Raw genomic sequence first — 46,149 nt, 5'->3', positions numbered from 1 at the left:
GACCGGCTGCTCAAAAGCTATTCGAAAAGACCGCGAAGCGCAGCCGGTCGACCTCGAGCAAGAACACGCCCACGCCGCGGCCGAGGCAGAGCCTGCCGAGACCACGGCCGAGCTCGTCGACGTCGCAACGGCTGAGGATGAGCTGGCGCCCGCAGCCGAGGCGACTGAGGCCGCCACGGTGCCCGCAGCCCCCGGGCCCGTCACCACCGCGGCGGTCGAGATCCCCGAAGACGCCCCCGTGGCCGTCGTCGACGAGCGCCCCGACGAGGAGCCCGCCGACATCGACGTGCCGAGCGTGGAAGTCCCCGACTGGCCCGCCCCCTACATTCGCCTCCTCGGCCCCGTCGACGCGCTCAACGTCGACATGGACGCGATCCCCGGCCGCGGCGTCGAGTTCCTCGCCTTCCTCCTCCTGCAGAACACCCCCTCTGTCCCCGGAGCGCTCGTACAGAAGAAGCTCTGGCCGGACACGTTCTCCAAGGACAACAACAACGCCCGCCAGCTCGCGAAGCAGCTCCGCCGCATTCTCGGCCATGACCCGTTCGGTCAGCCGCTCCTCCCCGAGGGCCGCAGCAGCGCCGGCTTCACCATCCACAACCAGATCCGCACCGACTGGCACGACTTCTGCGACCTCATCGGTCCCGACCTCAGCACGACCCCGAACGAGAACCTGATCCGCGCGATCCGCCTCGTCCGTGGCCAGCCCTTCGACGGTCTCAAGCGCCGCGGCGCCTGGTGGGCGTGGCGAGGACCGATCGAGGAGACCATGCGCGCCGCGATCCTCGATGCAGCCGACGAGCTCACCCACCGTGCCCTCGCCACCGGCAAGTTCGACGATGCCCGCCTCGCCGCCCGCATCGCCCAGTCCGCCGACCGCCTCAACGAGGCCGGGTGGCGGCTGGAAATCGAGACGGCCATGGCCGCCGGCGACGTCGACGCGTTCAACACCATCGTCGACGCCATGTTCGAAGTCGTCGGCGTCGACGCAGAGATCGACGACGCCACACAGCAGCTGCTCGACGACGCCCATCACAAGATCCCCGGGCTCGCAGCACGATGACCGAGTCGTCCATGTACCTGCTGGAATCTGCCCACACCCCCCGGCGGCCCTTCGCAGGCCCGTGGACGCTCATTTCCCTCAGCACTGCCGTCCTCGGCCTCCTCGTCGTCGCCGCAGCACCTGTCCTGGGTGGCACCACCTACGGCTGGGTAGTCGTCGCAATCACGGCGGTCTTCTCCGCGCGTCTCGCCCTCGTCGACGAACGCACCCACACCCTCCCCAACCGACTCACCGGGGCACTGGCCGTCTTCGGGATCATCCAGGCGATCGGCATCTCCGCCTGGATGAATGACACCGCCCCTGCCGTCATCGCCGCGGTGACAGCAGGAATCCTCACGTCCATCTACGGCCTTCTCGCTCTCACCAAAAGCGGCGGATTCGGTGACATCAAGTTCGCCGGAGCACTCGCTCTCACCATCGCCCCCTACGCCGGGCTCCTCACGCTGTACCTGCTCCCCATCGCCTTCATCATCAGCGCGGTCAGGATCATGGCCCGTCGCGTTCGCGGCCGAGAAGCCAAGCACCCCCACGGGCCGTCCCTCGCGATCGCCGGCATCGTTCTCCTCGTTGGATCAATGCTCGCCGGCCCCGCACTGATCCCGGCCTAGCCGCGACACGCCGTAGACGGCAACGAAGCGATCAGTTCCTCGACTTGCTCACGGACGGCAACTGGCCCCCCGAGTGGTCACCGGTTGTACGCAATCGTGAATGGGGAGTCGCATCGAGTCGCATCGAGTCGCAACGGCGAATCGCAGCGGTGAGTCGCATTGTGTGGTGCGAAACCGCAAGTGAAACTTCGCCGGATCGCAGAGTGGCGAACGGCGAATGTGGTTCGATCTCCTCATGAGTTCCGAAACGACCACCGCCACTCCCGAGCAAACGAGGGAGGCCATGACGACACTGTCCCGAAGGAGGTACACCCAGATCCGCAGCATCCTCGTCCAGCTGCCCGAGCGTGGCGCCCCGAGAGCATCGACGGTATCGAAGATGCTGCACGGGCGGAAGCACCGAGCGCTGCTGCTCTATCTGCTCCTGCTCACCTGCTGGCCCTGGCTGGAGGAGCGCCGAAACCCCCTCGAGGGATCGATCTGGATCCGCGCACTCACCTCCAAGAGCGGCCCCACCTGGACACCGTCGACACTCTCCCGCACATGGGCCGAGCTCGCGGATCTCGGACTAGTGGAGCTGCCGAAGAAGGAAGGGCGGTTGCGTCGACCACGGCCTCGCCGCGAGGACGGCGCTGCAGACTACGACGTCCCCGGAGGGCGCCGAGACAGGTACAACGCCTACTTCTCCCTCCCCGACGAATTCTGGACCGAGGGCCTGTTCGCCAAGCTCTCCCTCCCTGCCCTCGTGATGCTGCTCGTCATCGCGAAAGAGACCAACTCGAAGAAGACCAAGGAGGTCTGGCTCCCCTATGAACACATGCCCGAGTGGTACGGGATCAGCGCCAAATCGGCGCAGAAGGGCATCACTGAACTTCTCGCGGAGCGCCTCCTCAAGCGCCGCCCGGATGTCAGGCCCGCCCCCCTCTCACCCACAGGAAGCACCACGCACATGTACTACTCGCTCACCGGCGTCTACGGGCACACCTCGCGCGCCGCCCGCCGCAAGAAGGCCGCGAGCGCCCGCGCCGAGCGTGAGGCGCAGCGAGCGCTGGACGCGACACCCGAATCCCAGGAGACATCATGAACCCACCACCATCGAAGCCCGTGCGGCTCATTTACGTCGACGACTCCGGTGCCGAGCGCAGCGGCTACGCGACCTTCAGCTGGCTGGAGCTGCGCATCGACGACTGGCAGGTGGCGCTGCGTGAAGTGCTGGACTGGCGGCATCGGCTCGCTCGTGAGCAGCAGATCCCGGTGATCTACGAGCTGCATGCCACCAAGTTCGTCAATGGCCGCGGCGATCCGTCGCTCGATCCTTCGTGGAACCGCCACAAGGCGAAACGGTCGCTCGTCGTCGACGACGCGTTCCGGATGCTCGCGGCAGCACCTTGGCTGTCGGTGGGGACCGTGTATTCGCAGACGTCGCTGCGCGGGCGCGCCTTCGCTGACGAGCGTTCACGTGTCTACGGTGAACTCGTCACCCGGCTGGATCAGCGCCTCACGGCTGCGGGTGAGCTCGGCATTCTCTACATGGATGGGGATGGCACCGACCGCAGCTATGTCGCGGCACACCGAGAGCTCAAGCTCGCAACCCGTTCCCTCATCGAGGATCCCGCGTTCCAGCACTCGCACAGCAGCCACCTGGTGCAGTTCGCCGATCTCGTCGCGTACGCCGGCTACCAGCACGTTCTGCAACTGCCGGAGAAGCGGTTCGCGTGGCCGTGGTACCCGTCTCTCAGCGGGGTCGACGTGAACGGTGGCCCGCTCGCTGTATGAGCCCGGAAAAAGAAGCTGGACCCGTTGGCCAGTGTTCACTGGGCGGGTCCGCTCCTACAGCTTACACCGCTCCTTTCGTCATCGCGGCCGTGACAGCAGTCGTCCTTGCACCTGTCTCTGCACTTCTCCCTCTCACCGGCGCCCACATCATCAGCGTGGTCAGGATCACAGGCTGCGACCTCCGGGGGCGAACGATGAGTCACTCCCACGGCTTATCGTTCGCGATCTCTGGACTCGCCGGTATGGTCGTTTCGCTTCTGGCCGGGCCTCCGCTCATCGCCAGGCAGGTCGACGGTCGACGGCCAGCCGCCCAGCGTGTCCACCAACCGAGATGCCGGAACACGGTCCCGAGATCGGTATCGAGGATCGACGTATCCAGTTAGCCTGCGAACATGAAGGCTTCGACCTCGTATCTGTTCGGCGCGATCGCGTTCTTGCTCATCAGCGCCTACATGATACTGACGACCGATTTCGCGTGGCATTCGACGGTGACGATCGCGTTGACGTTCATCGCAGGAGTGGTCTACACGGTCCTCGGCATCAGCGAAAAGCGCAAAGAGTCTGCGGCCGCCCGTTTGTCGAGCGGAGAGTGAGCCTCTGCTCAGCTGAGGGGCAACAGCCTCGATGCCCGGGTTGTTCCGTCGTCATGCGAGATGTCCCAGGTGCGTCGGTGTGCCCGAGCTGTGGACACACGGAGGAGCACGCAAGAATGCCGCAGGTTCCCGAGTTCACCGGTCACGCTCTCTTCGGCGGTTGATTCTCATACCTCGAGCGGCTGATGGCCGGCAGCTTTGTGGAACCATGCGGAGGCGCGAGCGAGTGTGAGTTTCAGGGATTCCCCCTCGAGGTAGTCCACGTAGGCCTGGCGGCGCACAGGGTGGTCGTGCCCCGAGGGCGCAGACGGTAACTGGTCCGCTCGACGCCAGATGAACCCTTTGCTGATGACGAGGACGGCGGAGGGGTGACCTGTGGCGAAGAACGGTGTCTCATCGTTCTCTGTCGAGAAGGGAAGCTGATGGGTATGCCGGTCGCGTGCCCAACTGAAACCTCGTATATAACGCCCGTCACTGCCCTTGGTCAGATCTCCCAACGCGCGCAGCTCACGCGCGCGCAGGAGAACCACGAATCGATCACCGCGCTCATCGCGATCATGCTCGTCGCGATGCTGGTGGCGATGATCACCTTGGCGGACATCGCGTTGCGGTTCTGCGTCGAAACCTGCCTGTGGGTGGCGTCCTCCGTGTGGCGGTTCGCAGCCATTCGCCGTCTCTCGGCGCGGATCACGGCAGCCGTTGAACGGAAGGTGCTGAGACGATCGCCCGAGTGGGGGATCGAGTTGGTCTACCCCGCCCCGCGGCCTAGTGCAGCTCTCGCGCCCTCGGCGTTAGCCCAGCAGATAGGCCGAGAGCGAGCCTAGGTCTTGCGCGAGGGTTGAGCGATCGACGGAGAAGGTGACGTGGCGGCCGCGGCGCTTGCCGCGCTCCACCGTCCCTGACACGTAGGTCTCCTCGAGATCTTCCAGAGCCGCCCTAACCGTCTCTTTGGCGAGCTCGCTACCCACCACGATCTCGTTGACGGTGGAGTCCGGATGGTTCAAGAGGTAGTGCAGCACCTCGATGCGAGTCGTGGCCGCTATTGCCCGTTGTGCGCGCGCGGCATTCAGCGGCATGTCTGACGACGCGGCGACGAGTCTGGGCATCTCACCATTGTGCCGTTCAACCCCTTCTGCACGTCGCACTTCCAGTCCCACAGCGGCCTTCCGGCGATCGAATACGTACCTAAAGTACCGCTTGTCGACGGCCTCACACCTGTCCGACGAGCACGGATCTGGCTCGGGGCGACGGCACCACGCCACGTCCAAGAGGCCACTTAGAGGCCTCTGAAGTCAGAGGCGATTCCCTCCGCGTGTCGCGGGATCCGCGCGGATTTGTCGGTTTCGAAGCCCTCACGGCACCCCTTATCGGTGAGGGGGTGTTGCAAAGCCCTCCATCAATAGTTATATTCGGGAAGACCAAGTTATATTCGGGAAGATCATTTGTAGGAGGGGTCATGCGGACCAACACTTGCCCGGCCGACCACAAGCACGGTGAGACGCCGACCTGCTACCGGAGCCACAAGTGCACGTGCTTCGACTGCAAGGACGCCAACCGGATCCGTTGCTACGAGTACAAGAAGCTCGTCGCCTACGGTCGCCCGACGGGAACGCTGATCGATGCCCGTCCCGTGCAGATCCACCTCGGAGACCTAGTCATGGCCGGCATGACGCCTGCCGCGATCGCGGCCGCCGCCGGCATCGACCTGAGCACCATCCGCAACATCATGAACCGACGGATCCCGCGCAAGCGCAGCACACCCTTCCGCATCTACCAGGCGACCGCCGAGAAGCTGCTCTCCGTCACACCCGACCTGACCACGGTTCCCGACGGACACCGGGTGGATTCACGCGGAGCACGCCGCCGCCTGCAGGCGCTCGGGCTGAAAGGCTGGGCGATCCAGTACCTCGCCGATCGCTGCGACCTCGACCGACACAAGCTCGACCGCGTCCTGAATTCCCCTCGTGTCTTCAGCTCCACCAACCGCGCAATCACCGCCCTCTTCGAAGAGCTCTGGGACAAAGAGCCCCCGACCGACACCCCGATCCAGCGCGCCGTCAAAACCATCACCATGCGGCGAGCGCAGGCGGAGGGGTGGTTGCCGGCGCTCGCGTGGGACGACATGGATCTCGATGACGCTCCGGCGGATGCGAGTTCTGAGCCGGTGCTTGTCGACGAGGTCGCGATCGAACTCGCGCTCCGTGGCGAGCCCGTGCGTCTCACCCTGTTCGAGCGGCAGATCGTCATCGACCGTGCGTCCGACGCGGGGATATACACCAGTGCGATCGCACCGGTTCTCGGCATCACCCCTCGTCACATTGAGCGGCTGCGTGCACATGCGGAGGCCGCGTGATGAGCAAGATCCTCGACTCCCTGGAGGCTGCCACGCACGGCACGGCCTCGGGCTACAAGAGCGGTTGCAAGAGCAGAGGTGCGTGCCCGAATCGGGGCAGCCGGGTGGATCTCACCTGCGAGCGCGCCTATCGGGCCTACGTGCATTACCGGGCACTGTTCCGGCTCGGGCCGGATGTGCGGATCACTCGAGCGATGCTCCGCGAGGCGAAGGGGTTGAAGCCATGGTCGTAACCACTGCGGATCTCAGTATGCGGATGAGCGCAGAGTGCGGGACAACCGTCGACGTCTCTTGGAGTTTCCGTCTCTTCCAGCTCGTCTGCTGGCGAGTGGATGGAAAGCCGCTCACGCCATCGATGGAGGCCGCTTTCGATCGCCTCCTGCAGCTCGTCGAGCAGCTCGCCCTTCACGTACACGATTCGAGGATCTGATGCCCTACGTACTCTTTGCCCTTGACGGGATCTTGCCGATTGGCCCATCGCCGCTCGCGAGCATGCTCCCCATCATGCAGGCGGCGATTCTTCTCGCCTGCACGGTTTGCGCTGTCAGGGGGGTGTTCCTCCTGTTCAGCCCGTACCAGGATGGCGGCTGGTGGTTCATCGGTTTCGCCGTCTTCGGCGCCGGGGGAGCGATCGTGCTGTCGATGCTGCTGGATGGGTTCGCCGGTGACGAGTCGGGGCCCCGACCCTCACCGTCCGCGACGCCGACGTCTTCGGGTGAGCCGTCAAGTGTGCCTGATGTTGTGCGGGAGCCGGCGGATCTTTCGTGGCTGTTCATCGTGCTCGGGATCCTCCTCGCGGCGCTTCTCGCCGCGGTGCTGGTGTGGGTGCTCGTTACGGTCGGACAGAAAGCTCGTCGCAACATTCGTGAGGGCCGCGAACGGGTCAAGGCGGAACAGGGGAGGGTGCAGCGGCTCACCGCGGCATGGCAGACCTTCCGCGATCGCCACGACAAGCTGCTGCGGAAGATCACGCATGCGGAGACCGACTGGGACTCGCTGTTCTTCACGCCCGCGCTCACAGACCCGAGCGTCGACCAGACCCACCGGATGCTGCTCGCCATGCGCACCGCGACACGCTGCGCGACACGGCTGGCGACCTCCCCTCAGGGCTGGCGGCCGACGCCGATCTGACCACGATCGCTTACCCGCGCGCGGTGGAGACTTTCGCTCGGGCGTGGGATATCGCCGAGCGCCACGCGCGCCGCGTCGGACAGAAGAACGTGCCGCTCGCGGAGCGCAAGACGATCAAGGAGATCCGCACGCTGCTGGACATCGCGGAGAACAGTGCAGCGTCGCAGACCGAGCGTAACCTCGCCTACCGACGGGCTCAGAAGCTGATCGAAGGCCTCTCCTCGATCCACGTCCCTCAGAGCCTGATGGCACAGCTCGAGGAGAGCCACCGCCTCATGCTCACCGCAGCGCCCGCCCCTGGGGGCATCCGATGATCCCCCCAGGCTGCAGTCGCCTGCGAGCAGCCCTCCGCAGCCCCGACCACGCGCCCACGCCGACGAAGGGCCCGTGATGACCACCACCGACGTAGAAAGCCAGCTGACGTTCTTGTACGACACACTCATCGACCTCGCCACCAGCGCCGACCGCCAGGCCGCACGCGCAGCCGAATTCGACGACACCATGGCCAGCTCTGCGCTCTTCACCCTCGCCGACCAGCTGCGCACCATGGCGCACGCCGTCAAGGAGACCCCGCCCACCCCTCCGGCCTTCGATCTCCTCGACACCGGCCGCCAGCAGATCGCCACCGCCATGCTGCGGTTCGACGACCAGGCGCGGAAGAGAGAAACCACCCCAGCGGCCACGAACGGAGAAGGCGATGAGCCCTGAACGGTACCAACGAGCCGTAGAGATCCTCGAGACCAAGGCAGGCCTCGAGTACTCCGACGATGTCGAACACACCCGAGAGTGGGCAGACGCGCTCGCCGCCGCAGATGACGAGGGCGTCGACGCCCCACCCCTGATCGTCAACATCGAGCTCCCCGGGTTCGCGCCCCAGGACATCCGTGAGCTCGTCGCAGGGCTCGCCGATGATGTTGCCTCCCGAGACGGCATCGACGCGGCGGAGGTGTTCCTCGTCCGCACCTGCGAGATCTGCGGGTGCACCGACCTGGAAGCCTGCCTCGGCGGATGCTGGTGGACAAGCCCCACCGACGACATCTGCTCCGCATGCGTCCCCCGTACCGCGGCACCTGGAGGTGTGCGATGAGCAAGAGCAAGCAGCCTGACACCGTTACTGCTGGCGAGCTTCTCGAGCGGTTGAAGCGCCACTACATCAAGCCCGGCGACCTGATGCCCGGGGGCGCCTTCCTCCCGGAGGTCGTCCTCGGCTCCCGTCGCGCCGACGCACTCTATGTCGGCTTCTTCCGCTCACGGGGCAAGATGCTCGTCGGGCACGAGATCAAGGTCTCGCGCGCGGATTGGCTGCACGAGCTCGACCAACCGGCGAAGGCAGAGGCCTGGGAGCCGAACTGCCACGCCTGGTACGTCGTCGCCCCGAGCACGCAGATCGTGCGCCCCGAGGAACTCCCCGAGGGATGGGGGCTGCTCGTCCCCGGCGCCTCCCGCACTCGCATGACCGTGGTTGTGAAAGCTGCTGTGCACGAGGATCGGAACCCGTCTTGGGAGGCGACACACGCGCTCCTGCAGAAGATGGACACCCAGCGCATGCGGGCGATCGAAGCGGATCGGGAGAAGACCAGAGAGCAGGCCTACGCCGACCTACAAGAGCGCGCCGAGAAGCTCGCAGCCCACCGTGTGGGCGACGCCGCCCTGCAGGCCGACTGCGATCGCCTGCGCCAGCAACTCACCGAACTCCAGCAGATCCTCGGACTGGAGATCAGGAGCCACGGGTGGGGAGACGGCGTCGTCACCATCGAGGAGATCCGCACCTCGTTCGCTGCCTGGGTCGCCGTCGACAAGGACGTGCAACGCGCAATCGGCCAACGCTTCAACCACCTCCGACAGGCCCAAGAGCGCATCGCCGAAGCAGTCACCACCGTCGACGCGGTACGAGGCGCGGCCTGACCCAGACGTTCCTCCGTCCCGCATTGTCGGTTCGCCGCCGCTGAAGGCACCCCTTGTTGGTAGCACCTCCTCGTTGCGCTCACCCGCTTCAAAGATTATATTCGGGAAGGTCAAGTTATATTCGGGAAGGTAACCCCATGGGAGGTGCGGCATGAGCGAAGGGCCGATCCATCAGGCGCGAACCGCGTGGCGGCCGCCGGTCGTGAGCACCACCAGCCAGGCCCGTGTCTGCATGGTCGAAGTCCTCGATCGCCGCACCGTCTGCGGTCGCAAGCCCGAGCGCAACCACCAGACCTCGAACTGGGACGACGTCCGCTGCAGCGAATGCACAGCCGCTGCTCGAGCCGACGGGAGCACCCGCTGATGCTGCAGCGCAGACACGACTCCGACGTCACGATGTTCGACGGCTACTGCGGCGCCGGCGGATCCTCGACCGGTGCCGTCGCCACCGGTTGCGTCCGCGTGACCATGGCCGTGAACCACTGGCCCCTGGCGATCGAGACTCACAACACGAATCACCCCGACACCGACCACGACCGTGCCGACATCAACAAGGCCGACCCGCGCCGATACCCGAGAACAACGATCGGCTGGTTCTCGCCCGAGTGCACGAACTGGTCGCAGGCCAAGGGCAAGAAGCTCCCCGGCGGGCAGCTCGCCTGGGACTTCTTCGACGAAGACCTCCCCGATGAGGCTGCAGAGCGCTCCCGGATGGGGATGTGGGATGTCCCGCGGTTCACCGCCCACCACATGTACGAGATCGTCGTCGTCGAGAACGTGCCCCGCGTCGTCAAGGGCGTCTACTGGAACCGGTGGCTCCGCTCGATGCACGACATGGGCTACCTCCACGAAGTGATCTGGCTCAACAGCATGCACTCCCAGGGGCTCGGCGAGGGCGCACCGCAATCCCGAGACCGCGTCTACATCGTCTTCTGGCGTGCGACGAACCCCCGGCCCGACTTCGAGTCCTGGATCCGCCCGCAGGCCTTCTGCCCCGAGCACGGAATGATCCAGACCGCACAGGTGATGAAGCCCAAGGGTGCGCCGACGAAGACCTACGGCGCCCAGTACACACTGCGCTGCCCTGTCGTCTCCTGCAACACCGCGGTGTTCCCCGACGTCGCCGGCGCCGACACCATCATCGACTGGCAGCTGCACGGCACCCGCATCGGAGACCGCAAAGCGCTGGGCATGGACGAGCTCGCCGAGAAGACGATGCTCCGCACGTTCTTCGGCGCCAAGCGCCACTGGGCACGCCGCCCGCAGCGCACCCCGATGATCGCCGAGGCCGCAGGGAACACCTACGACGCCACGAGCCCCCGTCACCCCCAGCACGGCGACCCCGACGCCTACTACCGCGCCTGGTCCGTCGACGAGCCACTGCGCACCCTCCACACCACCACCTCGAAGGCCCTGATCGTCAACCAGGTCTCCGGCTCGCACGACTCCCGATCGAAGTCGGTACGCGAACCCCTCCCCGCCCTCGTCGCCGGCGGAAACCACGCCTCCCTCCTCGTGCCCGTCGAAGGCCGCGACGGAAAGCAGGCACGGCCCGCCGCGCAGCCGATGCGGACCCAGCCGACGAGGAACGAAACGGCCCTCGTCGTCCCGCTGCGCAACCACGGCGTCGCCAAGGGCGCCTCGCAGCCCATCGACACCGTCGCGGCATCCGGGAACCACCACGCCCTCGTCATGCGCAACAACGGCGACGGCACCTCCGGCTGGCAGTCCACGTCTGCAGCCGACCCGCTGCAGACACTCACCACCGCAGGCCACCAGTCGCTCATCGATCCCGGCGACCTCTCCGACCTCGAGCGCGAGGCCACCGACGACGAGATCTGGGCCATGGTCTACGACTCCGAATTCCGGATGCTCGAGCCCTACGAGGTCAAACGCGGTATGGCCTTCCCCGGGGAGTACGTCCTCCTCGGCAACAAGCGCGAACAGGTGCGCATGGCCGGCAACGCCGTCACCCCGAACGCCGCCCGCGACCTCATCGCCGCCTGCGTCGAATCCCTCGGCTACACCGTCCGCCGCCACTACGACCTGGTCGCCTGACCACCGACCCCGAACAAGGATCCCCGATGCGCACCACCACCAAGATCAAGAGCATCACCGGCGCCGCCGTCGCCCTGGTCGCACTCGCCATCACCGCTTTCACCGCCCTCCCCGGACTCCAGGAACCCCAGGCCCCTTCCGCAGCCTCCACGCCCGCAGAGGCCCCGGCATCACCACCCGCTGCCGTCGAGGGCAGCGCATCGCCCTACTCCGACACTGCGGCGCTCGCGGCGGCACTCCCGCTCGCCGTCGACGAGTCCGAGATCCCCTCCTACAGCCGAGACACGTTCGGCCCCGCCTGGGCCGACATCGACGGGAACGGATGCCGACAGCGAGATGACGTGCTCGCGCGAGACCTCGTCGACGTCGAGCTGGCGAGCAACCGATGCACGGTCCTGCGCGGAGTACTCGAGGTCGACCCGTACACCGGCAAGCGCATCACCTTCCAGCACGACCGGGTCGCCGAACCTGGCAACCCCGGCAGTCAGGGCGTGCAGGGCGAGCACATCATCAGCCTCAAGGCAGCACACCTCGGAGGAGCGTGGGCCTGGAGCGATGAGCAGCGACTTCAGTTCGCCAACGACCTCGACAACGTCATCGCCGTCGACGGCATCGCCAATCAGTCCAAGCAGGACTCCGGCCCCGCTGACTGGCTCCCCCTGACCACCTACCGGTGCACCTACGTGACGAAGTACACCCAGATCGCCACCGAATGGGGGCTGGGCGTCAGCGCGGCCGATCGCGACGCCCTCGTGACCACCCTCAACGAATGCGCGGTGTCAGAATGACCAATCCCACCACCCTCACCATTACCGACGAGCAGCACGCGATCGCGCGAGCGTACGTCATCGCCAACATCGAAGAGCTGCTGTGCTGGAACGATCTCGCCGAGCTCCTCACCGAACCCTTCCTCCGCCCCGAGCACGATCACCCCGCAGAGCGGGAGGTTCACCAGCTCGCGAAGATCGAAGGCATCCCGCTGCAGCACACTCTCCGTCTCGACGACGCCGACCTGCAGGCTCTGAACCTGGCCACGCTCGCCCCAGGCGACGGCACCGCACAGATCCTCGCTCTCCTGAGCCGGTAGCGGGCGTCTAGGGTGAGCCGAGAACTCACCGCACACCCCGAGGAGCACCATGCCTGTTTGGCACCCGCGATCATTCGACAACCTGCAGATAGAGGACGAGGTCGAGTTCTTCGAGCTCGGAGAAGACCCGAATGAAGACCCGACGCTCACCCCACGGTTTCAAGGGCCCGTTCAGGTCAAGTGCTCCCCGCGAAAGCCATTGAAGTCCGAGGGTGGGCCCGGCGGAAAAGTCGTCACCGTCGGCACTGAGCATTACCCAGTTCGCTCTGATCAGTACCAGGCGTGGTTGCGAGAGGGTCGATACGCGTGGGATGAGATCCAGCTGAGGCGCAAGTAACCTGATCGCTCAGGCAGGGGCGAAGCCACAGCCACTGGTAGTCGGTCACACCTGTGTCGGGCAGCTCCCGCATGAAACCGAAGGGGATTTGTCGGTTCCTCGGCGTGAGGGGCACCCCTTATGGATGTGACAGAGAAAATCCGCACAGGTGCAATCCGCGTAGGGCTAGCGTGCCGCCCGAGCCGCGTTGACGACGTCGTTCGCGTCGGAGACGTCGACGGCCAAGTGCTTGCTGATGAGCTCCAACTCGGAGTCCTTCCAGCTGGTGCGCCCGCGCATGCGCTGCCCGAACGTGACGACGTTCAGGCCGAGCATGTCGATGAGCTGCGCCTGAGTCGTGATCTCAGGGGCGCCGGCACCGTCGGCGATGCTCTGGCGGAGACGCTCAGCGAAGACGCTGGTATCGACGACGCCGTCCGGAATCAGTCGCGGCCGTCGTCCGCTCGTGGACGGGCCACGGTTCGATCGACGAGTCATGAACTCATCGATGGCCGCGGGCGAGTAGAGCGGAGAGCGTCCGCTGTACCGCTCAGGGCGGGGGAACAGGTCGTTCTGCGTGCGGAGCTTGTAGACGGCGCCGACGGAGATCCCCAGCCGCGCCGCCACCTGCACGCTGTCGAGGAGGTCGGGTTCGCTCATGTTCACGAATATAACCTCCACGCGGACACGGGGCGACACGCGGCCAGCTGCAACGGAATAGGAACTCAGTTCCGTAACCTCGTTCCCATGACCCCCACCAATGTCAACGAGATCCGCCAGGAACTCCAGGCAGTCGCCGTGGAGCTCGCAAAGCAGAAGCAGGTGATCGATCGCCGCGATGAACTCATCGAGTTGGCCCGATCGCAGGAACCACCGATGACCCTGCGCGAGGTCGCGCAGCTGCTGAAGATGACCGAGCGCGGAGTGACGAAAGCCCTCAACTCCTACCGCGAACGTCACCAGTCGTTGGCCTCCTAATTCCCCGGATGCCACCCGCTCGCGTGAAAAATGCTTGCAATTTTCAATATTTCTTGCCTAATATAACTTCTATGACGGATCGAGAGGAGGCCCAGCTGTGAACGAGATCGACTACCGCCCCAAGCCGTGGACTCCGAAGGAGATCCTCACGATCTGGGTCGACCAGGCCTCTGGCCGTGGCGTCACGCAGGGCGGGGCGCCCGTCCGCCCGGTCATCGGCGATCGCCGCAAGAACCCAAACCTCACCGACCTCCTCGACACCGCGGCGTCCTACGGCGCGAACCGCATCATGCTCACCGGCAAGCGCCCGGAGCCTCAGCCCGGTATCCGGCACTGGCTTTACGTGCAGACGCCCCGCTGGAAGCCCGGTTCCCACTGGATCAGCGACCCGCCCACGGGCCGGTTCGAGCACGAGAGCACGGGCTTCAAGATCGAAGTCCGCACCGCCGAGGAATGGTTCGACGACGCCCCTCTCAGCCCCGCACAGGCCCGCGAGGCATGGGACACGGTCGCCGCCATCATCCGCTCCGCAGACGAGCGCGCACGGCTCTTCAACAGCCCTGCAGCCACCGGTACGAACCTGTGGGCGCTGTCCCTGCCGAAGACCATCAACCCAGTTCCCGTCGACCCGGACATCGCGTCAGAGATCCACGCGACCAGCGGCCAGCACCACTACGACCACCTCGTCGCCGGCGCCAACTTCAGCCGCCACGAAGACTGCATCCCGCTGATCGACCCCAAGCAGCAGAAGAAGATCAACGCCTTCGCCTACGTCGACGGTCGGTTCATGTACGCCGGCGTCGGCCGCGAACTCGGCATCGGCCCCGCCAAGAGGCTCAACAGGGCCGCCGCCTACGAGCTGCTCGAGCAGGATCCCTACGCTCGTGCCCGCTTCCACGTCCGCTTCACCGTCCCCGAGAACTGGAACCACGTCGGCCTGCTCGCCGTGAAGCATCAGAGTGTCGCCGAGGGCTGGTACTACCCGAACCGCCCCGGCGCCACCGCCGACACCTGGGCGGATGGGTCCGAGATCCACGTCGCCCGGGCATTCGGCTGGCAGATCGACCCGCTCGAAGCGATCGTCTTCACCAAGGCCCGCCCCCTGGATACCTTCACCGACCGCATGACCCGCGCCCGCGCGAAGGTCGCCGAGAACCGCGAACTGCACCCGCTGATCCGCCAGGCGGCCATGGCAGCTCTCCGCTCGATCGTGCTGCACTCGATCGGAGCGTTCGCCGCTGGGGGACGGGACGAAACCCGCGTCGCGGAGAACCTCTTCGACATCCCTGCCGAGTTCCAGAGCGCCGCCGTCCGACAGGGCAAGCTCTGGATCTTCAACGTCCCTTCCAACCCCAACTCCCGCACGTCGAGCTTCTACCACCCCGAACTCGCCGCACAGGTCTGGGGCCGCGCCCGCGCTCGAGTACTCCACGGCCCCAGCGCCCTCGGCAACGGCACCTCCGGGGCACTCCGCCTCGACCCCTCCACTCTCATCGGCATCCAGGGCGACGCCGTCTTCACCACCGCGCTGCCCGCCTGGTCGCTCCCGGTGAACAGCGGCGGTGGCGACGATGGCAAGACCGGTCGCCTCCGCCTGCAGGGCTATGCCCGCGGCACCTTCCAGACCCCCGAAACCCTCAAGCAGCGCGCCGCGCTCAAGACCCGCGCCGAACGCGCCGGGCTCTCCGAGGCGCTCGCCGACGGCGAGGTGGCGTGATGGCTGACGAGAGGCGCAGCGCACAAGACCTGGTGCGGATCCTCCGCGGCCGCGGCATCACGATGACCGAGCTGGCGGGGGAGCTTCACCGCTCGCCCCGAATGGTGCGGAAGATCCTCAACGGCGAAACGTCCGGTGCCCTGTACCGAGAGACGCTCGAGGAGATCGCCAACACCGGCCGCGCCACCAAGGTGCCGCCCCGTCGACGCCAGAAAGACGGCACGCTGATGCGGATCCGCGGCAAGGCAGCGGACGGCGAAAAGACGATGGTCACCCCGGAAGACCCGGGCGGGAAGTACACCACGGAACGCCAGGGAGGCCGGGCGCAGATCTCCACCGCCTTCATGTCCGAGGGCGGCCGGATCATCGAAGCCCGCATCCCGAAGGGGAAGACAGCCAAGGGCCGCACGGTCGCGAACGAGCAGCTGGTGCAGCTGGTCCGCAACGCCGCGAAGGGCCAGGCCGGAAACAAGCAGAAGCAGATCACCGCCCGCGTGACCTTCGCCAACGGTCGACGCATGGAAGTGAACACCTACAACGCTTCCACGATGCTCAAGCGCATCAAGGAAGACGGCGGCGACACCCTCGGCTGGCTCGCGCGAGAAGCCGGAAACCGCTACGTGAACCTCGACACCACCGACGTACTGATCACCGGCGTCACACTCAACGTCGTCACCGTCCCGAAGACGGAGGCGTACCAGCGCGAGTCCGCTGCCGGCCGCACCCGTCGCACACGAACTCTCACCGAGGCCGAGAAGCAACGCGCCAAGCAGAAGGCGCAGCTCGAAGCCTCCAAGCAGCGCCGCCGCGGCGGACGACGAGGGGCCGAATGATGACCATCGCGAGAGGAGGGGATGCACGTGGCTAGCACTGGAGCTGCAGGAGCAGACAAGCCCAAGCGTCGAGCACCCCTCAAGCCCGTCCCTCGTCCCGTAGAAGACGAGGCCGTCGAACCAGTCGACGAGACGACCGAGGACGCCTCCACATCGCCCCGCGTCGGCAAGAAGCGCGGCCCCTACAACGTCCAGCGCATCGAGAAGAAGCCCGTGACCTACCGGCTACCCCCCGACGTCATCGAGTACATCGACCAGGCACGCGACGAAGCAGCAGCCCGCGGCGATCGCCTCACCAAGGACGAAGCGATCACCATGGCAGTGCGCGCGTTCTGGGGCGGAAAACGTCAGCGGCGCCGCTGACCCCACCAGGCCTCGACAGGACGGAAGAACAACGATGGGATGCCGCTGATGGGTCGCCGATCAATGCTGGAGCAGGAGCTCTACGAGCAGTTCCTCGATCAAGGACTCGACGAGTACTCCGCAGATCTCCTCGCGCACGAGCAGGCAGCAGACCTCGAGCCCCCACACACCGATGAATGAAAACCGGGATCAGACCCCGAAGATCTTCACCCCCACCATGTCGTTGAGCCCTGGGAAGACGTTCTGATCTACCCGGCTCGCGGCCTCGACAAGCGCGTCCAGACCAGTGTCCGCGGCCGCGATCGCCAACTCGTGATCGGGTGCCACGTTCGTCGGCCTCGTACCGACGGTGATCATGTCGTGCCCGGCAGCATCCTGCTTCACCATCGAGTGCTTCGGTGTGCCCCCGTCCACAGTCTGAGGCCGCCACTGATGGAAGTTCACACCACGGATCTGCATCAGCCCATCCCACCGAGGATCCTGCACAAGATCATCGAGCGCAGCCACGATCTCATCCACAGCTGACGGCCCCGCAGCGCTCGCCGCCTTCTTCGCGTTCGTGATGAGCCGGGATCCGAGCGCTTCCCACGCGTTGCGATCCTCCGAGAACGGAGGGAATGACGTCGCCTTCGGGTAGGCGGCTTCGATGATCGGCCTCGCGTCAGTGTGTAGCCACAGCATCCGCAGCAGTACGTTCCCCAGTCCGTGAGCTGCGCCCAGCGCCCAATACGTCACCATCTCGGCGTGAGCTCGGACGGCCATCACCTCTTCGGGCGGCGCCGGCACTCCCGGTTCCCGCTCCGTCGGCCACCGTCGTGCATCGCGGCTGGCGGCGAGCGCGAGGGCGATCTGTTCGCCGCTGGCGCCCATGCGACCCATGATCTCAGTGACGCGATCGGTGGCCCAGCGTGCGCCGTTCCATTGGGTGCTGATCGCGGCTGAGGGGGCGTGCACCGCGGTCATCTGCACTTCTCTCGCGACGTCGGCGATATGGGTGTCGCGGGGTGTCTTTGTCACCTTGGAGGGGTCGGGAGTGAGGGAGAAGATCGCCATGGCGGCGAGGGGGCCCTTTTCCTGCTGCGGTTCGCTCATGTCGGAACGGTACTCCCAGGCGTGTGTCGCCGCTGTGATGGGGCAAGGGTGCGCCGATAGGGTGTGCGCATGGCTCGAAGGATCATTCACCAGCTCGTCGACGACCTCGATGGGACGCAGCTCGAAGACGGTCAGGGCGAGACGGTCAGGTTCGGTCTCGATGGCAAGGCCTACGAGATCGACCTGAGTGCAGAGAACGCGGCCGCGCTGCAGGAGGCACTCGCCCCGTTCGTCAAGGCCGGTCGTCGGCAGGGTGGATCTGGGGCTCCTCGTCGACGCAGCTCGAGTAGGGATCTCGATGCGATCCGCGCCTGGGCTCGGGAGAACGGATACGAGGTCGCAGATCGTGGCCGGATCTCCGCCGACGTCGAGAAGGCGTACAACGCCCGCTAGGCCCTCCAGTGAGCCTCTGACGCTCTACCGCCCCTCTTCGCGCACGATGAGCCGTCCAGGGTGCTGATCGCGCCGTGCGGTGCGCTGTGGCCTGTACTAGCCTGCGAGGCATGTGCGGCCGCTTCGCTCTTTCAGATTCCGTCAACGAGCAGATCACTGAGTTCGTCACGGAAACCGGCCGGCGCCCGGATGAGTGGTCGCCGGATTGGGAATCCAGCTACAACATCGCTCCCACGCAGGACATCCCGATCCTGCTCGATTCGGCGAAATCGGGAGAGCTCCGGTTCGAGCGTGCGCGGTGGTCGCTGGTGCCGCCCTGGTCGAAAGACCTCAAGGTCAAGTTCGCCACGCATAACGCGAAGGCCGAAGGCATCCTCGAGAAGAACACCTGGCGCAAGCCCGTTCAGTCCCACCGCGCGATCATCCCCGCGCACGGGTTCTTCGAATGGACGGGAGAGCGCGGATCCAAGCAGCCATGGTTCATTCACCACCCAGAAGGGCAGCTGCTCGGTTTCGCGGGCCTCTACAGCTGGTGGGTCGATCGCACCGCCGCGGAAGACGACCCCGACCGATGGAAGCTCACAGCGACGATCCTCACGTCGGATGCGGTCGAAACGCTCGAGGGGATCCACGATCGCAACCCCGTGATCCTCCCGCAGCACATGTGGCTGCACTGGATGGACCCGACCATCGTGGGAACCCAGGAGCTCGTCGACGAAGCAGTCCGCGCCGGCGTCGCCGAAGCATCCAGCCTCACCTTCGACCAAGTCGCCCCCTTCAAGGTCAGCGACAACGGGCCGCAGCTCATCACTCCGCTGCCCGCATGACCGGCTCGGCTCCGTCGCTATGGTGAGGGCACCACGCCAGTGAGCGATCGAGGGGGTTCGTGATGGACGTCGCGAGAAATGATGCTGGAGATCTCGTCACCATCGAGATGATCCGAGGCCAGGCATTGCCCCCAGCGCTGTGGTGCCCCGGGGAGCTGCCTGGGGGCGACGAGTGCGGCGCGAAGGTCCAGATCAAGGCCCTCAACAGCAAGGTGATGGCGGCGCACTTCGCCGCTCGGCACGCGCCGGGATGCGATAGCAGCTCTGAGCACTCAGAGGATCAGCCCGGCGACGCCGGCCACCAGGTCGACCAGGGCTTGCGGCCTGTCCGCTGGAAGATGCGACTCGGCGAATCAGGGCAGTCCCAAGGCCCTGACGGGCGGCATCGTCCCGACGACAACGCGACCGGGAACAAGACTCGTCGACGGCGAGCAAACGCCGCGAATGGGCTCGAAGACACCGCCGACGATAAATCGTTCTCCACGCTGCTGTTGAACATCCTCGCGAAGAAGATCCCCGCAAGCCTCGAACTCGTCATCGGGACGCGACCGCCGGAGCTTGCATCCTCCCTCATCGTCGGAGCAGCCAACGCGGACAAAGCGACCTACACCGACAGATGGATCATCCTCTGGGGGCTGGTGAAGGAGGTCCGCACCAGCGGTTACGGCAGCCTGATCCTGAAGCTGAAGCGCGCAGCGGACGACGTCGCGATCCTCGTCGACAAGACGAACATGAATCGCCTCGGCATCGACAGCAGCACTAACCTCGTGGGACGCCACGTCATCGCCTTCGGCAAGTACACCGTCCCCGACAGTGACCGCCCCCACCTGCGCGTCGAAATCGACGCCCTGGCGTTCAACCCACGACTGCGGCGAGCGCGACCGACAGCACCGTAGGGCGACTCTGCCGTCTGGGTGGGTTAGGCGGCGTCCAGGACGCCGACGACGCCGAGGACGACGTTCGTGATGATGAGGGCGATGATGACGACGCACAGGGCCGTCATGGCCCATCCGAGCAGCCGGTAGCGGCGGCGCTGCTCTGCTGTGAGCTCGAGGGATTCACCGGTTGCGACGCGGTGGTTCACGATCTGCAGGTTGGTGCGGGACATCACTCCAGCGAGGGCCATCAGGACGACGCCGAGGCCGAGCGCGCCCGCGATGAGGTAGCTGCCTTCGACGGCTCGTCCGATAGCTGAGACGAGGAGCGTGACTCCCAACGCGATGATCGTGATGAGCATGGCGATCGAGCCGCGGCGCTGCAGCGTGGCGGAGGAGGACTGCATCCAGCCGCCCAGAATCGCGCAGAACGCAGGGATCAGGGACACGATCACCGCAGCCATGAAGACGTACTGGGAGATATCAATGCTGCTCATCGGGTGTGCCTCTCGTCAGTGGCGATCGTAAAGGAAGTGGGGGACATCGCCGATATTCATTCGGGCGACGTCGACGCGGCGAGTTCATCGACGTGGTCGAGGAGCTGTTGCCAGGTGCGGATGGCGCGGATCCGCCCGGAGATGGTGATGACGGCCCAGGGGGTGGGGGTGTGGAGTTCGTAGCGGCGTTGGCCGTAGACGGTCACTTCGATGCCGCGGCTGATCCAGGTTGTCGTGTGTCCGGGGGCGGTGTCGGCGATCGCCTCGAGGAGCTCGGCGATGCGCGGGTCGGCGGCGGGTGTGGTCACGCTGGTTCTTCTCGTGAGGAGTGGCTGAGGATGCGGGCTTGGGCGAGCGGGAGCAGTGCCGCCTTCTGCGTGGCGGTGAGACGGGCGAAGTGGGCGGCGAGGGTGTCGAGGGCCTGTTCGAAGGTATCGGGGATGCCCTGGAGTGCGTTCTGGGCGCGCTGGGCGGTGCGTGCGGCCTGCGCGTCGGCGAGGTCGTCGAGTCGCCAGGCCTCGATGTCGGTCGGGTTCGGCCAGGAGCCGACCACGCGGGGCGCGTTGGGGCCGTTCATGAGGATCTTGGTGGGGTCGCCGGCGGGCTGACGGATCTGGAGGATGGCACCGACGGGGAGGCCCGCCTGGTACGGCTGGAATGCACCTTTGGCGGCGCCGAGGGTGTCGTTGGCGTCGAGCTCTCGGTACCAGTAGGCGATCTTCTGTCCGGTGAGGAGTCGCCGGCCGATGTAGACGACGCGTGATGCGCTGATGCTCATGGCTGTTTCCATTCACGGGTTGGTACCCGGGAGCCTGGGGTGATCCGCCAGGCCCCCGGGGCGCTCAGGCGGAGAGAGGTTCGTGGGCCTTGACGGCCGCGGGGCTGCCGAGCTGCTCGGCGCGCTGGGTGAGCCAGTAGGCGATGAGCGCGGGGTCGGCGGTCGCCGGGATTCCGGAGTCTTCGGAGATCTCGCCTTCGCCGGTCTCGATCCACCAGGTGGCGCGCAGCACGTGGGGGTTGATGCCGGCACGGTCAGGGGCACCGTCGGGGATGCGGCTGCCCAACAGGATCTGGAGGGTGAAGAGTCCGCCCATCTCGTCCTCCACCTCGACGGGGAAGGGGAGGAGGGCTGCGACCGCGGTCACGTGGTTGTCGATGCGCTCGATCTCCAAGGCATGGGCGGCACGCTCTGCGCTCGCCGCGGTGGCGAAGCCTTGGTACTCCAGCGCGTGGGCGAGGTTGTCGCCGGTGTGTGAGGTGGCGAGTTCGGCGAGGAGCTCGGCGGACTCGGCGGGATTTGCTCCCTTGCGGACCCGGGTGGCGATGAGCTTGTCGGCCTGCGGTGTGGTGGTCATGATGACATCCAATCTTGTTGTGAACCTGACATTTACAGATTAAGCCCGAGAGGTTCAGAAATCAAGACCCAAAAACCGGGCCGGATTAGGGAGGTGGGAGCTGCCGAACGAAGTGGCCGGCGTGGTGCCGCAGGGCTCGAAGTGCCTGGGGCGCAGGCGGGGCCTACTGGGCCGCTGACGGCTTGTGCTTGCGGATCGTGCTCGAGTACCGCGAGGTGGTGCCCGCCCAGCCGCCACAGTGCCCGCAGTAGCCACCGTTGCCGGAGTAGAAGCCGTTGCGGACCTTGCCGTCCTTCCAATCCGACGTGCCCGATCCGGCGCAGTAGGTCGCGGCCTTCCGCTCGGCCTCCTGCTCGTAGAAGTCCGTCCGTGCGAGAGGCGCCGAGGGGTAGCGCGTCGTGCATAGAATCGCGCCGTGCACCGCGACGGCCTCCTCCTCGGTGAGGCCGGAGAGGTCAGGGAGCCAAGAGAATGGGGTCGCCTTGCCGTTGCGGTTGCAGGTCGAGCAGTACATCGACGAGTGGATGTGACCGCCAGTGACGAGGAAGAAGCGCGACCACGGGCGGCGGCTGTGCTCGTCGTGCAGTGGCTCCTCCTCGGCAGCGAGCAGCTGCAACGTCTCGGTGGCCTGGTCGTAGGCCTGCAGGTTATGACGCTCGCGGTAGGCGAAGCGCTCATCGTCAGCCACGCGTGCGCGGACAGCTGCAGTTCGTCGTCGGCGAGAATCACGCGTCGACGAGTGCTGGTGAGGCGATGCCCGAGCGCCCGCAGGATTCCCCGCTTCGCTCCCTCGAGTGAAGCCAAGGCTGCGCCGCGGCGCGAGTAGATGTCGGCGAGGATCGTGTCGATCTCTACGGGAGTGGCGGTGGTGATGATCATGGTGACCTCCGGGGATCGAGCTTCGACTAGTTGTGAACCTGACATTTACACACTATGTCGACGTCGCGAAGAAATCAAGACCCAAAAACCGGGCCGGATTAGCTACAGTGGTGCACATGACCAATCACCACGACGAGCACGACACCTCAGAAGTGCGGCGAGGACGCCCCCGCGTGGGCGCACCCCGCGGAGAGTCCCCCGTCGCCAAGGGGCGGGTGACCAAAGCAGAGTTCGACGAGCTGACGGCGATCATGGACGAATCCGGCCGCACGCAGTCCGAACTCGTTCGGCGAGGCGTGCAGCTCGTCATTCAGGAGCACCGAGCGACGGGCGATCGCGCCACCAACCCAGAGCCTGGAGATCCCGCCTGATGGAAGGACCGCCCGAACCGCAGACACCGGAAGGGTCCTCGCCCTCCTTGCTGAGCGAGATCGAAAGAGATCTCCTCGACGATGTCCCCATCTCGACTGTGCTGAGGAAGCTCATCATCCTCGGCGGCTACGCGGGCGCGAGTGAGCTGCGCGACTGGGCCTCCCACGAGCTGCAGGGCTACATCGGCATCCCGGACGATCAGATGCCGAAGTACCGGATCGTGCCGGCCATCATCCAGCTCGACGCCGTCGTACCCCAGGGGACCATCAGGCATCAGACCATCGGGGTGCACGATCTCCCCGAGGGGTTCCGCGACGAGATCTCGGATGACGTGCACTTCCGCCAGGGCGTCGGCGAGCTCGAGGCGATGGTCATCACGCACGACGATACGAAGACGATCAAGATGATGCTGCCGGCAGCGATGATCCTCGCCAAGGTGATCGACCACGAAAGCGGGCGCCGCGATCAGAAGGTCACCTCGATCTACTGGTCGGTGAGCACTGCGTCGGTCACGGGGATCCTTGATCAGGTGCGAACCCGGATGGCGCAGATGCTCGGAGAGCTCCGCGCCGTCACCCCTGCGGGCGCAGCCCTCCCCGCGCCCGCAGACGCCAGTAGAGCGATCAGTATCGTCATCCACGGCAAGAACAACCGCGTGAACTTCGCCCAAGCCACGGACGGCGGGGTCGCATCCACGGGTGAAGACAGCGAACCGGAAGGCCGGTTCTGGACGGCAGGACGACGAATCGGCGCCATCGCTGTCGGGGTCGCCACGATCGTCGCCACGGTGATCGGCTGGCTGCAATTTCAAGCGGCAGGGTAGGCCGGATCCCGTCAGGTCTCGAGGTAGACCCGATTCTCTTCCCCGGCGGTGAACCCCAGGCGCTCGTATCCGTCCCGGAGAGCGTCCGTACGGGCTCCCGCGGCGAGCACCCTGCCCCTCGGGAATGCTCGCAGCGTCCGCGCAACCAACAGGAACGCTGCCGCTCCATCGGCGGCAGTGCGCGCAGCGAGCGACTCGATAACCCAGCGGTCACCATCGGGGGTCTCGTCGCCGATCGACGTCGTCGCGGACGAGCTCAGCAGAGCAGGCAGGACATGCAGCGCCCCACCGGCGGCAACGCTCACCACGAGCGCCCAGAAGAGCACGTTGCCTACCCACATCACCGCGGTGAGCAGCTCGCCAGATCGCATCGTGATCGCGAGGACAAAGACCAGGACGAACGCCGTGCACACCGCGATGACGATCGCCGAGACAACGAGCAGCAGCGCACCCAGCGCGCGAGCACGAGAGTGACGCACCGCGATGACGAGCGACCGTCGGTCCCGAGCGCCGTGCACACCGCCCCTGAGATGAGCGGTCGCCACGAGCAGGAACGACAGCGGCACCATCGCGACCGCCGCGAGGTTACGCAGCGCCCGCACTCGACTCGGCACGTCGTCCGTGCGGATCTCCTCGCTCACGCCCCGGAAGAAATCCACGCTCGCCCCGCCATACGCGGCAGCATGTGTCCACACCAGCCCCGGAAGATCTCGCCACCGCGCCCGGGTCGAGTCCCTACCCACGCGTACGTCCGATCACCACGCCAGCGTAACGATGTCCCGCAGCGCATCGAGCTGCGCTGCGGCCGCGGGATACGGTCGACATAGATATCGACGAAGGAGAGCCATGGACCGGTTCGAGATGCCTCGAGTGCAGCCGCAGGAACGCCCGCAGGAATCCGTGCAGTTCACCGGCCCGGAGAGCGTCGACGACGTGATCCTGTTCGTGCGCAAGTATCGCCCGCGGATCAACTCCACGTTCAGCAACGCGATGCGCACGCTGGAGTTCGACGGTGACGGTGACGGTGACGGCGGCAGAGAGCTGAAGCTGAAACTGAACGATCTGGTGGTCTACCAACACGGCGAACTGCAGGTGATGCCAGGAAGAATGTTCCTGCCTGCAGCTGACGACCTCGACGACTAAGGGCTGCCACCGCGGCGGTGAACTGATGCCGTCGCCGCACTCAGGCGTTCCCCTCCACCTCGGCAACCGGGATCTCGGGACGAGCACGGAGATACCGCACAGCGTGGCGGAAAGACTCGCCCGTCCTGGCAACATCGGCAGAGACCTCCACAACCAAAGGCTCCACCAGCGTGAGCTGCACACGCTCTCTGCCGCCTCTGTCGAATCGATTGATTGCGCCGGGCTTCACGCTCGCCGACCAGGGATGCGACCCCTGCGGCGAGCGCAGCAGTTTCCCGAGGGATCGAGCGGTAGCGGTCGGCAGCGCCGTGGTGCGGCCGACGATGCGCAGCTCGCCGTCGACGGGCAATCCGATCACGAGGTCTCTGGGGTGCTCGAGGGGGCCTGTGACGGCTGCGCACACGACGTCGATGGTGTCGCGGTGCTTCACCTTCCACCAGGCGCGCTCGCCGCCTTCGTAGGGCTGGGCGCCGCCTTTGACCATGAGGCCTTCGATGCCGGATGCCGTGAGGGATTCGAACCAGAGTGCGGCGATTTCGGGGTCGGTGGTGACGGGTGAGAGGTTCAGGGGTGGTGTCCAGGAGTCGGCGAGTTCGGTGAGGAGTGCTCGACGGTCGTCGAATCGGAGGGCGCGGGTGTCGCGGTCTGCGACGGCGAGGAGGTCGAAGGCGACGTAGGACGCGGGGTGCTCGTTGACGATGCGGGCGAGGGTTGCGGGTGCGGCGTTGAGTCGTCGGAGGAGGGTGTCGAAGTCCAGTCGGTCATCGCTCCACACGACTGCTTCGCCGTCGACGATGACGCCGTGGGGGAGTTGTGCTGCTGCGGCAGCGGCGAGCTCGGGGAAGTTGCGGGTGAGGTTCTTGCCCTGTCGTGACCAGAGGCTTACGTCGTCGTCGACGACGATCAGCAGTCTGAAGCCGTCCCATTTCGGTTCGAACCTGGCGGATCCGGGCATTCCGTCCGCTGTAGGGAGTGAGGCGACCGGTCGAGCTAGCGCCACGCTCAGAGGGGGGCGCAGCTCGACCGGGAGAGGCATGGTCAGCCCTTCACATCGCGCGGATCGTGGCCGTAGCTGTTGCGCTCCGCGATCCGTCCGTCCTCGCCTTTGATGATGTGCTCGACCTTCCTGGCGCGAGCGAGGTCACGGCCTGCTTCGACGGCTTCTTCCTTGGTGCGGTGGCTGCCGCCGGTGTTCTCGGATTCACCCGTCACGCGGTTGAACCAGGCGCCATCCTGCGGGAACGTCTCCACATCTCCGGTGGGCATATCGACTCCGATCTGTCAGCTGGTGGAGTGTTCATCGTCACCCTGCGGCGAGCGCAGCGGCACCCCCTTGCGAGAGGTGCACAGGATCTGAGATGAGCGTTCGGTGTGGGTGTCAGGCTGCGGCTTTCAGGGGTGCTGCGGATACGGCGGGCGGGAGCCATCTCACCGGTATGGGGCGATCAAGCGCAGCGTCGTTGAGGCGGTCAGGGCAGATCCAGATTGTCGGCATGGCGCGGAGTCTAAGAGCGGTCGGAAGCGGTGTGTCCATGTCTACGACGCTAGGTGCGATTTGCGGACTTAATTCTGGCCGGAGCGCCCCTACGGTGGTGATCGAGGAGACGAGGTCGTGATGGTGGAACCGGTGGAGGTCACCGACGAGGAGGAGCTGGGTCAAGCTGCAGAGATCCGTCGACGACTGGAGCAAGCGCCGATTGTTCTCGCTCGGCACGAGCGGTTACCCGCTGTGCCTGCGCTCGGCTCCGATGTGGCGGGCGACGACAGCTTGGATGACCAGCAGTCACCTGGTGAACGCCACGCTGCTGATGGCGGCCGACAACATGCGCGCCCTCGGGGTGCTGCTGTTCCCCAACGACCGGCTCTCGATGCCGCTCTATGCCCACTACCCGATCCTGCGATCGATCCTCGAGGCGTCGGCCCNCGCTGCTGATGGCGGCCGACAACATGCGCGCCCTCGGGGTGCTGCTGTTCCCCAACGACCGGCTCTCGATGCCGCTCTATGCCCACTACCCGATCCTGCGATCGATCCTCGAGGCGTCGGCCCAGGTGAAATGGCTTCTCGAACCCGAAGAGCGAACCGAACGCGTCACCCGGATGCTGCCGTGAAGGCGATGACCGGCTACGACGCTGAGGAGCTGTCGCGTGCGGAGGTGGCGATATCGCCGGTCGGTATGCCCGTGATGTCGTAGCGACCACGACCGCCGCAGCGCGGAGAGCCACGACGAGCTCAGCCCCGAGAGGGTCTTGCGCGAGACGCCGGCGCGCGGCGACGTCGCCGCGCAGCTGGCGATCGGCGCGGCTCGTGCCGTACAGGTAGCTGCTGACCAGGTCGCGGGTCGGGGAACGCCGCCAGCGCCGCCAGGGCGAGGAAGACGACCCGCCAGTCGGTGATCGCGCCCAGCAGCAGGCGCGCGGCCATCAGCAGCACGAAATTCTCCGAGACCGCGACCAGCGCATTGGACACGGCTGCCGTCAGAGTCAGCGACCCCGTGAACGTGCGCCGGTCCAGCCGCGGGACGAGGATGGCCGCACTCGGCCCTGCCACGAACCCGGCGATCGCCGTAGCGGTGACGGCCTGACCCGCCTGCCCCTCACTCACACCGAGTGCCGCGGCCATCTGGGGCAGCAGGCTCGGCGGGAGGAACTCGGACAGGACGATGGCGAAGCTGGTCGCCATCAACATCGACACCGCCGGCCCGTGCCATGCGGGCGGGCGCAGGGTCGGCGTGATGCGTCCCGGTCTGCGGCGCCGTCATCCGCTCAGCCGGCGTGTGCCGCGATGTGCGCCTGGAGGTGCTCGCCGTCGGCGCTCACCCAGCCCTTCGACTGCGCGTAGGCGATCATTTTCTGCAGCCCCTCGCCCCACTGCTCGTCGCCCGCCGGAGCGTGCGAGCGGAGGAAGGCGACCGAGACGAAGGCGTGGTCGTTGTCAACGCGCCCGGCGCCGGCCGCCTGCAGCGCCGCATCGATCTGCGCCGCGGGAAGGGCGGATTCGACGTGGAATCGTGTGAAGTCGGCCGGGTCGAGCAGGTCTGCACCGCTCTCGGTGACGGATATGCGCATGGGATCGAGGATAGACGGGGTCAGCGGCAGTCCCGGCCGCGGTCCTGCCGCCGCTGATTCGGCGGCGTCGAACGCGCGTTCGGCTGTGCAGTCTGGCCCTACGACCCCCGGGTGTGGTGAGACTCGATCGCGCTGTGCGCGCGAAACGAAGGAGAAATCGTGGCGAAAGTCCTGCTCGTGCTGTACCCCGACCCGATCGACGGCTACCCGCCGCGCTACGCACGCGACCGCATCCCCGTGCTCGACGCCTACCCGAACGGGCAGACGCTGCCCACCCCGGAGGGCCTGGACTTCGTGCCCGGCGCGCTCGTGGGCTCGGTCTCGGGCGAGCTCGGCCTGCGCCGGTACCTGGAGGAGGCCGGTCACACGCTTGTGGTGACCAGCGACAAGGAGGGTGCCGACTCGGAGTTCGAGCGCGAGCTGCCCGACGCCGACGTGGTGATCTCGCAGCCGTTCTGGCCCGCTTACCTCACGCCCGAGCGCCTCGCGAAGGCGCCGAACCTGAAGCTCGCCGTGACCGCCGGCATCGGCAGCGACCACGTCGACCTGGCGACCGCGATCGAGAAGAACATCACCGTCGCCGAGGTGACCTACTCAAACAGCATCGGCGTGGCGGAGCACACCGTCATGCAGGTGCTCGCGCTGGTGCGCGACTTCATCCCCCAGCACCGGATCGTCACCGAGGGCGGCTGGAACATCGCCGACGCGGTGCAGCGCTCCTACGACCTTGAGGGGATGGACGTAGGCGTGCTCGCGGCCGGCCGCATCGGCCGTGCCGTCATCGAGAGGCTCGCGCCGTTCGGCGTGCGCCTGCACTACACCGATCGCCACCGTCTGCCCGAGGAGGTCGAGAAGCAGCACGGCCTCACCTTCCACCCGGACGTGCGCGACCTCGTCCGCGAGATCGACGTGCTCACCGTGCACGCGCCGCTCACCGCGGAGACCGAGGGGCTCATCGACGACGAGCTGCTGTCGACCATGCGCCGTGGCTCGTACATCGTCAACCCCGCCCGCGGCGCGATCGCCGACCGCGACGCGATCGTGCGGGCGCTGGAGAGCGGCCAGCTCGCCGGCTACGCGGGCGACGTGTGGTTCCCGCAGCCCGCGCAGGCCGACCACCCGTGGCGTGCGATGCCCCACAACGCGATGACCCCTCACACCTCGGGGAGCTCGCTGAACGGCCAGGCCCGCTATGCGGCCGGCACGCGCGAGATCCTCGAGGACTTCTTCGCCGAGCGGCCCATCCGCCCCGAGTACCTGATCGTCGACGGCGGCGGGTATGCGGGAACCGGAGCGCACTCCTACGCTAAGAGCTGACACCCGGAGGTGCTGCGGCGCCGCGCCTCCGGAGACACGAAGGAGGCGCGGTGCTGCTCACCCAGCTGTCGTACTTCGTCGCGGTCGCCCGCGAAGGGCATTTCGGGCGCGCCGCGGCATCCTGCTTCGTCTCCCCGTCCGCGCTGTCGGAGGCGATCCGCAAGCTCGAGGTCGAGCTGGGGGTCCCCCTCATCCGGCGCGGCCGCACCTACGAGGGGCTCACTCCCGAAGGGGAGCGCGCCATCGTGTGGGCGCGGCGCATGCTCGCCGAGGACAGCGCACTGCGCTCTGCGGTCCACTCGGCCCGCGGGGCGCTGTCCGGGGAGGCGCGACTGGGTGTCATCCCGTCGGCGACCACGTGGGCGACGGGCATCGTCGAGCGCGCGGTGGCCGCCCACCCGGATCTGCGGATCGCGCTGCGGCTGGGGCTGAGCAGCGATGACATCATGACGGCCATCCGCCACTACGAGCTCGACGCCGGGCTCGTGCATCCGTCGGTCGGCGATGAGTACGACATGCAGCTGACGTCCCTCGGCTCGGAGCGGTTCGTGCTCGTCACCAGCGTGCGCGCCGCCCGCCCGGCAGGATCCACCATCACGGTGCGCGAGGTCGTTGACCGGCCGCTGTGCCTGTTCGACCCGCTGCTGCGCGCGCGGATGCTCCTGGATGACGCCTGCGCCGGCGTCGGGGTCGTGCTGCGCCCGGTCGTGGAGACCAACTCGGTGGAGGGCCTCATCGCCGTGGCCCGCAGCGGGGTGGCCGATGCCGTGGTGCCCGCCTCGACCGTGGCCGAGCCAGAGGGGTGGCCGGATCTGCGCGTCGCGGCTATCAACGACCCCGAGATCCGGCTGCCGATCGCCTTGGCCCGGCTCGCCGACGAGCCGCGGCCGCCCGTGGTGGCGGCGATCGAGGCGCTCGTCGGGGGACGGTGACGACGGCGCAGATCATACACCGATCTTCTCTGCACCGAGCCGCGTCTGCGGCCGCCGGCGCCTCCCCGGTTGCCGATGCGGCAACCGCCGTGCGGACGCGCGCGCCCATGCCACAGCCTGATCGGATGAATACCGCAATCGACGAGGTGAGCAGAGGATGAGCGATAGCGAGAACGGCATCGGCGGTGCCGGGCTGACGGGACGCACCGCGTTCGTCACGGGTGGGGCCAGCGGTATCGGCCTGGCCGTGGCCCACGCGTTGGCGGCCCGCGGAGCGACCGTCACGATCGGAGGCCGCAACGTCGCGGCGGGCGAGGCAGCTGCGGCGGCCTTCGGCGGGCGCTTCACCCCGCTGGATGTGCTGCGGCCGGAGTCGGTGCAGCGCGCCGTCGCCGCGGCGGCGACGGGAGGCCGCCTCGACATCGCCGTCAACTGCGCCGGCGTCGTCGAGACGAGCGCGGCCGAATCGATGAGCGACGAGTCCTGGAGCCGGGTGATGGAGACGAACGTCACGGGTGTCTTCAACGCCTGTCGCGCCGAAGCGGTGCTCATGCTGGAGGTGGGCGCGGGAGCGATCGTGAACGTCGCCTCCATGTCGGCACGGATCGTCAACCGCCCGCAGAACATCTCCGCCTACAACGCCTCGAAGGCCGCCGTTGTCCAGTTGACGCGGTCGATGGCCGCGGAGTGGGGACCCCGCGGTCTGCGGGTCAACTCCGTCTCGCCGGGGTACACCGCCACCCCGATGACGGCGAAGGGCCGTGAGCAGACCGAGCAGGCCGGGGCGTGGCTCGCCCACATCCCGCTCGGCCGGTTCGCAGAGCCGCATGAGATCGCCGGTCCCGTCGCCTTCCTGGTCTCGGACGACGCCTCCTATGTCGTCGGGCACGACCTCGTGATCGATGGCGGCTACACGACGATCTGACCTCGGCCGCATCCCGATCGCTGCGACGGTCTGGCGTTCGTCGTCCGAGGGGCCACGAATCCTCCCGGCGAGGGCGGAGTGTACACACGCGCCACGTCCGTCTCGACCGGAACGCGGGTCATCCGGCCGAGAGTTGCTGATACGTCAACGCCGCTCCGGACATGTCCTCCCGTGAAACAAGCGGCTGCTATAAACGCCGACATCGACATCGACATCGACATCGACGTCGCCCCGGATCTCACCCTGATCCGAGGTGAAGCAACACCACCGTGCTACACACCGATCAGGAGATGCTCATGCGTAGAATCCCCCAGACCCTCGCTCTCGCGGCCATCGCCGCCTCCGTCGTGGGGCTGTCCGCCTGCAGCGGAGGAAGCGCCGGCGGCTCGGCGCAGTCCATCAACGTGTACCTCGCCCAGATCCCCTGGAGCGACGAACTCGAGTCGCTCGTGCCCGAGTTCGAGGCCAAGACCGGCATCGACGTGAACCTCACCGTGCTCGGCGACACCCAGCTGGCCCAGCAGTACCAGGTCATGTTCAACTCCGGCTCCGCGGAGGCCGATGTGTCGATGGTCATGTCGTCGGTGGAGTTCCCCCGCTACGTCGACAGCGGCTGGCTCGCCGATATCTCCGACGACGTCACCGGCGCCGCCGACTGGGACTGGGAGGACTTCAGCGAGCCCGCCCGGCGCTCGGTGACAGACGGCGAGGGTGCCGTGCGTGCCGTGCCGCTGGTGTCGGAGCACTTCATCCTGATGTACCGCAAGGACCTGCTCGAGCAGGCCGGGATCGCGGTGCCGACCACCTTCGCCGAGCTGGAGGAGGCCGCTGCGAAGCTCAACGACCCCGCTGCCGGGGTCTACGGCTATGCGACCCGCGCCAACGGCTCGGCGGGTGTCCCCGGCGCCGCGAGCTTCGTGTTCGGTTCGGGCGGCGACTGGACGGACTCCTCGGGCGAGGCGTCGCTGGACAGCGACGCCACCGTGGAGGGCATCTCGGTGTACGGGCGACTGCTGCACGACTCGGGGGCTCCGGGGGCGCTGAACATGGGCTGGTCCGAGGCGGTCGCCCTGTTCAACCAGGGCAAGGTCGCCTTCCTCGGCGAGGCCGACACGCTCTTCCCGAACGTGCTGGACCCCGAGGCGTCGCGGGTCGCCGACAACGTCGGTTTTGCGGCGTTCCCGGCCGGGCCCGCCGGACACCGGGTCGCCAGCTACACGCCCTGGTCGCTCAGCATCCCGCAGTCCTCGAAGAAGGCGGACCTCGGCTGGCAGTTCATCGAGTGGGCCACGTCGGCCGAGATGGGCAAGACGATGCTCGCCGCAGGGCAGCCCGTGACGCGTGAGTCGGCGTGGGCCGACCCCGAGGCCTCCGCGGCCTTCCCGGCCGACGTCGCCGCACTCGTGCGCGGCGACTCCGGCATCGACTACGTCGGCTACGCCTCGCCGCAGGTCGTGAACATCTCCAAGTCGCGCGACATCGTCGGCACGGTGCTGGCCACCGCGATCTCGGGAGGGGATGTCGAGTCCGCGGCACGGTCGGCGGATGAGGAGCTCGCCGCGCTCATCGAGTCCGAGAAGGAGTGACCGTGGCCGCGCCCTCGACGCTCGAGTGCGAGCCGACCATCCCGCGCGCGCAGGCCCCGGCGCCCCCGCCGCCGGTCCGCCGCAGCCGCGTGCTCTCGGCGCGTCGACTGCCCTTCGTGTTCGCCACCCCCGCCGTCCTGCTCGTCGCCGTCATGCTGGTGGTGCCGCTGGTGTGCACGATCGTGCTGAGCACCACCAGCGCGGAGGGGTCGCTGAATCGTCCGATGGACTTCATCGGGCTGCAGAACTACTGGACCGCGCTGACGGACTCGGACCGCTTCTGGCCCGCCGTCATGCGCACCGCGGTCTTCACGATCGCCGCGGTCGTGATCGAGCTCGTGCTGGGGCTGGGCATCGCCCTGCTCCTGCAGAAGCCGTTCCGGGGTCGTGGCGCCGTGCGGCTGCTCATCCTCCTGCCGCTGGTGGCCACGCCCGTGGCGGTCAGCATGATGTGGCTGCTGATCTTCGAGCCCTCGATCGGCTTCGCCAATCAGCTGCTCGGGTGGCTCGGCACCCCCGCTCAGGGCTTCCTGTCCGATCCCGCCCAGAGCATGCCCGTGCTGATCTTCATCGACGCCTGGCAGTGGACGCCGATGATCGCGCTGATCCTCATGGCGGGGCTGACCACGGTGCCGGAGGAGCCGATCGAGGCCGCGATGATGGACGGCGCAAACGCCTGGCAGCGGTTCTTCTACGTGGTGCTCCCGATCATCTGGCCCACCGTGCTAGTGGCTGTGCTGCTGCGATCGATCGATGCGCTCAAGACGTTCGACCTGATCTACGCGCTGAAGGGGCCGGGCGGCGGCCCCTTCCACGAGGCCGAGACGCTGAACATCCTCGTGTACACGCTCACCTTCGCGTTCGGCGAGTTCGGCTACGCCTCGGCGGTGCTGATGCTGTTCTTCATCCTCGTCGTCGCGTTCTGCGCGGTGCTGGTGTTGAGTCGAAGCCGCGGCGATCTTCCGCGTGCGTCGAAGGGAAAGCGAATCCGATGACCATCGTCGCCGGCCACAGTGCACGCAACCGCAACCGCAACCGCAACCGCACCCGCACCACGCTCCGCGGGATCGCCATCACGGTGGTGATCGTCGCCCTGGCGTTCCCCGTCATCTGGATGGTGCTGGCATCGCTGAAGAACGCGCTGTCGATCGGGGATCCGAGCCAGACCTTCGTATTCACCCCGACGCTGGACAACTACGTCGCCCTCATCGAGCAGAACGACTTCCTTCACTACATCCTCAACAGCGCGATCGTGGCGATCGCCGCCACCGCGCTGGCGCTGCTGGTGGGGCTGCCGGCCGCCTACGCCATCGCGCGGCATTCGATGGGCCGGACGAACATGCTTATCCTCGCCGCGCGCATCATCCCGTGGATCTCGCTGCTCGTGCCGTGGTACTTCCTGTTCGCGCAGGTGGGGTTCGTCGGGACGTACTGGGCGCTGATCATCGCGCACCTGTTCGTGACCCTGCCGCTGGTGGTCTGGATCATGACCGGGTTCTTCGAGACCCTGCCCACGGAGTTGGAGGAGGCGGCCCAGGTGGACGGCCTCTCGCCCGCGGGCGCCTTCTGGCGCATCGCGGTCCCGCTGGCACGGCCCGGCATCGCCACCGCCGCCCTGCTGGGCTTCATCTTCTCCTGGAACAATTTCCTGTTCTCGCTGGTGCTGGGCGGCAACGACACGCGCACCCTGCCCGTGGCGCTGTTCAACTTCATCGCCTACGCCAGCGTCGACTGGGGCGGGCTGATGGCCGCATCGGTCGTGACGATGATCCCGGTCGCGGTGCTCGCGGTGCTCGCGCAGCGGCACATCGTGGCCGGACTCACCGCAGGGGCCACGAAGGGCTGACGGGCCGGGTCAGCGCGAGATCGCGAACCGATTGTCGTAACGGTCGCCGCGGTAGACGCTGACGGCGAACTCGACCAGGCGCCCCTTCCGATCGCTCCCCTGCCGGCGCACCACGAGGGCGGGGGAGCGACGGGGACGCCGAGGAGGTCTGCGTCGTCGTCGGACACGGGTTCACTGGAGACGAGCTGCTGGGCCTTCTCGACTACCACCCGATAGTGCGCGGCCGCCACACCTACGCGCACAAGCCGGCCTGGCAGCGGCGGGACTGACTGCCGCGGTGGCGCGCGGGTCAGCTCCTCAGCACTCGACGACGTTGACCGCGAGACCGCCCAGCGACGTCTCCTTGTACTTGACCATCATGTCGGCGCCGGTGTCCTTCATCGTCTTGATGGCCTGATCGAGCGAGACCCGGTGGACGCCGTTGCCGCGCAGAGCCATGCGCGCGGCGTTGATCGCCTTGACGCTGGCGACGGCGTTGCGTTCGATGCACGGGATCTGCACCAGGCCGCCGACGGGGTCGCACGTGAGTCCGAGGTTGTGCTCGATCGCGATCTCGGCGGCGTTCTCCACCTGCGCGGGCGTCCCGCCGAGCACCTCGGCCAGTCCCGCCGCCGCCATCGAGCAGGCCGAACCGACCTCCCCCTGGCAGCCGACCTCGGCACCGGCGATCGACGCGTTGGCCTTGAAGAGGGTGCCGACGGCGGCCGCAGCGAGGAGGAAGCGCACCACGCCCGCGGCATCCGCTCCGGGGATGAACATCACGTAGTAGCCGAGCACGGCCGGGATGATGCCGGCCGCGCCGTTGGTGGGGGCGGTCACGACACGCCCGCCGGCGGCGTTCTCCTCGTTCACGGCCATCGCGAAGAGATTCACCCACTCCATCGCGTGCAGCTCGTCCTTGTTGGGCGTCTCGGTGAGCGAGCGGTGCAGTCCGGGGGCACGGCGCCACACGCCCAGGCCTCCCGGCAGTTGCGAGCCGTCGGGGGCGGCGATCCCGCGGTCGATGCACTCGCGCATGGCCTGCCAGATCGCGCCGATCCGCTCGTCGATCTCCGGGCCGTGCGGGCGGGCGAGCTCGTTGCGCCGCATCAGCTCGCTCATCGAGATGCCCTCCCGGGCGCAGATCTCCAGCACGTCCGCGGCCGACCGGAACGGATGCGGCACCGCGGTGTCGTCCGCGGCGGTCGCCGGATCCTCGCCCTCCTCGGTGATGAACCCTCCGCCGATGGAGAAGTACGTCCGCTCGCGCACCAGCGCGCCCGCGCCGTCGAAGGCGCGCAGCACCATCGCGTTGGGGTGGGACTCGTGGGTGGTCCGCAGGTGCAGCGTGAGGTCACCGGTGAGAGAGAAGGGGATCTCGTGGGTCCCGGCCAGGCTCAGTATCCCCGTGTCGGCCACCGTGTCGTAGAGGCCGGCCTGCGCGTCGGGGCGGATGCTCTCGGGCCGCTCGCCCAGCAGGCCGAACACGACGGCGCGGTCGGTGCCGTGGCCCTTGCCGGTGGCGCCCAGCGATCCCAGCAGGTCGGCGGTGACGCGCGTGACCCGGGGCAGGTCGCCGGCGCTGTCGAGATCGTCGACGAATCGGCGCGCGGCACGCATCGGGCCCACCGTGTGAGAGGAGGAGGGTCCGATGCCGATAGAGAAGAGGTCGAGTGCGCTGATCATGTTTCACGTCGCAAGGGGGACGACTCGAATCTATGCGACCCATGAGAGCGGCCGTCGCGCGGTGACTGTATGCGCAACGACGGAGCGGGCGATGGGCGGCGGGCGATCAGCCTCGGGAATCGCGCACCGTCACGGCGTACTTGTGCTGATCGGTGCGCACCCAGGAGCGCGAGTACTCGACGCAGTCGTGCTCGTGGGTGTAGCTGAACTCCTCGTGGCACAGCACCGGTGTGCCTGGGGCGACGCCCAACAACTGGGCCACTTCGGCGGGCGCCAGTTCGGCGCTGAAAAAGCGCTCCGCCCAGGTGAACTCGACGCCGAAGCTGTAGCGCAGGGTGGCGTGCAGCGAACCCGCAGCCAGCGAGTCGTCCGTGAGCTGAGCCGCCTCGGGGACGAGGTCGAGGTTGATCAGCGTGTCGGTGACCGACGCGGGCCCGTCGAACAGGGTGCGCAGACGCCGGATGTGCATGACGCGATGGGCGGAGAAGGCCTCGAGTGAGCGGTGCTCGTCCACCAGACGCCGCTCCAGCAGCGTGTTCTGGAACTCGATACCCCGCTCGATGAGGCGCTCACCGGTGGACAGGAGGCGCGCGGTGCTGCTGTCGTCCTGAGGGAGCCTCGCGCGCACGGCCACGAAGGTGCCGATGCCCTGGGCGCGCTCGATCAGCCCCTCGGCCAGGAGCGTGGCCATCGCCGTCCGCACCGTTCCGCGCGCCACCTCGAACTGGCGCGCGAGGTCGCCCTCGGGCGGTATCCGATAGCCGTTGGGCAGCATGCCGGCGAGGATCAGCTGACGGAAGTGGGTGGCGATCTGCGCGTGCAGCGGCAGCGCGCTGTTGCGCGAGACGATGTCCTGCGCGTCGACGACGGCGTCATGATCGCGCGCGAGGTCGGCGGTTGTGCTCACGTGAACCCTCCCCGTGCCATCATGCACGCCAGACTATCGCGCCCCGGACCCTCAATCACCGAGGAACTCGGGGAAAGTCTCGCCGTCGAGGCTGCGCGAGGAGAGCGGGAACATGTCGGTGGGCATCTCCGGCCATCCGCTGAAGGGCAGCGGAGCCATCGTCGTCGAGTGGGTCTCGGTCGCGTGGATGCGACGCGCCAGATTGGATGCCGCGGCCATCAGCAGTTGCGCGGTCGCCTCCGCCACGTCGCGGCTGCTCAGGCCCTCCGAGGCCACGCCCAGCGCGCCGATCACCGCCTCGTTGCGGGTGTCCCACACGGGCACGGCGACGCCGCTCTCGTCGGCGCGACGCCACGAGTAGCCCATGCGCCGGTCGAGCTCGATCTGACCTGCGAGCTGATCGGCGTGGCCGACGCCGATCCGGCGCATCTCCGCGGCCACCTGCTCGATCTCCGTGGGCGGGGATCCGTACAGCAGCGCGCGTCCGGCCTCGCTGACGCCCAGGGGGAACGTGGTCCCGATGCTGTGCACGCGCGGGCGGGCGCGCACGGGCTGATCCGACCACAGCGTCATCGCGTCCATGTCGCTGCGCACGGACAGATACGAGCGGGCCTGCGTCATCCGCACGATCTCGCGCACGACGGTCGCGGCCGCGCGGAGGACATCCTGATTGACCGACCGCGCTCCGAGGGGGTAGACCTTCGGGCCTGGCGCGAACTTGCGGCCGTCGGCGCTGCGCTCGACGAACCCCAGATCCACCAGCACCCGCAGCGTGCGGGAGACGACGGACTTGTCCAGCGAGAGCGTGTCGGCGATCTCCTTGTTGGTCCACATCGACGCCGAGGGGTTCGAGCTACGCAGCAGCTCGAGGATCTGCAGCCCGCGGCGCAGGGTGGTCAGATCGGTGGCCGGTGCGGTCTCCTCCACGAGAACCTCCTCCCTGGAATCGGCGGGGCCTCGGGCGCCCGATCGCCCGAGGCCCCGGTCCGCGGTCAGAACGAGGCGTCGAACGGCTTGTCCTGCTCGGTGTACCAGCGCACCTGCGTGTACTCCTCGACGTTGGACAGACCGCCCACGGCGCCGCCGTTACCCGACGAGCCGTGGCCGCCCATGGGCGTGACGGCGGTGTCGGTGATCGTGATGGAGTTGATGTGCACCATACCGGCGCGCAGCTGCAGCGCCAGACGACGTGCGCGCGCGAGGTCGCTGCCGAACACGGCGGCCGACAGCCCGTACTCACCGGAGTTGGCGCGGGTCACGGCCTCCTCGTCGGATGAGAACGTGCTCACCACGGCCACCGGACCGAAGAGCTCCTCCGAGAAGGCGGGCATGTCCGGCGTCACACCGGTCAGCACGGTCGGCGGGTAGTACTGGCCCTGCGGCGTGCCGCCGGTCAGCACGGTCGCCCCCATCGCGACCGAGCGGTCGACGATGTCGGCGACGCGGTCGATCTGCGCCTGGTTGATGATCGGCCCCATCGTCGTGGCGGGGTCGGACGTCGCCCCGAGCCGCAGCGTCGCCGCCTGCGAGGCGAGCGCGGTGGCGTACGCGTCGGCCACCGACACGTGCACGATGTGACGACCCGTGCTCATGCAGATCTGTCCCTGATGGGTGAACGACCCGGCGGCGCCGGCCTCCGCGGCGATGTCGATGTCGACCGAGTCCAGCACGATCATCGGGTTGTTGCCGCCGAGCTCGAGGCTGACCCGCTTGAGGAGGGAGCCTGCGAGGGCTCCGACCTTGCGGCCGGCGGCCGTGGAGCCGGTGAACGAGATCATGTCCACGTCGGGGTCGGAGACCAGCGCCTCGCCGACGACGGGCCCGCCGGGCACCGACTGCAGCAGTCCCGCCGGCAGTCCCGCCTTAAGGAACAGCGAGGCCAGCATGTCTCCGCCGGAGATCGGCGTCTGCGTGTCGGGCTTGAGCACGACCGCGTTGCCGAGCACCAGTGCCGGAGCGATGACGCGCATCGCGAGGGCCACCGGGAAGTTCCACGGCGTGATGAGGCCGACCACTCCGACCGGGATGCGGCGGCTGTAGCTGAGCGATCCGTTCGGGCTGGGGTACACCTCGCCGTCGGGGATGGAGGCGAGGGCGCGACCGGCGCGCAGCTCGTTGACGCTACCGTCGATCTCGACGCGGGCCTTGCCGAAGACGCTGCCCGTCTCGTGGGCGATGCCCACCTGCAGCTCGTCGGCGTGCTCGAGCAGGAGCGCCTCGGCACGCGCGAGCACCTCGGCGCGCTCGGCGATCGGGGTCGAGGCCCAGCCGCGCTGCGCCTCGCGCGCGGTCCGGGCGGCTGTGCGGACGTCGTCCACCCCGGCGAGGGCGACCTCGGCCAGGACGGTGCCCTCACCGGGGACGCGCAGGGTGACGGCGTCGCCCGTTCGCGCGGGGGAGCCGAGCCCGAAGGTCATCGTGTCGACGAAGCTCATGCGGAGACTCCCGTCAGCTGGGTGGTGCGCAGTCGGCTCTTCTCCAGGATCTGCGCGATCGCCGTGCGGGTTGCCTCGTCGTCGACGGGGAGCAGCGGCAGGCGCACGGCATCGGACCAGCCGGCGTACTGGCGCATGGCCTCGGTGAGGAAGGACGGAACGCCCTCCGGGCTCGCGATCATGGACGCCTCCCAAGCGATGACCAGCTCTTCGGCGAGCGGGTCGCTCGCCTCGCCTGCCAGTCTCGCAGAAATGTAGGCGACCGCGGCCGAGGGGTCGACGTTGGCAAGCGAGGTCGTCACGGTCGAGGCGCCAACCTCGGCGAAGTCGCAGCCCACCTGCTCGCCGACGCCCCACCACAGCAGGCGGTTGCCCCAGCGGGTGATCCGCTCCGCCGTCTCGGGGATCCCGTAGAACTCCTCCTTGACGCCGGCGAAGCCCTCGATGTCGGTCATCGTGCCGATGAGCTCGTCGGTGGCCGGGTAGCTGGGTGCGCTGTAGATGATCACCGGCAGGCCCGACTCGCCCGCGATCGCGCGGATGTGCTCGGCGTAGCCGCGGTAGGACGGGTTGGCGTAGTAGATCGGGTTGGCGACGAGCAGGCCCACGCCGCTGGCTGCGGCCGCACGGCCGAGCGCCGCGGCGGTGCGGGTGTCGTGGCCGATGCCGGCGACGACCGGAGTGCGTCCGGCCGCTCCCTCGACCGCAGCCTCCATGCACGCGGTTGCCTCGGCGAGGTCGAGCGCGTAGAACTCGCCCATCCCGCCGAGCACGGCGGGATGTACGCCGTGCTCGGCGAGCGAAGAGGAGAGGTCGCGCAGCTGCGCGCGGTCGATCGTGTCGTCGGAGGCGAACGGGGCGGGCATGAAGCCGACGATGTCAGTCATGGCAGGTCCTTGCGGGTCGAGGTCGGGTGGGCGGTGTCGATGAGATGGCGGGCGAGCGCTTGGGTGGCGGACTGGGCGCCGAGTGCCTCGCCCGTGGCTCGGAACTGATCGGCGATCGCGGCCACGACGGTGGCCGACAGTCCCGCCGACGTCAGCAGGGGCTTCAGCAGCGAGATGTCCTTCACCATGTGCGAGATGGCGAACCCGGTGCTCAGGTCGTCGGCTTGCAGCAGCGGCCACTCCAGCCGCAGGAGTCGGCCGTCCGCCGCGCCGCCGGTCAGGGCGGAGAACATCAGCTCGGTGTCGATCCCGGAGCGCTCGGTGAGGGCGTAGGCCAGGCACAGCCCATAGGTGTTGGCGGCGACCACGACCTGGTTGACCAGCTTCGCCTGCTGGCCGGCGCCCGGGGCGCCGCACGCGACGATGGTTCCGAGCGTCTCCAGCACGGGGGCCGCGGCGGCGACCGCGTCGGGATCGCCGCCGGTGAAGATCGTCAGAGCGCCGTTCGCGGCGCCGTTGACACCGCCCGAGACGGGGCAGTCCAGCACGGGCACGCCGTGGTCGGCGCCGGCCGCATGCAGATCGCGGGCGGCGTCGGCGCCGACGGTGGACATGTCCACCGCGACCGCGCCCGCCTTCATGTGCGCCAACAGCCCTTCAGCGCCGGTCCACAGGTCCCGCACCTCCTGCGGGCCCGGCACCATCGAGACGACCAGGTCGGACTCGGCGACGCAGCGCTGCAGGTCGTCGGTCACCGAGACGCCGGCGTCCTCCAGCGTGCGCGTCTTCTGCGGCGTGGATGCGCGGCCGAAGACGGTGTGGCCGGCCGCGGCGAGTCTGCTCGCCATCGGCAGCCCCATGGCGCCGAAGCCGACCCAGGTGATGATCACGGAGCGTCCACCGTGGGGGTGAAGCCGGTCAGGGCGCTGCGGTGGAACAGCAGCGCCGAGTGCTCGTCCCGCACCTGCACCGAGCGGATGCGCAGCAGTGCCAGAAGGTGGTCGCCGGCGGGCGTCTCGCTTTCGATGTCGACTTCGAGCACGAGGGGCGTCTCGTCGATGAAGAGGGCGTCGCCGTGTCCGCGGCTGGTGGTCACGGCGTCGAAGCGCGACGCGGCGGGCCCGGCGAGCTTGCGTGCGGCCAGGGAGTGGGTGGAGCCGAGGATGCTGACGCCCAGGGTGCGCGCCTCGCGCAGCTTCGGCCAGGTCGACGAGCTGTTCGCGATGAACACCCCGCCCAGCGGCGGCTCCAGCGACACCGGGGCGAAGGTGCTTGCCGCCATGCCCACGGCGACGCCGTCGATCTCGGCGGCGATGGCCACCACTCCGCTGGGGAACTGGGCGAAGGCGTCGCGCAGGGCGCGGCCGGTGAGTTCGACGCTGTGGGTCTCGATCATGATCGTCATATTCCTTGTCGTCATCTCTTCGTTGCGGCCTGAGCGGGGAGCGCAGGGCGGGTGAACTGCAGGATCTCTTCGAAGCGTGCGGCGGCATCGACGCATGCGAAGTCGTGGAGGGGGGCGGCGGTGATGTGCAGGCCAACGGGGAGGCCCTTGCTCCAGCCGCACGGCACCGAGATCGCCGGCCAACCGGTGAGGTTTCCGAGGAGCACGTCCATCCAGCGGCCGCCGGGGCCGCGCTCGGTGGGCAGACCGTTGATGGCGGGGTGCTCGTCGTCCCAGCGCCAGGCAGTCAGCGGCATGGTGGGCATCAGCAGCAGGTCGTAGTTCTCGAACAGCGCCGCGGCAGCGCCGTACAGCTTCGTGCGCGACTCCTGCGCGCGCATCAGGTCATCGGCGGTCACCGCTGCGCCCGCGCGGATCTGCTCGAGGTGCGACGCGTCGAACAGCTCGGGTTCGCGCTCGGCACGCGCGCCGAGCAGTCGCCACTCCCGAGCCACCATCGGGATGTTCCCGTCGGGGATCGGGTCCTCCCACTCGATCCTGCCTCGGCGGATGTCGACGCCCGCCGCGACGAGGGCGTCGATCGCCTCGTCCATCACCCGGCGGACGTCGACCTCGACATCCTGGCCGAACATGGTCTCGACGTAGAGCGCTCGCGGGGCCTTCGCGGCAGGCACGGCGCGCCACGAGCCGGCGGGGGAGAGCGGGTCGCGCAGATCCTGGCCCGACAGCGCGTCCATCAGGAAGGCGATGTCGGCGACGTCGTTGGCGAGGAAGCCGTGGTGTCCGCGCGCGGCCCAGAGGTCGGGGGAGGGAATGCGGGGGAGGCGGCCGAAGGAGGGCTTGAAGCCCACGACGCCCACCATGCTGGCCGGGAACCGCACCGAGCCGCCGGCATCGGTGCCGTGTGCGACCGGAGCGACGCCCGCGGCCACGAGGGCAGCGGATCCGCCGCTGGATCCGCCCGGCGTGCGGGTGGTGTCCCAGGGGTTCGTCGTCGCGCCGACGATGAGGTTCTCGGTCACGTCCTTGTGCCCGAACGCCGATGTGTTGGTCTTGGCGTAGAGGATCGCATCGGCGGCTCGCGCTCGTGCTGCGAACGAGCCGTCCGTGCGGGGGGCCTCAGGCGCGAGGGGGAAGGAGAGGCCGAACGTGGTGGGCAGGTCGGCCGTGCGCTCCAGGTCCTTCAGCGGGAGCGGAAGCCCGTGGAGGGCTCCGCGCTCCTCCGCGGGCCGCTCCTGGAGTGCGCGCGCCGTGTCCCGGGCGGCGTCCAGGTCGATCGCCAGGAACGGGTTGAGCTCGGCGGCCACCCCCGACACCCTCCGGGCGAGGTCGTCGACGACCTCCACGGGCGAGAGTTCGCCCGTGGAGGTCGCGGCGACGAGCGCGCGCGCGGAGAGGTCGAGGGCGGACATGATCAGCTGACCGAGGCGACCGTGCGTGCCGGGCGCGGGTTGCGCGCGGTCTCTTTCTCCACGACCGGGAGGACCTCCTCGCCGAGCAGGCGGATGCACTCGAGGAGCTCGTCGTGTCTCGCGTAGTCGAGGTGGAAGACGATCTCGTCGATGTCGTACTCCTCGTGCACGCGCAGCAGCTTGTCGATGGCGAGCTGCGGGCTTCCGACGATCATCGACGTCAGGTCGAGGAGACCGTCGAAGTTGTCGTAGAACTCCCCGGTCGTGTCCATGCCGGCCTCGGTGCCGTACGTCAGCTGGTGGTTGAGGATGTCCTGCTTCATCGCGCGGTTGGCGTACTCGACGATGCCGAACTCGACCTGCTCGCGGGCGAGCTTGTCGGTCTTGGCCACGTGCGTGGGCACCTGCAGCGAGATGTGATGCAGCGGCTGCGCGTACTCGAACGGCGTGCCGGTCTCCCAGGCCTCGTTGTAGGCGTTGACCCGGTCGTGCACCTGCGCCCAGCGCAGCCAGTGCATGCCGCCCATGTAGCCGAGCTGGTGCTTTCCGGCCAGGGCCGCGGAGCCGGCGCTCACCGCGGCGAGCGAGACGCGCGGGTGCGGACGCTGCGCCGGGATCGGGTGCACCCGGATGTCCTCGAACTCCCAGAACTCGCCCTTGTAGGAGAACTCCTCGCCCGACCAGGCGCGGAAGATGATGTCCAGCGACTCCATCGTGCGGGCGTTGGTCTCGGCGTGGGGGATCTGGAACGCGGAGGCGGTCTTCGGGGTGTTGCCGCGGCCGACGGCGAAGTCCAGGCGCCCCTCAGAGAGAACGTCGATCGTCGCCCAGCGCTCGGCGATCGCGAGCGGGTGGTGCAGCGAGAGGATGGCCGCCGACGGCAGCATCCGCAGGTTCGTCGTCGCCGCCACCCACGGGAGGATGACATCGAGTGCGCCGGTGGAGTTGGTGGGGAACTTGAAGTGCTGCTCCGACACGGCGAACGAGGTGAAGCCGTACTTGTCTGCCTGCTGAGCCTCGGTCACGAGCTGGCGCACGCGCTCGAACGGATCGGCGTCCTTTCGGACGTAGCCCTGCTCGATGATCCCGTACTTCATCTGGTCCTCCCTCGGGGTGATCGCCGACCGGTGCCGTGCGATGCAAGAAAGATCCCCTCGTCTCAGCGATGAGACAAGCAAAGTTTCCATATCTGCAACCGGCGCGGAACGCGCCATGTCGCCCGGCGTGAGAGGTTGCCTGCGCAGATTACAGCCGTGTTTCCGCGGATTCTCCGCATGTTTCGATCAAGTAACAGATATCACGGGCCCTTATATAGGGGCATTCATAGGTTCGACTTTCCAATGCGGCTGGACAGAAAGGGCTAAAGATGTTCATAGTTGTTCAGTTCCCGGACGGGAAGCTCACGCTAAGGAGGACAATGAGCGGCATCGCAGTTCGTATCAACCAGCTTCGCAATTCCGAGTACGGGACGTCCGCGGTGGTCGCGTTCGACCACGGCTTCAACGGAATGGTCCCTGGCGGCGAAGACGCTCGCGGCATCATCGAGGCGCTCGCCGTCTCCGACGTCGACGGGATCCTCATCGGACCCGGTCTGCTGCGCCAACTCTCCCCGCTGCTGGCTCACCCCGGTGCGCCGCGCGTCATCGCCACCCTCGACGGCGGCACCTTCGGAGCCCTCCCCGGCGTGGACCACCCCCTCACGCACGCCCGCCGCGCCGTCTCGCCCGAGTGGGTCCTGCGCCACGGAGCGGTCGCGGCGAAGATGATCCTTCCGCTCGGCCTCGGTGACACCGAGGCGCTCGCCGAGGCGACTTCGCTGCTCGGCCGCACCGCGGCGGAGTGCGAGGAGCTCGGCCTGCCCTTCATGATCGAGCCCGCCTTCTGGGGGGCGTACCTCGACCAGGTCGATGATGAGATGATCCGTCATGCAGCTCGCCAGGCGACCGAGCTGGGTGCCACGATCCTCAAGCTGCCCGCCCCGTCCCGCCCGGAGATCCTCAGCGAGATCATCAGCCACACGGGTCTGCCCGTCTGGGTTCTCGGCGGTGTCCCGCAGTCCGGAGGCGGAATCGGCTCGGCGATCGTCGAGTGGATGGAGGCAGGCGCGCTGGGCGTAGCCATCGGACGCAACATCTGGAGCCGCCCGAACATGGCGGCAGCCCTGGAAGGCCTCAAGGCCGCGGTGCATCATCGTGATGCGGCCCGCGCCGAGGAGCTGTTCCACTCCGCAGACCTCCCGGGCTGATACAGAGCCCGTGGATCCGGGTCGTCACCGACGACGCACACCGATCGATACCCGAAGCGACACGAAACCGCACGAACGAACCGGAACCGAAGACGCCGCACCTCATCCCGCAAATCGCTCCACCAACTCCGAAGGAGTCAAAGATGTCTCAACAGAATCGCCCGTTGGTCCAGCTGTCATCCGTCGTCACCAGTCGTCGCGCCGTGCTTCAGGGCGCGCTCGTTGTCGGCGGCGCGGTCGCCATCGCGCCCACGCTCGCCGCCTGCTCGCCGTCGGGTTCCGGTGGCGGAGGCAAGACGAAGATCACGATCGCGAACGTCGCCAACCCGCTGACGACTGCCCTGGAGAAGTACACCAAGAGCGTGTTCGAGAAGGCGAACCCGGATCTGGAGATCACGTTCCTCACGCTGCCGGAGACGGAGCTGCGCCAGCGCGTCACGCGTGACGTGTCCACCAGCGCCGGCGAGTTCGACGCGGTCGTCATCGG

The 46,149-nt window shown here is 67.7% G+C and carries 58 protein-coding genes and 2 pseudogenes; 36 read left to right on the top strand and 24 right to left on the bottom strand.

Annotated elements, in window-relative coordinates:
- From D514_RS39335 to D514_RS37610, 5 genes and pseudogenes are all read left to right on the top strand, one after another.
- Window positions 1-1,060, top strand: a pseudogene (locus tag D514_RS39335) (hypothetical protein); the annotation flags it as partial.
- On the top strand, window positions 1,057-1,668 hold the full coding sequence (locus tag D514_RS37625) for an A24 family peptidase (RefSeq protein ID WP_017831594.1): 612 nt from the start codon (window positions 1,057-1,059) through the stop codon (window positions 1,666-1,668). The pseudogene D514_RS39335 and the gene D514_RS37625, both read left to right, overlap by 4 nt.
- A 283-nt stretch (window positions 1,669-1,951) precedes the next feature.
- Window positions 1,952-2,752 carry a hypothetical protein gene (locus D514_RS37620; protein ID WP_017831593.1) on the top strand — a complete coding sequence of 267 codons (801 nt, stop codon included), beginning with the start codon at window positions 1,952-1,954 and terminating at the stop codon, window positions 2,750-2,752.
- Window positions 2,749-3,444 (top strand): DUF3800 domain-containing protein, encoded by a 696-nt coding sequence (locus D514_RS37615; protein WP_144053131.1) that lies wholly within the window; start codon window positions 2,749-2,751, stop codon window positions 3,442-3,444. Before D514_RS37620 ends, D514_RS37615 begins: the two co-directional genes overlap by 4 nt.
- A gap of 392 nt (window positions 3,445-3,836) precedes the next feature.
- Window positions 3,837-4,037, top strand: coding sequence for a hypothetical protein (locus D514_RS37610; protein ID WP_017831591.1), 201 nt, complete (start codon window positions 3,837-3,839; stop codon window positions 4,035-4,037).
- Between the two features lie 484 nt (window positions 4,038-4,521).
- Here D514_RS37610 and D514_RS37605 read toward each other — a convergent pair whose 3' ends face one another.
- The gene (locus D514_RS37605; protein ID WP_017831590.1) at window positions 4,522-4,704 is read right to left on the bottom strand and encodes a hypothetical protein; all 183 of its coding nucleotides are present in this window, start codon (window positions 4,702-4,704) and stop codon (window positions 4,522-4,524) included.
- A 124-nt stretch (window positions 4,705-4,828) separates the two neighbouring features.
- Window positions 4,829-5,143 carry a hypothetical protein gene (locus D514_RS37600; protein WP_017831589.1) on the bottom strand — a complete coding sequence of 105 codons (315 nt, stop codon included), beginning with the start codon at window positions 5,141-5,143 and terminating at the stop codon, window positions 4,829-4,831.
- A gap of 350 nt (window positions 5,144-5,493) precedes the next feature.
- Here D514_RS37600 and D514_RS37595 point away from each other — a divergent pair, with 350 nt between their 5' ends.
- The 11 genes from D514_RS37595 (at window position 5,494) to D514_RS37545 (ending at window position 12,571) form a co-directional block, all read left to right on the top strand.
- Entirely contained in the window at window positions 5,494-6,390 is an 897-nt protein-coding gene (locus tag D514_RS37595) for a hypothetical protein (protein ID WP_017831588.1), read from the top strand.
- On the top strand, window positions 6,390-6,623 hold the full coding sequence (locus D514_RS37590) for a hypothetical protein (protein WP_017831587.1): 234 nt from the start codon (window positions 6,390-6,392) through the stop codon (window positions 6,621-6,623). Before D514_RS37595 ends, D514_RS37590 begins: the two co-directional genes overlap by 1 nt.
- 196 nt (window positions 6,624-6,819) lie before the next feature.
- A complete protein-coding gene (locus D514_RS38290) occupies window positions 6,820-7,521 on the top strand; it encodes a hypothetical protein (protein ID WP_017831585.1) in 702 nt (233 codons plus the stop codon).
- Window positions 7,522-7,544: 23 nt separating this feature from the next.
- On the top strand, window positions 7,545-7,835 hold the full coding sequence (locus D514_RS37580) for a hypothetical protein (protein ID WP_017831584.1): 291 nt from the start codon (window positions 7,545-7,547) through the stop codon (window positions 7,833-7,835).
- Window positions 7,836-7,911: 76 nt separating this feature from the next.
- Window positions 7,912-8,229, top strand: coding sequence for a hypothetical protein (locus tag D514_RS37575; RefSeq protein ID WP_017831583.1), 318 nt, complete (start codon window positions 7,912-7,914; stop codon window positions 8,227-8,229).
- Window positions 8,219-8,608 (top strand): hypothetical protein, encoded by a 390-nt coding sequence (locus D514_RS37570; RefSeq protein ID WP_017831582.1) that lies wholly within the window; start codon window positions 8,219-8,221, stop codon window positions 8,606-8,608. The genes D514_RS37575 and D514_RS37570 overlap by 11 nt, the downstream gene beginning before the upstream one ends.
- Window positions 8,605-9,426: a hypothetical protein gene (locus D514_RS38285; RefSeq protein ID WP_017831581.1), complete on the top strand. Its 822-nt coding sequence runs from the start codon at window positions 8,605-8,607 to the stop codon at window positions 9,424-9,426. Before D514_RS37570 ends, D514_RS38285 begins: the two co-directional genes overlap by 4 nt.
- Window positions 9,427-9,577: 151 nt before the next feature.
- Window positions 9,578-9,790, top strand: a complete 213-nt coding sequence (locus tag D514_RS37560; protein ID WP_017831580.1) for a hypothetical protein — start codon at window positions 9,578-9,580, stop codon at window positions 9,788-9,790.
- The gene (locus D514_RS38280; protein ID WP_017831579.1) at window positions 9,790-11,484 is read left to right on the top strand and encodes a DNA cytosine methyltransferase; all 1,695 of its coding nucleotides are present in this window, start codon (window positions 9,790-9,792) and stop codon (window positions 11,482-11,484) included. Before D514_RS37560 ends, D514_RS38280 begins: the two co-directional genes overlap by 1 nt.
- A gap of 26 nt (window positions 11,485-11,510) precedes the next feature.
- Window positions 11,511-12,272: an HNH endonuclease family protein gene (locus tag D514_RS37550; protein WP_017831578.1), complete on the top strand. Its 762-nt coding sequence runs from the start codon at window positions 11,511-11,513 to the stop codon at window positions 12,270-12,272.
- Complete coding sequence (locus D514_RS37545) at window positions 12,269-12,571, top strand: hypothetical protein (protein ID WP_017831577.1); 303 nt, start codon at window positions 12,269-12,271, stop codon at window positions 12,569-12,571. The genes D514_RS37550 and D514_RS37545 overlap by 4 nt, the downstream gene beginning before the upstream one ends.
- Window positions 12,572-13,073: 502 nt before the next feature.
- Here D514_RS37545 and D514_RS37535 read toward each other — a convergent pair.
- The gene (locus tag D514_RS37535) at window positions 13,074-13,547 is read right to left on the bottom strand and encodes an AlpA family transcriptional regulator (protein WP_144053130.1); all 474 of its coding nucleotides are present in this window, start codon (window positions 13,545-13,547) and stop codon (window positions 13,074-13,076) included.
- Window positions 13,548-13,634: 87 nt separating this feature from the next.
- Here D514_RS37535 and D514_RS37530 point away from each other — a divergent pair, with 87 nt between their 5' ends.
- The 5 genes from D514_RS37530 to D514_RS39455 all read left to right on the top strand — a co-directional run bounded on the left by D514_RS37530 (window position 13,635) and on the right by D514_RS39455 (window position 16,958).
- Window positions 13,635-13,865, top strand: coding sequence for a hypothetical protein (locus D514_RS37530; RefSeq protein ID WP_017831574.1), 231 nt, complete (start codon window positions 13,635-13,637; stop codon window positions 13,863-13,865).
- Window positions 13,866-13,962: 97 nt separating this feature from the next.
- Window positions 13,963-15,582: a hypothetical protein gene (locus tag D514_RS37525; protein WP_017831573.1), complete on the top strand. Its 1,620-nt coding sequence runs from the start codon at window positions 13,963-13,965 to the stop codon at window positions 15,580-15,582.
- On the top strand, window positions 15,582-16,415 hold the full coding sequence (locus D514_RS37520) for a hypothetical protein (RefSeq protein ID WP_017831572.1): 834 nt from the start codon (window positions 15,582-15,584) through the stop codon (window positions 16,413-16,415). The genes D514_RS37525 and D514_RS37520 overlap by 1 nt, the downstream gene beginning before the upstream one ends.
- A gap of 27 nt (window positions 16,416-16,442) precedes the next feature.
- Complete coding sequence (locus D514_RS37515; protein WP_144053129.1) at window positions 16,443-16,778, top strand: hypothetical protein; 336 nt, start codon at window positions 16,443-16,445, stop codon at window positions 16,776-16,778.
- Window positions 16,779-16,826: 48 nt separating this feature from the next.
- A complete protein-coding gene (locus D514_RS39455) occupies window positions 16,827-16,958 on the top strand; it encodes a hypothetical protein (RefSeq protein WP_269078445.1) in 132 nt (43 codons plus the stop codon).
- Window positions 16,959-16,967: 9 nt separating this feature from the next.
- On the opposite strand, the gene D514_RS37510 is transcribed toward D514_RS39455, so the two are convergent.
- Complete coding sequence (locus tag D514_RS37510) at window positions 16,968-17,870, bottom strand: hypothetical protein (protein WP_144053128.1); 903 nt, start codon at window positions 17,868-17,870, stop codon at window positions 16,968-16,970.
- Window positions 17,871-17,939: 69 nt separating this feature from the next.
- Between D514_RS37510 and D514_RS37505 the strand changes: the two genes are divergently transcribed.
- From D514_RS37505 to D514_RS37495, 3 genes are all read left to right on the top strand, one after another.
- Complete coding sequence (locus D514_RS37505) at window positions 17,940-18,263, top strand: Lsr2 family protein (protein ID WP_017831568.1); 324 nt, start codon at window positions 17,940-17,942, stop codon at window positions 18,261-18,263.
- A 110-nt stretch (window positions 18,264-18,373) separates the two neighbouring features.
- Window positions 18,374-19,090 carry an SOS response-associated peptidase gene (locus D514_RS37500; protein ID WP_017831567.1) on the top strand — a complete coding sequence of 239 codons (717 nt, stop codon included), beginning with the start codon at window positions 18,374-18,376 and terminating at the stop codon, window positions 19,088-19,090.
- 59 nt (window positions 19,091-19,149) lie between these two features.
- A complete protein-coding gene (locus D514_RS37495) occupies window positions 19,150-19,986 on the top strand; it encodes a hypothetical protein (RefSeq protein ID WP_236611011.1) in 837 nt (278 codons plus the stop codon).
- A 23-nt stretch (window positions 19,987-20,009) separates the two neighbouring features.
- On the opposite strand, the gene D514_RS37490 is transcribed toward D514_RS37495, so the two are convergent.
- From D514_RS37490 to D514_RS38275, 5 genes are all read right to left on the bottom strand, one after another.
- Entirely contained in the window at window positions 20,010-20,462 is a 453-nt protein-coding gene (locus D514_RS37490) for a hypothetical protein (RefSeq protein WP_017831565.1), read from the bottom strand.
- 56 nt (window positions 20,463-20,518) lie between these two features.
- Window positions 20,519-20,770 carry a hypothetical protein gene (locus D514_RS37485; RefSeq protein WP_017831564.1) on the bottom strand — a complete coding sequence of 84 codons (252 nt, stop codon included), beginning with the start codon at window positions 20,768-20,770 and terminating at the stop codon, window positions 20,519-20,521.
- Complete coding sequence (locus tag D514_RS37480; RefSeq protein WP_017831563.1) at window positions 20,767-21,240, bottom strand: hypothetical protein; 474 nt, start codon at window positions 21,238-21,240, stop codon at window positions 20,767-20,769. Before D514_RS37480 ends, D514_RS37485 begins: the two co-directional genes overlap by 4 nt.
- 64 nt (window positions 21,241-21,304) lie before the next feature.
- Entirely contained in the window at window positions 21,305-21,817 is a 513-nt protein-coding gene (locus tag D514_RS37475) for a hypothetical protein (RefSeq protein WP_017831562.1), read from the bottom strand.
- A gap of 163 nt (window positions 21,818-21,980) precedes the next feature.
- Window positions 21,981-22,505, bottom strand: coding sequence for a hypothetical protein (locus D514_RS38275; protein ID WP_017831561.1), 525 nt, complete (start codon window positions 22,503-22,505; stop codon window positions 21,981-21,983).
- Window positions 22,506-22,812: 307 nt separating this feature from the next.
- On the opposite strand from D514_RS38275, the gene D514_RS37465 reads away from it, so the two are divergent.
- On the top strand, window positions 22,813-23,067 hold the full coding sequence (locus D514_RS37465) for a hypothetical protein (RefSeq protein ID WP_144053127.1): 255 nt from the start codon (window positions 22,813-22,815) through the stop codon (window positions 23,065-23,067).
- Entirely contained in the window at window positions 23,067-23,891 is an 825-nt protein-coding gene (locus tag D514_RS37460) for a hypothetical protein (protein WP_017831558.1), read from the top strand. The genes D514_RS37465 and D514_RS37460 overlap by 1 nt, the downstream gene beginning before the upstream one ends.
- A gap of 11 nt (window positions 23,892-23,902) precedes the next feature.
- Here the strand turns inward: D514_RS37460 and D514_RS37455 are convergent, their stop codons facing one another.
- Complete coding sequence (locus D514_RS37455; RefSeq protein WP_017831557.1) at window positions 23,903-24,532, bottom strand: hypothetical protein; 630 nt, start codon at window positions 24,530-24,532, stop codon at window positions 23,903-23,905.
- 205 nt (window positions 24,533-24,737) lie between these two features.
- Here D514_RS37455 and D514_RS37450 point away from each other — a divergent pair, with 205 nt between their 5' ends.
- Entirely contained in the window at window positions 24,738-25,034 is a 297-nt protein-coding gene (locus tag D514_RS37450) for a hypothetical protein (protein WP_017831556.1), read from the top strand.
- A gap of 40 nt (window positions 25,035-25,074) precedes the next feature.
- Here D514_RS37450 and D514_RS37445 read toward each other — a convergent pair whose 3' ends face one another.
- Together D514_RS37445 and D514_RS37440 are read right to left on the bottom strand one after the other, a co-directional pair.
- Window positions 25,075-25,989 (bottom strand): ATP-dependent DNA ligase, encoded by a 915-nt coding sequence (locus D514_RS37445; RefSeq protein ID WP_017831555.1) that lies wholly within the window; start codon window positions 25,987-25,989, stop codon window positions 25,075-25,077.
- An 83-nt stretch (window positions 25,990-26,072) separates the two neighbouring features.
- Window positions 26,073-26,300, bottom strand: coding sequence for a DUF2188 domain-containing protein (locus D514_RS37440; RefSeq protein WP_017831554.1), 228 nt, complete (start codon window positions 26,298-26,300; stop codon window positions 26,073-26,075).
- A gap of 666 nt (window positions 26,301-26,966) precedes the next feature.
- Here D514_RS37440 and D514_RS39075 point away from each other — a divergent pair.
- On the top strand, window positions 26,967-27,143 hold the full coding sequence (locus D514_RS39075) for a hypothetical protein (RefSeq protein WP_017831553.1): 177 nt from the start codon (window positions 26,967-26,969) through the stop codon (window positions 27,141-27,143).
- 121 nt (window positions 27,144-27,264) lie between these two features.
- On the opposite strand, the gene D514_RS37435 is transcribed toward D514_RS39075, so the two are convergent.
- Entirely contained in the window at window positions 27,265-27,714 is a 450-nt protein-coding gene (locus tag D514_RS37435; protein WP_031206504.1) for an MFS transporter, read from the bottom strand.
- 83 nt (window positions 27,715-27,797) lie between these two features.
- Window positions 27,798-28,100, bottom strand: a complete 303-nt coding sequence (locus D514_RS37430) for a hypothetical protein (protein ID WP_017831552.1) — start codon at window positions 28,098-28,100, stop codon at window positions 27,798-27,800.
- A gap of 159 nt (window positions 28,101-28,259) precedes the next feature.
- Between D514_RS37430 and D514_RS37425 the strand changes: the two genes are divergently transcribed.
- From D514_RS37425 to D514_RS37400, 6 genes are all read left to right on the top strand, one after another.
- Entirely contained in the window at window positions 28,260-29,417 is a 1,158-nt protein-coding gene (locus tag D514_RS37425; protein WP_017831551.1) for an NAD-dependent formate dehydrogenase, read from the top strand.
- Between the two features lie 50 nt (window positions 29,418-29,467).
- The gene (locus tag D514_RS37420; RefSeq protein WP_017831550.1) at window positions 29,468-30,349 is read left to right on the top strand and encodes a LysR family transcriptional regulator; all 882 of its coding nucleotides are present in this window, start codon (window positions 29,468-29,470) and stop codon (window positions 30,347-30,349) included.
- Between the two features lie 157 nt (window positions 30,350-30,506).
- Window positions 30,507-31,274, top strand: coding sequence for an SDR family NAD(P)-dependent oxidoreductase (locus D514_RS37415; RefSeq protein WP_017831549.1), 768 nt, complete (start codon window positions 30,507-30,509; stop codon window positions 31,272-31,274).
- 296 nt (window positions 31,275-31,570) lie between these two features.
- Window positions 31,571-32,860, top strand: coding sequence for a sugar ABC transporter substrate-binding protein (locus tag D514_RS37410; RefSeq protein ID WP_031206498.1), 1,290 nt, complete (start codon window positions 31,571-31,573; stop codon window positions 32,858-32,860).
- Window positions 32,861-32,862: 2 nt separating this feature from the next.
- Window positions 32,863-33,855 (top strand): carbohydrate ABC transporter permease, encoded by a 993-nt coding sequence (locus tag D514_RS37405; protein ID WP_236611010.1) that lies wholly within the window; start codon window positions 32,863-32,865, stop codon window positions 33,853-33,855.
- Entirely contained in the window at window positions 33,852-34,706 is an 855-nt protein-coding gene (locus D514_RS37400) for a carbohydrate ABC transporter permease (protein WP_017831546.1), read from the top strand. Before D514_RS37405 ends, D514_RS37400 begins: the two co-directional genes overlap by 4 nt.
- 9 nt (window positions 34,707-34,715) lie before the next feature.
- On the opposite strand, the gene D514_RS39555 is transcribed toward D514_RS37400, so the two are convergent.
- From D514_RS39555 to D514_RS37365, 10 genes are all read right to left on the bottom strand, one after another.
- Window positions 34,716-34,817, bottom strand: a complete 102-nt coding sequence (locus tag D514_RS39555; protein ID WP_368664402.1) for a hypothetical protein — start codon at window positions 34,815-34,817, stop codon at window positions 34,716-34,718.
- 186 nt (window positions 34,818-35,003) lie between these two features.
- Window positions 35,004-36,371: an L-serine ammonia-lyase gene (locus D514_RS37395; protein WP_017831544.1), complete on the bottom strand. Its 1,368-nt coding sequence runs from the start codon at window positions 36,369-36,371 to the stop codon at window positions 35,004-35,006.
- A 106-nt stretch (window positions 36,372-36,477) separates the two neighbouring features.
- Window positions 36,478-37,278: a GntR family transcriptional regulator gene (locus tag D514_RS37390; protein WP_017831543.1), complete on the bottom strand. Its 801-nt coding sequence runs from the start codon at window positions 37,276-37,278 to the stop codon at window positions 36,478-36,480.
- A 51-nt stretch (window positions 37,279-37,329) separates the two neighbouring features.
- Window positions 37,330-38,205: an IclR family transcriptional regulator gene (locus D514_RS37385; protein ID WP_017831542.1), complete on the bottom strand. Its 876-nt coding sequence runs from the start codon at window positions 38,203-38,205 to the stop codon at window positions 37,330-37,332.
- A gap of 65 nt (window positions 38,206-38,270) precedes the next feature.
- Window positions 38,271-39,713: an aldehyde dehydrogenase family protein gene (locus tag D514_RS37380; RefSeq protein ID WP_017831541.1), complete on the bottom strand. Its 1,443-nt coding sequence runs from the start codon at window positions 39,711-39,713 to the stop codon at window positions 38,271-38,273.
- Window positions 39,710-40,600: a dihydrodipicolinate synthase family protein gene (locus D514_RS38270; RefSeq protein WP_017831540.1), complete on the bottom strand. Its 891-nt coding sequence runs from the start codon at window positions 40,598-40,600 to the stop codon at window positions 39,710-39,712. Before D514_RS38270 ends, D514_RS37380 begins: the two co-directional genes overlap by 4 nt.
- On the bottom strand, window positions 40,597-41,490 hold the full coding sequence (locus tag D514_RS37375) for an NAD(P)-dependent oxidoreductase (RefSeq protein ID WP_017831539.1): 894 nt from the start codon (window positions 41,488-41,490) through the stop codon (window positions 40,597-40,599). Before D514_RS37375 ends, D514_RS38270 begins: the two co-directional genes overlap by 4 nt.
- On the bottom strand, window positions 41,487-41,996 hold the full coding sequence (locus tag D514_RS0119880) for a flavin reductase family protein (protein WP_036323999.1): 510 nt from the start codon (window positions 41,994-41,996) through the stop codon (window positions 41,487-41,489). The genes D514_RS37375 and D514_RS0119880 overlap by 4 nt, the downstream gene beginning before the upstream one ends.
- Window positions 41,997-42,016: 20 nt before the next feature.
- Window positions 42,017-43,417 (bottom strand): amidase, encoded by a 1,401-nt coding sequence (locus D514_RS37370; protein ID WP_017831537.1) that lies wholly within the window; start codon window positions 43,415-43,417, stop codon window positions 42,017-42,019.
- Between the two features lie 2 nt (window positions 43,418-43,419).
- Entirely contained in the window at window positions 43,420-44,514 is a 1,095-nt protein-coding gene (locus D514_RS37365) for an LLM class flavin-dependent oxidoreductase (protein ID WP_017831536.1), read from the bottom strand.
- A 320-nt stretch (window positions 44,515-44,834) separates the two neighbouring features.
- On the opposite strand from D514_RS37365, the gene D514_RS37360 reads away from it, so the two are divergent.
- Complete coding sequence (locus D514_RS37360) at window positions 44,835-45,662, top strand: class I fructose-bisphosphate aldolase (protein WP_017831535.1); 828 nt, start codon at window positions 44,835-44,837, stop codon at window positions 45,660-45,662.
- Window positions 45,663-45,805: 143 nt separating this feature from the next.
- Window positions 45,806-46,149 (top strand): annotated as a pseudogene (locus D514_RS39070) (hypothetical protein); the annotation flags it as partial.

The organism is Microbacterium sp. UCD-TDU (assembly GCF_000340625.1).
Taxonomy (GTDB): domain Bacteria; phylum Actinomycetota; class Actinomycetes; order Actinomycetales; family Microbacteriaceae; genus Microbacterium; species Microbacterium maritypicum.
This window is presented reverse-complemented; position numbering and strand designations above follow the sequence as displayed.

Excerpts from the sequence above, each read along its gene's own strand:
- D514_RS37625 (WP_017831594.1), top strand. The coding sequence starts at position 1,057 with ATGACCGAGTCGTCCATGTACCTGCTGGAATCTGCCCACACCCCCCGG.
- D514_RS37620 (WP_017831593.1), top strand. The coding sequence starts at position 1,952 with ATGACGACACTGTCCCGAAGGAGGTACACCCAGATCCGCAGCATCCTC.
- D514_RS37615 (WP_144053131.1), top strand. The coding sequence starts at position 2,749 with ATGAACCCACCACCATCGAAGCCCGTGCGGCTCATTTACGTCGACGAC.
- D514_RS37610 (WP_017831591.1), top strand. The coding sequence starts at position 3,837 with ATGAAGGCTTCGACCTCGTATCTGTTCGGCGCGATCGCGTTCTTGCTC.
- D514_RS37605 (WP_017831590.1), bottom strand. The coding sequence starts at position 4,704 with ATGGCTGCGAACCGCCACACGGAGGACGCCACCCACAGGCAGGTTTCG.
- D514_RS37600 (WP_017831589.1), bottom strand. The coding sequence starts at position 5,143 with ATGCCCAGACTCGTCGCCGCGTCGTCAGACATGCCGCTGAATGCCGCG.
- D514_RS37595 (WP_017831588.1), top strand. The coding sequence starts at position 5,494 with ATGCGGACCAACACTTGCCCGGCCGACCACAAGCACGGTGAGACGCCG.
- D514_RS37590 (WP_017831587.1), top strand. The coding sequence starts at position 6,390 with ATGAGCAAGATCCTCGACTCCCTGGAGGCTGCCACGCACGGCACGGCC.
- D514_RS38290 (WP_017831585.1), top strand. The coding sequence starts at position 6,820 with ATGCCCTACGTACTCTTTGCCCTTGACGGGATCTTGCCGATTGGCCCA.
- D514_RS37575 (WP_017831583.1), top strand. The coding sequence starts at position 7,912 with ATGACCACCACCGACGTAGAAAGCCAGCTGACGTTCTTGTACGACACA.
- D514_RS37570 (WP_017831582.1), top strand. The coding sequence starts at position 8,219 with ATGAGCCCTGAACGGTACCAACGAGCCGTAGAGATCCTCGAGACCAAG.
- D514_RS38285 (WP_017831581.1), top strand. The coding sequence starts at position 8,605 with ATGAGCAAGAGCAAGCAGCCTGACACCGTTACTGCTGGCGAGCTTCTC.
- D514_RS37560 (WP_017831580.1), top strand. The coding sequence starts at position 9,578 with ATGAGCGAAGGGCCGATCCATCAGGCGCGAACCGCGTGGCGGCCGCCG.
- D514_RS38280 (WP_017831579.1), top strand. The coding sequence starts at position 9,790 with ATGCTGCAGCGCAGACACGACTCCGACGTCACGATGTTCGACGGCTAC.
- D514_RS37550 (WP_017831578.1), top strand. The coding sequence starts at position 11,511 with ATGCGCACCACCACCAAGATCAAGAGCATCACCGGCGCCGCCGTCGCC.
- D514_RS37545 (WP_017831577.1), top strand. The coding sequence starts at position 12,269 with ATGACCAATCCCACCACCCTCACCATTACCGACGAGCAGCACGCGATC.
- D514_RS37535 (WP_144053130.1), bottom strand. The coding sequence starts at position 13,547 with ATGAGCGAACCCGACCTCCTCGACAGCGTGCAGGTGGCGGCGCGGCTG.
- D514_RS37530 (WP_017831574.1), top strand. The coding sequence starts at position 13,635 with ATGACCCCCACCAATGTCAACGAGATCCGCCAGGAACTCCAGGCAGTC.
- D514_RS37520 (WP_017831572.1), top strand. The coding sequence starts at position 15,582 with ATGGCTGACGAGAGGCGCAGCGCACAAGACCTGGTGCGGATCCTCCGC.
- D514_RS39455 (WP_269078445.1), top strand. The coding sequence starts at position 16,827 with ATGGGTCGCCGATCAATGCTGGAGCAGGAGCTCTACGAGCAGTTCCTC.
- D514_RS37510 (WP_144053128.1), bottom strand. The coding sequence starts at position 17,870 with ATGAGCGAACCGCAGCAGGAAAAGGGCCCCCTCGCCGCCATGGCGATC.
- D514_RS37505 (WP_017831568.1), top strand. The coding sequence starts at position 17,940 with ATGGCTCGAAGGATCATTCACCAGCTCGTCGACGACCTCGATGGGACG.
- D514_RS37500 (WP_017831567.1), top strand. The coding sequence starts at position 18,374 with ATGTGCGGCCGCTTCGCTCTTTCAGATTCCGTCAACGAGCAGATCACT.
- D514_RS37490 (WP_017831565.1), bottom strand. The coding sequence starts at position 20,462 with ATGAGCAGCATTGATATCTCCCAGTACGTCTTCATGGCTGCGGTGATC.
- D514_RS37480 (WP_017831563.1), bottom strand. The coding sequence starts at position 21,240 with ATGAGCATCAGCGCATCACGCGTCGTCTACATCGGCCGGCGACTCCTC.
- D514_RS37475 (WP_017831562.1), bottom strand. The coding sequence starts at position 21,817 with ATGACCACCACACCGCAGGCCGACAAGCTCATCGCCACCCGGGTCCGC.
- D514_RS37465 (WP_144053127.1), top strand. The coding sequence starts at position 22,813 with ATGACCAATCACCACGACGAGCACGACACCTCAGAAGTGCGGCGAGGA.
- D514_RS37460 (WP_017831558.1), top strand. The coding sequence starts at position 23,067 with ATGGAAGGACCGCCCGAACCGCAGACACCGGAAGGGTCCTCGCCCTCC.
- D514_RS37450 (WP_017831556.1), top strand. The coding sequence starts at position 24,738 with ATGGACCGGTTCGAGATGCCTCGAGTGCAGCCGCAGGAACGCCCGCAG.
- D514_RS37445 (WP_017831555.1), bottom strand. The coding sequence starts at position 25,989 with ATGCCCGGATCCGCCAGGTTCGAACCGAAATGGGACGGCTTCAGACTG.
- D514_RS37440 (WP_017831554.1), bottom strand. The coding sequence starts at position 26,300 with ATGCCCACCGGAGATGTGGAGACGTTCCCGCAGGATGGCGCCTGGTTC.
- D514_RS39075 (WP_017831553.1), top strand. The coding sequence starts at position 26,967 with ATGGCGGCCGACAACATGCGCGCCCTCGGGGTGCTGCTGTTCCCCAAC.
- D514_RS37435 (WP_031206504.1), bottom strand. The coding sequence starts at position 27,714 with ATGGCGACCAGCTTCGCCATCGTCCTGTCCGAGTTCCTCCCGCCGAGC.
- D514_RS37430 (WP_017831552.1), bottom strand. The coding sequence starts at position 28,100 with ATGCGCATATCCGTCACCGAGAGCGGTGCAGACCTGCTCGACCCGGCC.
- D514_RS37415 (WP_017831549.1), top strand. The coding sequence starts at position 30,507 with ATGAGCGATAGCGAGAACGGCATCGGCGGTGCCGGGCTGACGGGACGC.
- D514_RS37410 (WP_031206498.1), top strand. The coding sequence starts at position 31,571 with ATGCGTAGAATCCCCCAGACCCTCGCTCTCGCGGCCATCGCCGCCTCC.
- D514_RS37400 (WP_017831546.1), top strand. The coding sequence starts at position 33,852 with ATGACCATCGTCGCCGGCCACAGTGCACGCAACCGCAACCGCAACCGC.
- D514_RS37395 (WP_017831544.1), bottom strand. The coding sequence starts at position 36,371 with ATGATCAGCGCACTCGACCTCTTCTCTATCGGCATCGGACCCTCCTCC.
- D514_RS37380 (WP_017831541.1), bottom strand. The coding sequence starts at position 39,713 with ATGAGCTTCGTCGACACGATGACCTTCGGGCTCGGCTCCCCCGCGCGA.
- D514_RS38270 (WP_017831540.1), bottom strand. The coding sequence starts at position 40,600 with ATGACTGACATCGTCGGCTTCATGCCCGCCCCGTTCGCCTCCGACGAC.
- D514_RS0119880 (WP_036323999.1), bottom strand. The coding sequence starts at position 41,996 with ATGATCGAGACCCACAGCGTCGAACTCACCGGCCGCGCCCTGCGCGAC.
- D514_RS37370 (WP_017831537.1), bottom strand. The coding sequence starts at position 43,417 with ATGTCCGCCCTCGACCTCTCCGCGCGCGCGCTCGTCGCCGCGACCTCC.
- D514_RS37365 (WP_017831536.1), bottom strand. The coding sequence starts at position 44,514 with ATGAAGTACGGGATCATCGAGCAGGGCTACGTCCGAAAGGACGCCGAT.
- D514_RS37360 (WP_017831535.1), top strand. The coding sequence starts at position 44,835 with ATGAGCGGCATCGCAGTTCGTATCAACCAGCTTCGCAATTCCGAGTAC.